Origin of the sequence: Nocardia sp. NPDC047038 (assembly GCF_040644075.1) — a bacterium.
Taxonomy (GTDB): domain Bacteria; phylum Actinomycetota; class Actinomycetes; order Mycobacteriales; family Mycobacteriaceae; genus Nocardia; species Nocardia sichangensis.
This window is the reverse complement of the sequence record NZ_JBEYVQ010000017.1, coordinates 1-57,671: the sequence shown is the minus strand read 5'-3', so window position 1 is coordinate 57,671 and position 57,671 is coordinate 1. Positions and strand designations below refer to the sequence as shown.

General features: G+C 69.3%; 46 protein-coding genes (1 of these 46 running past the window's edge). 22 read left to right on the top strand and 24 right to left on the bottom strand.

Annotation, left to right across the window (positions count from 1 at the left end):
* Together ABZ824_RS33615 and ABZ824_RS33610 are read left to right on the top strand one after the other, a co-directional pair.
* A protein-coding gene (locus ABZ824_RS33615; protein WP_356968192.1) for a type I polyketide synthase crosses the window boundary here: on the top strand, positions 1–10,588 show its 3' portion. 251 nt of this gene lie to the left of the window's left edge; 10,588 of the gene's 10,839 nt are visible here — the last part of the coding sequence; its start codon lies beyond the left edge, outside the window; it ends in the stop codon at positions 10,586–10,588.
* A 9-nt stretch (positions 10,589–10,597) separates the two neighbouring features.
* Positions 10,598–11,131 (top strand): PaaI family thioesterase, encoded by a 534-nt coding sequence (locus tag ABZ824_RS33610; protein WP_356968190.1) that lies wholly within the window; start codon positions 10,598–10,600, stop codon positions 11,129–11,131.
* A gap of 40 nt (positions 11,132–11,171) precedes the next feature.
* Here the strand turns inward: ABZ824_RS33610 and ABZ824_RS33605 are convergent, their stop codons facing one another.
* Positions 11,172–13,202, bottom strand: a complete 2,031-nt coding sequence (locus ABZ824_RS33605) for an NADPH-dependent 2,4-dienoyl-CoA reductase (protein WP_356968188.1) — start codon at positions 13,200–13,202, stop codon at positions 11,172–11,174.
* A gap of 213 nt (positions 13,203–13,415) precedes the next feature.
* Positions 13,416–14,579, bottom strand: a complete 1,164-nt coding sequence (locus ABZ824_RS33600) for an ROK family protein (RefSeq protein WP_356968186.1) — start codon at positions 14,577–14,579, stop codon at positions 13,416–13,418.
* Positions 14,580–14,660: 81 nt separating this feature from the next.
* Here ABZ824_RS33600 and ABZ824_RS33595 point away from each other — a divergent pair, with 81 nt between their 5' ends.
* Genes ABZ824_RS33595 through ABZ824_RS33580 form a run of 4 tightly spaced genes read left to right on the top strand, consistent with a single transcriptional unit; the run spans position 14,661 to position 18,835 of the window.
* Positions 14,661–15,971 (top strand): extracellular solute-binding protein, encoded by a 1,311-nt coding sequence (locus ABZ824_RS33595; RefSeq protein ID WP_356968185.1) that lies wholly within the window; start codon positions 14,661–14,663, stop codon positions 15,969–15,971.
* A gap of 3 nt (positions 15,972–15,974) precedes the next feature.
* Positions 15,975–16,820 carry a sugar ABC transporter permease gene (locus tag ABZ824_RS33590; protein WP_355078385.1) on the top strand — a complete coding sequence of 282 codons (846 nt, stop codon included), beginning with the start codon at positions 15,975–15,977 and terminating at the stop codon, positions 16,818–16,820.
* 43 nt (positions 16,821–16,863) lie between these two features.
* Positions 16,864–17,733, top strand: coding sequence for a carbohydrate ABC transporter permease (locus ABZ824_RS33585; protein WP_356968183.1), 870 nt, complete (start codon positions 16,864–16,866; stop codon positions 17,731–17,733).
* Between the two features lie 13 nt (positions 17,734–17,746).
* Positions 17,747–18,835 (top strand): ABC transporter ATP-binding protein, encoded by a 1,089-nt coding sequence (locus tag ABZ824_RS33580; protein WP_356968181.1) that lies wholly within the window; start codon positions 17,747–17,749, stop codon positions 18,833–18,835.
* 94 nt (positions 18,836–18,929) lie between these two features.
* Here ABZ824_RS33580 and ABZ824_RS33575 read toward each other — a convergent pair whose 3' ends face one another.
* Both ABZ824_RS33575 and ABZ824_RS33570 read right to left on the bottom strand, forming a co-directional pair.
* A complete protein-coding gene (locus tag ABZ824_RS33575; RefSeq protein ID WP_356968179.1) occupies positions 18,930–19,745 on the bottom strand; it encodes an NAD(P)H-binding protein in 816 nt (271 codons plus the stop codon).
* A gap of 94 nt (positions 19,746–19,839) precedes the next feature.
* Complete coding sequence (locus ABZ824_RS33570; protein WP_356968177.1) at positions 19,840–20,565, bottom strand: TetR/AcrR family transcriptional regulator; 726 nt, start codon at positions 20,563–20,565, stop codon at positions 19,840–19,842.
* A gap of 157 nt (positions 20,566–20,722) precedes the next feature.
* Here ABZ824_RS33570 and ABZ824_RS33565 point away from each other — a divergent pair, with 157 nt between their 5' ends.
* The gene (locus tag ABZ824_RS33565; RefSeq protein ID WP_356968175.1) at positions 20,723–21,655 is read left to right on the top strand and encodes a hypothetical protein; all 933 of its coding nucleotides are present in this window, start codon (positions 20,723–20,725) and stop codon (positions 21,653–21,655) included.
* A 32-nt stretch (positions 21,656–21,687) separates the two neighbouring features.
* On the opposite strand, the gene ABZ824_RS33560 is transcribed toward ABZ824_RS33565, so the two are convergent.
* Complete coding sequence (locus ABZ824_RS33560; protein WP_356968173.1) at positions 21,688–22,332, bottom strand: GNAT family N-acetyltransferase; 645 nt, start codon at positions 22,330–22,332, stop codon at positions 21,688–21,690.
* Between the two features lie 29 nt (positions 22,333–22,361).
* A complete protein-coding gene (locus ABZ824_RS33555; protein ID WP_356968171.1) occupies positions 22,362–22,664 on the bottom strand; it encodes a nuclear transport factor 2 family protein in 303 nt (100 codons plus the stop codon).
* A 250-nt stretch (positions 22,665–22,914) separates the two neighbouring features.
* Between ABZ824_RS33555 and ABZ824_RS33550 the strand changes: the two genes are divergently transcribed.
* The 5 genes from ABZ824_RS33550 (at position 22,915) to ABZ824_RS33530 (ending at position 28,924) form a co-directional block, all read left to right on the top strand.
* Complete coding sequence (locus ABZ824_RS33550) at positions 22,915–24,123, top strand: hypothetical protein (protein WP_356968169.1); 1,209 nt, start codon at positions 22,915–22,917, stop codon at positions 24,121–24,123.
* A gap of 91 nt (positions 24,124–24,214) precedes the next feature.
* Positions 24,215–24,424 (top strand): LuxR C-terminal-related transcriptional regulator, encoded by a 210-nt coding sequence (locus ABZ824_RS33545; RefSeq protein WP_356968167.1) that lies wholly within the window; start codon positions 24,215–24,217, stop codon positions 24,422–24,424.
* Between the two features lie 354 nt (positions 24,425–24,778).
* Positions 24,779–25,756: an alpha/beta hydrolase family protein gene (locus ABZ824_RS33540; RefSeq protein ID WP_356968225.1), complete on the top strand. Its 978-nt coding sequence runs from the start codon at positions 24,779–24,781 to the stop codon at positions 25,754–25,756.
* Between the two features lie 65 nt (positions 25,757–25,821).
* Positions 25,822–26,637, top strand: coding sequence for an aminoglycoside adenylyltransferase domain-containing protein (locus ABZ824_RS33535; RefSeq protein ID WP_356968165.1), 816 nt, complete (start codon positions 25,822–25,824; stop codon positions 26,635–26,637).
* Positions 26,638–26,878: 241 nt separating this feature from the next.
* Complete coding sequence (locus tag ABZ824_RS33530) at positions 26,879–28,924, top strand: TerD family protein (RefSeq protein WP_356968163.1); 2,046 nt, start codon at positions 26,879–26,881, stop codon at positions 28,922–28,924.
* A gap of 20 nt (positions 28,925–28,944) precedes the next feature.
* Here the strand turns inward: ABZ824_RS33530 and ABZ824_RS33525 are convergent, their stop codons facing one another.
* Positions 28,945–30,678 (bottom strand): DUF3556 domain-containing protein, encoded by a 1,734-nt coding sequence (locus tag ABZ824_RS33525; RefSeq protein ID WP_356968161.1) that lies wholly within the window; start codon positions 30,676–30,678, stop codon positions 28,945–28,947.
* Positions 30,679–30,812: 134 nt separating this feature from the next.
* On the opposite strand from ABZ824_RS33525, the gene ABZ824_RS33520 reads away from it, so the two are divergent.
* Complete coding sequence (locus tag ABZ824_RS33520; protein WP_356968159.1) at positions 30,813–31,511, top strand: CoA pyrophosphatase; 699 nt, start codon at positions 30,813–30,815, stop codon at positions 31,509–31,511.
* Here the strand turns inward: ABZ824_RS33520 and ABZ824_RS33515 are convergent.
* The 6 genes from ABZ824_RS33515 to ABZ824_RS33490 form a co-directional block, all read right to left on the bottom strand.
* Positions 31,483–32,166 (bottom strand): methyltransferase domain-containing protein, encoded by a 684-nt coding sequence (locus ABZ824_RS33515; protein ID WP_356968157.1) that lies wholly within the window; start codon positions 32,164–32,166, stop codon positions 31,483–31,485. The genes ABZ824_RS33520 and ABZ824_RS33515 overlap by 29 nt on opposite strands.
* Positions 32,163–33,545: a radical SAM protein gene (locus ABZ824_RS33510; RefSeq protein WP_356968155.1), complete on the bottom strand. Its 1,383-nt coding sequence runs from the start codon at positions 33,543–33,545 to the stop codon at positions 32,163–32,165. The genes ABZ824_RS33515 and ABZ824_RS33510 overlap by 4 nt, the downstream gene beginning before the upstream one ends.
* A complete protein-coding gene (locus ABZ824_RS33505) occupies positions 33,535–34,872 on the bottom strand; it encodes a radical SAM protein (protein ID WP_356968153.1) in 1,338 nt (445 codons plus the stop codon). The genes ABZ824_RS33510 and ABZ824_RS33505 overlap by 11 nt, the downstream gene beginning before the upstream one ends.
* The gene (locus ABZ824_RS33500) at positions 34,872–35,117 is read right to left on the bottom strand and encodes a hypothetical protein (protein WP_356968151.1); all 246 of its coding nucleotides are present in this window, start codon (positions 35,115–35,117) and stop codon (positions 34,872–34,874) included. The genes ABZ824_RS33505 and ABZ824_RS33500 overlap by 1 nt, the downstream gene beginning before the upstream one ends.
* Before the next feature lie 120 nt (positions 35,118–35,237).
* Positions 35,238–36,020 (bottom strand): TrmO family methyltransferase, encoded by a 783-nt coding sequence (locus ABZ824_RS33495; protein ID WP_356968149.1) that lies wholly within the window; start codon positions 36,018–36,020, stop codon positions 35,238–35,240.
* Entirely contained in the window at positions 35,944–36,423 is a 480-nt protein-coding gene (locus ABZ824_RS33490) for a hypothetical protein (RefSeq protein ID WP_356968147.1), read from the bottom strand. The genes ABZ824_RS33495 and ABZ824_RS33490 overlap by 77 nt, the downstream gene beginning before the upstream one ends.
* 202 nt (positions 36,424–36,625) lie before the next feature.
* On the opposite strand from ABZ824_RS33490, the gene ABZ824_RS33485 reads away from it, so the two are divergent.
* Genes ABZ824_RS33485 through ABZ824_RS33460 form a run of 6 tightly spaced genes read left to right on the top strand, consistent with a single transcriptional unit; the run spans position 36,626 to position 42,123 of the window.
* Entirely contained in the window at positions 36,626–37,210 is a 585-nt protein-coding gene (locus ABZ824_RS33485; RefSeq protein ID WP_356968146.1) for a biotin transporter BioY, read from the top strand.
* Entirely contained in the window at positions 37,203–38,324 is a 1,122-nt protein-coding gene (locus ABZ824_RS33480; protein WP_356968144.1) for an AMP-binding protein, read from the top strand. The genes ABZ824_RS33485 and ABZ824_RS33480 overlap by 8 nt, the downstream gene beginning before the upstream one ends.
* On the top strand, positions 38,321–39,448 hold the full coding sequence (locus ABZ824_RS33475) for a thiolase family protein (RefSeq protein WP_356968142.1): 1,128 nt from the start codon (positions 38,321–38,323) through the stop codon (positions 39,446–39,448). The genes ABZ824_RS33480 and ABZ824_RS33475 overlap by 4 nt, the downstream gene beginning before the upstream one ends.
* Positions 39,445–40,125: an ABC transporter ATP-binding protein gene (locus ABZ824_RS33470; protein WP_355078365.1), complete on the top strand. Its 681-nt coding sequence runs from the start codon at positions 39,445–39,447 to the stop codon at positions 40,123–40,125. Before ABZ824_RS33475 ends, ABZ824_RS33470 begins: the two co-directional genes overlap by 4 nt.
* Positions 40,122–40,724 carry an energy-coupling factor transporter transmembrane protein EcfT gene (locus ABZ824_RS33465; protein WP_356968140.1) on the top strand — a complete coding sequence of 201 codons (603 nt, stop codon included), beginning with the start codon at positions 40,122–40,124 and terminating at the stop codon, positions 40,722–40,724. The genes ABZ824_RS33470 and ABZ824_RS33465 overlap by 4 nt, the downstream gene beginning before the upstream one ends.
* Positions 40,717–42,123, top strand: a complete 1,407-nt coding sequence (locus ABZ824_RS33460; protein WP_355078363.1) for an AMP-binding protein — start codon at positions 40,717–40,719, stop codon at positions 42,121–42,123. Before ABZ824_RS33465 ends, ABZ824_RS33460 begins: the two co-directional genes overlap by 8 nt.
* 185 nt (positions 42,124–42,308) lie before the next feature.
* Here the strand turns inward: ABZ824_RS33460 and ABZ824_RS33455 are convergent, their stop codons facing one another.
* From ABZ824_RS33455 to ABZ824_RS33445, 3 genes are all read right to left on the bottom strand, one after another.
* A complete protein-coding gene (locus ABZ824_RS33455; RefSeq protein WP_356968137.1) occupies positions 42,309–43,688 on the bottom strand; it encodes a DUF5933 domain-containing protein in 1,380 nt (459 codons plus the stop codon).
* A 154-nt stretch (positions 43,689–43,842) separates the two neighbouring features.
* Positions 43,843–45,213, bottom strand: coding sequence for an amidase family protein (locus tag ABZ824_RS33450; RefSeq protein ID WP_356968135.1), 1,371 nt, complete (start codon positions 45,211–45,213; stop codon positions 43,843–43,845).
* Between the two features lie 220 nt (positions 45,214–45,433).
* Entirely contained in the window at positions 45,434–46,654 is a 1,221-nt protein-coding gene (locus ABZ824_RS33445) for a helix-turn-helix domain-containing protein (protein ID WP_356968133.1), read from the bottom strand.
* A 396-nt stretch (positions 46,655–47,050) separates the two neighbouring features.
* Here ABZ824_RS33445 and ABZ824_RS33440 point away from each other — a divergent pair, with 396 nt between their 5' ends.
* Together ABZ824_RS33440 and ABZ824_RS33435 are read left to right on the top strand one after the other, a co-directional pair.
* The gene (locus ABZ824_RS33440) at positions 47,051–47,527 is read left to right on the top strand and encodes an HAD-IIIC family phosphatase (protein ID WP_355078359.1); all 477 of its coding nucleotides are present in this window, start codon (positions 47,051–47,053) and stop codon (positions 47,525–47,527) included.
* Between the two features lie 150 nt (positions 47,528–47,677).
* Positions 47,678–48,679: a helix-turn-helix domain-containing protein gene (locus tag ABZ824_RS33435; RefSeq protein ID WP_355078358.1), complete on the top strand. Its 1,002-nt coding sequence runs from the start codon at positions 47,678–47,680 to the stop codon at positions 48,677–48,679.
* On the opposite strand, the gene ABZ824_RS33430 is transcribed toward ABZ824_RS33435, so the two are convergent.
* Positions 48,644–49,522 (bottom strand): sigma-70 family RNA polymerase sigma factor, encoded by an 879-nt coding sequence (locus ABZ824_RS33430; protein ID WP_356968131.1) that lies wholly within the window; start codon positions 49,520–49,522, stop codon positions 48,644–48,646. The genes ABZ824_RS33435 and ABZ824_RS33430 overlap by 36 nt on opposite strands.
* A 105-nt stretch (positions 49,523–49,627) precedes the next feature.
* Here ABZ824_RS33430 and ABZ824_RS33425 point away from each other — a divergent pair, with 105 nt between their 5' ends.
* Positions 49,628–49,975: a DoxX family protein gene (locus ABZ824_RS33425; RefSeq protein ID WP_356968129.1), complete on the top strand. Its 348-nt coding sequence runs from the start codon at positions 49,628–49,630 to the stop codon at positions 49,973–49,975.
* Positions 49,976–49,987: 12 nt separating this feature from the next.
* Here ABZ824_RS33425 and ABZ824_RS33420 read toward each other — a convergent pair whose 3' ends face one another.
* From ABZ824_RS33420 to ABZ824_RS33390, 7 genes are all read right to left on the bottom strand, one after another.
* Positions 49,988–51,574 carry a GMC family oxidoreductase N-terminal domain-containing protein gene (locus tag ABZ824_RS33420; protein WP_356968127.1) on the bottom strand — a complete coding sequence of 529 codons (1,587 nt, stop codon included), beginning with the start codon at positions 51,572–51,574 and terminating at the stop codon, positions 49,988–49,990.
* Between the two features lie 105 nt (positions 51,575–51,679).
* A complete protein-coding gene (locus tag ABZ824_RS33415; RefSeq protein WP_356968125.1) occupies positions 51,680–52,258 on the bottom strand; it encodes a TetR family transcriptional regulator in 579 nt (192 codons plus the stop codon).
* 33 nt (positions 52,259–52,291) lie between these two features.
* A complete protein-coding gene (locus ABZ824_RS33410; RefSeq protein ID WP_356968123.1) occupies positions 52,292–53,761 on the bottom strand; it encodes an FAD-dependent oxidoreductase in 1,470 nt (489 codons plus the stop codon).
* A gap of 14 nt (positions 53,762–53,775) precedes the next feature.
* Positions 53,776–54,180, bottom strand: coding sequence for a carboxymuconolactone decarboxylase family protein (locus tag ABZ824_RS33405; RefSeq protein WP_355078353.1), 405 nt, complete (start codon positions 54,178–54,180; stop codon positions 53,776–53,778).
* Positions 54,177–55,055: an NAD(P)-dependent oxidoreductase gene (locus ABZ824_RS33400; protein WP_356968121.1), complete on the bottom strand. Its 879-nt coding sequence runs from the start codon at positions 55,053–55,055 to the stop codon at positions 54,177–54,179. Before ABZ824_RS33400 ends, ABZ824_RS33405 begins: the two co-directional genes overlap by 4 nt.
* Positions 55,052–55,804 carry an SDR family oxidoreductase gene (locus ABZ824_RS33395; protein WP_356968119.1) on the bottom strand — a complete coding sequence of 251 codons (753 nt, stop codon included), beginning with the start codon at positions 55,802–55,804 and terminating at the stop codon, positions 55,052–55,054. Before ABZ824_RS33395 ends, ABZ824_RS33400 begins: the two co-directional genes overlap by 4 nt.
* A 33-nt stretch (positions 55,805–55,837) precedes the next feature.
* Positions 55,838–57,304, bottom strand: a complete 1,467-nt coding sequence (locus tag ABZ824_RS33390; RefSeq protein WP_355078350.1) for an aldehyde dehydrogenase — start codon at positions 57,302–57,304, stop codon at positions 55,838–55,840.
* Positions 57,305–57,671: the final 367 nt, after the last annotated feature.

Here is a 57,671-nt window from a genome sequence, read left to right as displayed (position 1 = left end):
CCCGGACGTGCCGGGCACGGTCTACACGCGAGAGGGCGGTTTCCTCGATTCCGTCGCCGATTTCGACGCGGGTTTCTTCGGCATCAGCCCGCGCGAGGCCGCCGCGATGGACCCGCAGCAGCGCCTGATGCTAGAGGCGGCGTGGGAAGCGCTGGAAGACGCCGGGATCGACCCGGCCTCGCTGCGCGGTAGCGACACAGGCGTGTTCGCCGGGGTTGCCCACCAGAACTACGGGCCCCGCGTCGGCTCCCCGAATATCACGGCCGAAACGGAAGGCCACGCCTATCTGGGTGTTTCCAACAGCGTGCTGTCGGGCCGGATCGCCTACACCCTCGGGCTGGAAGGTCCTGCCGTCTCGATCGATACGGCATGCTCGTCATCGCTGGTCGCCCTGCATCTCGCGTGCCGGGCGCTACGCAACGGTGACGCCACCCTGGCCTTGGCAGGCGGCGTCACCGTGATGTCGGACCCGTCGCTGCTCATCGCGTTCGCGCGGCAGCGCGCCCTCTCACCCGACGGACGGTGCCGGGCCTTCGCGGCGGCGGCCGACGGGACGGGTTTCTCCGAGGGACTCGGCGTGCTTGTGCTCGAACGGCTCTCCGACGCACGGCGGTTCGGGCACACCGTCCTGGCGGTCGTGCGCGGCAGCGCGATCAACCAGGACGGCGCCAGCAACGGACTGACCGCGCCGAACGGCCGGTCGCAGGAAGCCGTGATCGGGCAGGCGTTGCGCGACGCGGGCCTGGAGCCCGCGGACGTCGACGCGGTGGAGGCGCACGGCACGGGCACGATGCTGGGCGATCCGATCGAAGCCAGGGCACTGATCGCGGCCTACGGCGCCCGGCAGGCCGACGCGCCGCTGCGTCTGGGATCGCTGAAATCCAATATCGGCCACACCTCGGCCGCGGCCGGTGTCGGCGGAGTGATCAAGATGGTGCAGGCCATGCGGCACGAGATGCTGCCGAAGACCCTGCACATCGACGCGCCCACCCCCCATGTGGACTGGTCCGCGGGCACCGTGCGGCTGCTGCGGGACAGCGAGCCGTGGCCCGCCGGTGCCAGGGTCCGGCGCGCGGGCGTGTCGTCGTTCGGCGCCAGCGGCACCAACGCCCACGTCGTCCTCGAGGAAGCGCCCGCCGAGCCCGCCGCGGAAGGGGAGCCCGAGCCCCCTACCACGGCGGGGACCGGGTCGAATCACGCTGCTCTGCAGCACATCCCGTTGCTACTGTCGGCCGGTTCCGGTGCGGCGCTGCGGGCGCAGGCGGATCGCTTGCGACAGTGGATGGCGGACGACCCGGAAACGGACGCCCGGGATATCGCGCACTCGCTGCTCACCTCCCGTGCCCGGCTGGAGTGGCGCGGAGCGGTCGTCGGTCGCGACCGGGACGAACTCCTGGCCGGTCTGGCGGCACTCGCCGAGGGTCGTTCCGCGCCCGGTGTGGTCGAGGACCGCGCCGGATCGGGACGCACGGCGTTCCTGTTCACCGGCCAGGGTGCGCAGCGCGCCGGGATGGGACGGGAACTGTACGCGACGTTCCCGGTGTTCGCGGCGGAGCTGGACCGAGTCTGCGCCGAATTCGATCCGCTGCTCGGAAGTTCGCTGCGGGACCTGCTCCGCGCGGAGGCGGCGGACGGCGACAGCGCGCCGGGACCGCTGGATCGGACCGAGTACACCCAGCCCGCGCTGTTCGCCTACGAGGTGGCGCTGTACCGACTCGCCGAATCGTTCGGCCTGACACCGGATGTGCTGCTCGGCCATTCCATCGGTGAGCTCGCGGCGGCGTATGTCGCCGGAGTATGGTCGCTGCCCGACGCGTGTGCGCTGGTGGCGGCGCGCGGACGGTTGATGGGCGCACTGCCCGCCGGCGGCGCGATGCTGGCCGTGGCGGCGCCGGAAGCGGAGGCGTCGGCCGCGCTCGACGGGTACGCGGGCCGGGTGTCCGTGGCCGCCGTGAACGGGCCCGCTTCCGTGGTGTTGTCCGGTGACGCCGACGCCGTCGCCGAGGTCGAGCGGCTCTTCGCTGCTCAGGGCCGCCGGACGAACCGGCTGCGCGTGAGCCATGCCTTCCATTCGGCGCGGATGGAACCGATGCTGGCCGAGTTCCGTGCCGTGGCCCGCGGTGTGACCTACCGGCAGCCGACGATCCCGATCGTCTCGAACGTTTCGGGCGCACCGGCCGCTGACGAGCTGACCGATCCGGAGTACTGGGTCCGTCAGGTCCGGGCGGCCGTGCGGTTCGCCCCGGGAGTCCAGGCGCTGGCCGCCGGCGGGGTGCGACGATTCCTGGAGATCGGTCCCGACGCGGTGCTGACCGCGATGACCCGCGAATGCCTGACCGAGCAACCCGATATCGAGGCCCGCTGCGCGGTGGTCGCCGCCGCACGACGCGGCGCGGACGAGGTCGGGCAGTTCACCGCGTTCCTGGCCGCCGCCAACGCCGCGGGCGCCGACGTGGACTGGAGCCCGGTGTTCACCGGTCGGCCGGCGCGCCGGGTTCCGTTGCCGACCTACGCGTTCCAGCGTCAGCGGTACTGGTTGCCGCCGACCGACGGCATCGGCGATGTGGGCCGCGCCGGACTGACGGCGATGGACCATCCGATGCTCGGCGCGGCGCTGGCCCTGGCCGGTACGGACGAGTGGCTGTTCACCGGTCGCCTGTCCACGGCGTCGCAGCCGTGGCTGGCCGATCACACGGTGTTCGGCACGGTGCTGTTGCCCGGGACCGCGTTCGTGGAGTTCGCGTTGGCAGCCGGTGCGCGAGTGGATGCCGGGACGATCGACGAGCTGGTCCTGGAGGCGCCGCTGCGGCTGGACGAGGGAACCGAAGTAGATATCCAGATCAGTGTCGAATCGCCCGACGACGCCGGGCGCAGGCGCTTCGTCATCGCCTCGCGGGCCGTCGGCGACTCGACCGCCGGATCCATGCACGCCCGCGGTGTACTCGCTCCCGACACGGGAAACGCGGCGGTGCCCGCTGATACGGACGACCCGTTCCAGGACGCCGACGCGACCACCGGAGCGGCGCTCTACGAACAACTGGCCGCCCGCGGTCTCGACTACGGACCCGCCTTCCAGGGCGTGCGCCGGTTCGTGCGCCGCGGCGACTCCGTCGTAGCCGAGGTGCGGCTCGGCGAGACCGATTCGGACGCTTCGCGCTTCGGCGTGCACCCCGCACTGCTGGATGCCGCGTTGCACGCCGCCGTCGACCTATTGTCCGCTGATTTCGCCGACAGCCAGGCGCCGCTGCCGTTCTCGTTCACCGGCGTGCGGTTGTATCGCGGTGGCGCGAGCGCGGCACGCGTGCTGATCCGGCGGACGGGCTCCGAAGGGGCGCGGGTAGAGCTCCGCGACGATACGGACGCGTTGCTGCTGACGATCGATGCGCTGGGGGCGCGGCCGGTCGACAGCGACGCGGTGCGCAGCGCGCGCTCCGTCGGACCCCACCGTCTCTACGACGTGCGGTGGGCCACGGTGGCTTCCGGTGCCGGGTCCGGCGCGGTGCGGCTGGCGGCGGTCGGCGGACCGTCGGAATCCGCTTTCGAGGAACATTATTCGGATATGGCCGCGCTGGTAGCGGCCGCAGATACCGACACCCCGGGAGCGAACACCCGAGCGCAGCCCGACGCCGTGGTGTGGTTCGCCGAGTCCGGTCCCGGGCACGCCGTCAGCACCGAGGCCGACCGGGTGCGCCGGAGCGTGAACACCGCGCTGGCGGCGGTGCAGTCCTGGTTACGCCTCCCCGAGTCCGGCGACACCCGGCTGGTCGCGGTGACCCGTAACGGCGCCGGACTGCCCGCCGAGGATCCGGATCTGGCCGCCGCGGCGCTCTGGGGCCTGCTGCGCAGCGCGCAGTCGGAGCATCCCGGCCGGATCGTGCTGGTGGACGCCCAGAGCGACGCGGTCATCGGGCCCGAGCTGATCTCGGCGGCCCTCGCGACCGACGAGCCGCAGCTCGCGGCGCGTGGCGGCGAGCTGGTCGCGCCCCGGCTCGCCCGGCGTGACGACGCGCCCGGCGCGGCCGTCACCCTGGGCCGAGGCACGGTGCTGATCACCGGCGGGACCGGTGGGTTGGGCGCGCTGGTGGCCCGGCACCTGGTCGCGACCCACGGTGTGCGGGATCTCGTTCTGGTGTCACGCCGCGGCGAACGGGCCGACGGTGTGCGCGAACTGGTGGCCGAACTGGCCGGACTCGGTGCTCGGCCGCGGGTACTGGCCTGCGACGTCGGCGACCGCGCCGCGGTGCGCGCCCTGCTCGACCAGCTGGCCGACGGTCCGGAGCTGACCGCCGTCGTCCATGCCGCCGGCGTCCTGGACGACGCGACGCTCGACGCACTCACGCCCGACCGGATCGAGCGGGTCTTCGCGCCGAAGGTCGACGCCGCACTACACCTGGACGAACTCACCCGTGACCGGAATCTGTCGGCGTTCGTGCTGTTCTCCTCGATCGCGGCGGTCCTTGGCTCGGCGGGCCAGGGCAACTATGCCGCCGCGAACTCGGTGCTGGACGCGCTGGCCCGGCGGCGCGTCGCGGCGGGCCTGCCCGCGGTCTCGGTGGCCTGGGGCCCGTGGAACCAGAGCGGCGGGATGACCGCCGAACTGGGACGCGCGGGCCTGGACCGCTTGTCCCGCATGGGCTTCCGCCCCTTGGCCGAGTCCGACGGGCTCGCGCTGTTCGACCGGGCGGCGGGCGCGGAGACGTCGCTGGTCGCCGCCGTGGACTTCGATACCGCGGCATTGTCCGCGCAGGCCCGCGCGGATCTGCTGCCGCCGCTGCTGCGTTCGCTGGTAGCGGTACCGCGCCGTGCCGAGGGCGGCGGCGACCTGGCCGAGCGGCTCGCGTCGGCGCCACCGGACCGGCACGACGCGATCGTGCTGGATTTCGTGCGCCATCAGGTCGCCGAGGTACTGGGCCACGCCACGGGCGAACAGATCGAGGCCGACAAGCCGTTCAGCGAACTGGGCTTCGATTCGCTGGGCGCGGTGGACCTGCGCAACCGCCTCACCAAGGCCACCGGTCTGCGTCTGCCGTCGACGCTGGCCTTCGATCACCCGACGTCCGCGGCGGTCGCCCGGCTGCTGCGTTCCCGGATCGACGGCGCGGGGCAGGGCGTCCGCCCGACGCGGAAGCGCGCGCGAGCCGACGAACCGATCGCGATCGTCGGCATGGCCTGCCGGTACCCCGGCGGAGTCGCGTCGCCGGACGATCTGTGGAATTTGGTGGCCTCGGGGACGGACGCCATTTCCGAGTTTCCCGCCGATCGCGGCTGGGATCTCGATCGCCTGATCGATCCCGATCCCGAACACACCGGAACCTCCTACGTGAACGAGGGCGGGTTCTTGACGGACGCGGCCGATTTCGACGCCGGATTCTTCGGCATCGGCCCGCGGGAGGCGAACGCGATGGACCCCCAGCAGCGTTTGCTGCTGGAGGTGTCGTGGGAAGCGCTCGAGCACGCGGGCATCGATCCGACGTCGCTGCGGGGCACCGACACCGGCGTCTACACCGGGGTGATGTACCAGGACTACGAGGTCTTGACCCGCAAGGCCGGATCCGAGGCCGAAGGCTACGTGGGCACCGGCTCGGCGGCCAGCGTGGTCTCGGGACGCATCGCCTATTCGCTCGGTCTGGAAGGCCCCGCGATGACGGTGGATACGGCGTGCTCGTCCTCGCTGGTGGCACTGCACGTGGCGTGCCGTGCGCTGCGACAGGGGGAGAGTTCGCTCGCCCTGGTGGGCGGTGCGACGGTGATGGCCACGCCCACGGTGTTCGTGGAATTCTCCCGCCAGCGCGGACTGGCGCCGGACGGGCGCTGCAAATCGTTCTCGGCCGCCGCCGACGGTGTGGCGTGGGCGGAGGGCGCGGCCGTCCTGGTGGTCGAACGGCTCTCGGACGCACGGCGACTCGGCCACAACGTGCTCGCGGTGGTGCGCGGCAGCGCGGTGAACCAGGACGGCGCCAGCAACGGTCTCACCGCGCCGAACGGTCCGTCGCAGGAGCGGGTGATCGCGGCGGCGCTGGCCGATGCCGGGCTCGGGCCGTCGGACGTGGATGCCGTGGAAGCGCACGGCACCGGAACGACACTGGGCGACCCGATCGAGGCGCAGGCGTTGCTCGCCACCTACGGCCAGGGCCGCCCGGAAGGTCCGCTGCGTGTCGGTTCGCTCAAATCCAATATCGGCCACACCCAGGCGGCGGCCGGTGTGGGCGGCGTGATCAAAATGGTGCAGGCGCTGCGCCACGAGATGCTGCCGAGAACCCTGCACGCGGAGGAACTCTCACCGCATGTGGACTGGTCGGCTGGATCGGTGCGCGTGCTGACCGCCGCCGAATCGTGGACCTCGGGCAGCCGGATACGACGCGCGGGGGTGTCGTCGTTCGGTATCAGCGGCACGAACGCGCACGTGATCCTCGAGGAGGCGCCACCGTCCACGCGTGCCGAGCGACCGGCGGCGGACTCCGGCCCGGTAGCGGGCGGCGTGGTACCGCTGGTGGTCTCCGCGAAATCCGCGGAAGCCCTGCGCGGTCAGGCCGAACGCTTGCGCTCCTGGCTGGCCGACGCGCCGGAGATCGACCCGCGGCGGGTGGCGCGTGCCCTGCTCGACTCGCGCGCGCTGCTGGATCGCCGCGGCGTTGTCGTCGGCCGCGATCGGGAGGAACTGCTCGCCGGGCTGGCCGCGCTGGCGGCGGGAACGACGTCGCCGCACGCGGTCGAGGCACCGGCCGTGCCGGGTACGACGGCCTTCCTCTTCACCGGTGGTGGCGCGCAGCGAGTCGGCATGGGTGCCGGTCTGTACCAGGCGTTTCCGGTGTTCGCGACCGCGCTGGACGAGGTGTGCGCCGAGTTCGACCCGCATCTCGGGGGTTCCCTGCGGGAGGTGATGTTCACCGACGAGGCCGGGGTGCTGGACCGGATGGACTGGATGCAGCCCGCGCTGTTCGCTTTCGAGGTGGCGATGTTCCGGCTGCTCGAGTCGTACGGCCTCCTGCCGGACGTGCTCGCGGGTCACTCGTTGGGCGAACTCGTCGCGGCCTATGTGTCCGGGGTCTGGTCGCTGACCGACGCCTGCGCGCTGGTGGCGGCGCGGGGACGACTGATGGGTGCGGCGCCCGCCGGTGGGGCGATGCTGGCGGCCGCGGTGTCGGAGACGGAAGCGGAGGAACTGCTGACCGGTCTCGCCGACCGGCTCGCGATCGGGGCGGTGAACGGTCCGGAGTCGGTGGTGTTCTCGGGATACGCCGATGCCGTCGACGAGATGCGGCGGCGGCTGACCGAGGCGGGACGGAAGCACACCCTGCTGCGGATCTCCCACGCGTCTCATTCGATGCTGATGGAACCCGTCCTCGAGGAATTCCGCGCGGTGGCGGAGGGACTGACCTATCGCGAGCCCACCGTGCCGATCGTGTCGAATGTATCCGGCACGCGGGCCGGCGACGAAATGCGCGATCCGGGCTACTGGGTGGCGCAGGTGCGCGGCTGTGTGCGCTTCGCGCCCGGGGTGCGCAGCCTCCTCGACTCCGGGGTGCGGCGTTTCATCGAGGTCGGACCGGACGCCGCGCTCACCGCGATGACCGGAGAATGCTTGGCCGAGCGTCCGGAACTGGCGGCGAAGGCACTGGTGGCGGCCTCGTCCAGGCGTTCGGTCGACGAGGTGACCCAGTTCGTCACGCTCCTCGCCCAGTCCTTCGCGGCAGGCGCACCGGTGCGGCTGCGGTCGCTGCTGCCGGGAGCGGACGCACGGGTGGAATTGCCGACGTACGCGTTCCAGCGCCGCCGGTACTGGGTGCGACCGGCTCCCGAAGTCGTGACCGGCTCGTTCGGCCATCCACTGCTGACCAGCGCGGTGCCGGTCGCGGGCAAGGACGAATGGTTGTTCACCGGCCGGTTCTCCGCGCGCACCCAGCCGTGGATCGGCGACCACGCGGTGTTCGGCTCGGTATTGCTGCCCGGGACGGCCTTCGCGGAGATGGCGCTCGCCGCGGGCGCGCAGGTGGACGCCGGGGTGGTCGGCGAATTGCTGCTGCAAGCTCCGTTGCCGCTCACCGCGACCGCCGAGATCGAGCTCCAATTGAGCGTCGGGGCGCGCGACGAGCAAGGGCGGCGCGGATTCGCCGTGCATTCCCGCGCGGCCGATCGGGAGTCCGACGGCACGGACCCGTGGGTGCGGCATGCGAGCGGCGTCCTGACCACCGCCGACGACGACCACGCGCCGGTGTGGAGCGAACCGGTGTGGCCGCCGTCCGGCGCGGAGCCGTCGGACGGGTCGCTCTACGACCGGCTGGCGGAGCGCGGCTTCGACTACGGTCCCGGTTTCCAGGGCGTCACCGCGTTGTGGACGCGCGGCGAGCAGACCTTCGCCGAGGTGTCGCTCGACGAATCCGTGGGCGTCGCGGCGGCTCCGTTCGGCATCCATCCGGCGCTGCTGGACGCATGCCTGCACGCGGCGCTCGGCGAGCTGATCGGCGACCTGCCCGCCGGGCAGGTGCCGTTGCCCTTCTCCTTCACCGGTGTGCGCTTGTGGCGCTCCGGTGTCACCGCGGCGCGCGTTCGCGTCGTCCGGGATGCCGAGGGGCAGGTCACGATCGACATCGCGGACGACACCGGCTCGCTCGTCGCGCGCATCGATGCGGTCTCCGCACGTCCGATCGCGGCCGACGCGCTGGGTGCGGCGCATGCGGGACGCCGTACGGCACCCCTGACGCTGAGCTGGACGCGCGCGGAGCTACCCGCGCTGCGGGCGGTGCCCGACCGTGTGGCGACGATGGGGCAGGCGCGAGTATCCGGTGTCGACCGTCACTACCTCGACGCGTCGGAAGTCGCTGCGGCCGAACAGGTTCCGGATATCGTCGTCTGGTCGCTCCCGGAGGGGCTCGCGGCCACCGCTGACCCGGTCGAGCCCGGGACGGTGCGGGAGGCGACCCGCACCGCCTGGGAGCTGCTGCGCTCCTGGTTGTCGCTCGAGCGGCTGGCGGACACTCGCCTCGTGGTGGCGACCCGCCGCGCGACGGGCCTGAACGGCGAACCGGTCGATCTGGCCGCCGCCGCCGTCACCGGTTTGGTCCGCAGCGCACAGTCGGAACAACCGGGTCGTTTCGTGCTGCTGGACCACGACGGAGACCTGGACGCCGCGACGGTGCTCGGCGTGCTCGAATCGGGGCACGCCCAAGTGGCGGTCCGCACGGGCGAGATCTACCTCCCGCGCCTGGCCTATGGCGACGTACCTGCCGAAGATCCCGGAAACATCCGTAGTACGAGTGCTTTCGGCGATGGCACGGTGCTGGTCACGGGCGGAACCAGCGGATTGGGCGCGGTGATCGCGCGGCACCTGGTCACCGCACACGGTGTCCGGCATCTGCTGCTGGTGTCGCGGCGCGGCGCGGCGGCCGACGGTGTCGCGGAACTGATCGCCGAGCTGGAACGGCTCGGTGCGCGCACCCGGGTCGCCGCGTGCGACGTGGCCGATCGCGCGGCCTTGGCCACCGTGGTCGAGTCGATCGGGACCGAGCACCCGCTGTCGGCGGTGATCCACTCCGCGGGCCTGATCGACGACGCCACCATCGAGACGCTGACCGTCGAGCGGATCGATCGCGTACTCGCGCCCAAGGTCGACGGCGCGCTGCACCTGGACGAGCTCACCCGGGGCCACGACCTGGCCGCGTTCGTCGTGTTCTCCTCGGCCGCGGCGATTCTCGGGTCGCCCGGACAGGGCAACTACGCGGCCGCGAACGCGTTCCTCGACGGGCTCGGGCAGGCCCGGCGCGCGCAGGGGCTGCCCGCCTTGTCGGTCGCCTGGGGTTTGTGGAACCAGGACACGGGCATGACCGCCGAAATGGACCGGGCCGCGCTGGCGCGGCTGGAGCGTATGGGTCTGCGGATCCTCGGTGACTCCGACGGTACGGCGCTGTTCGACGCGGCGCTCGCCACGGATGCGGCCATGGTCGCCTGCGTCGAGTTCGACAAGTCCGCCCTGGCCGCGCAGGCGCGTGCGGGGCTGCTGCCCGAAGTGCTGGGCGGCTTGGTCGCCGGCCGCGCCCGCCGGGTATCCAGCGCAACCGCCACCGGCGGACTGCTGGCCGACCTGCTCGCCACCGCGCCGGAGGACGAACGCGACGCGCTGGTGCTCGGATTCGTCCGCGAACACGCCGCGGCGGTGCTGGGATACCAGTCCGCGGCGGCGATCGATCCCGAAACTCCGTTCAACGAGATGGGTTTCGATTCGCTCGGCGGCGTCGAGCTGCGCAACCGGTTGTCGGAGGGCACGGGCACGCGACTGCCCTCGACGCTGGTGTTCAACTACCCGACGGTGAGCGCGGTGGCGAAACTGCTGCGGTCGCAATGGGAAGCGACCGCGACCACCTCGGCGATCGATGACCAGATCGCCGCGCTCGCCGCGCTGCTGGCGACCCTGCCGTCGCAGGAGGACAAGGCGCGGCTGGCCGAGCGGATCCGCGCGACGCTGACCGACGCCATCGACGAACCCGCGCCCGAGCCCGCGCCGGTCGCCGATCAGGGCCGCGACGCCGTCGAGGCGGCCGCCACGGCGGACGAACTGTTCGCTCTCATCGACCAGCAGATCAGCGGAAAGTAGAGGAAGGCCATGACATCCGACGACGTGTCGGCGATCGAAGTGACCGATGGCGTGCGCTCGCTGCACCTGGAGTGGGACGACCCCGGCATCGCCGTGCTGGGCATGATCCAGCTCACCAGGGACGAACTCGTCGAGCGCATCCGTACCGGCGAACTGCCGCTGCCGCCACTGGCCAAACTACTCAACATCGAGGTCGTCGACGCCGCGCCGGGGCGGATGACGCTGCGCCTCACGCCGGACGAGCGGCATGTGAACTTCCTCGGTGTGGTCGGTGGCGGCGTGGTCGGCGCGGTGCTCGACGTCGCGATGTGGGGTGCGGTGCAACTGTCGGTGCAGGACAAGTCCATGCTCACGACGGTGAGCATGACGTCCAATCTGGTGCGCGGGGTCTCGCACACCCAGGGGGCGTTGGAGGCGGTCGCGGAGGCGGTGCACGTCGGCCGGACGACGGCCACCGCCGAGAGCCGTCTCGTCGATGCCGCGGGGAAGGTCTACGCGACCGCGACGGCCACGTTCGTCCGGATGGGCGGCGGCAACGGGTGAATTCCGACGGCCCGGGACCAGGTCCCCGGGCCGTGCGAATTCAGAGTTCGGCCGCGAGCTGGGTGCCCTGCTGGATGGCGCGCTTGGCGTCGAGCTCCTTCGCCTCGTCGGCGCCGCCGATGAGATGCACCCGCACGCCATGGGATTCGAGCTGGTCGTACAGGTCGCGCACCGATTCCTGGCCCGCGCACACCACCACGTTGTCCACTTCGATCACGCGCGGCGCCTGCCGCTGCGGACCGAAGCTGACGTGCAGTCCGCGATCGTCGATCCGTTCGTAGTTGACCCCGCCGATCTGCTGGACTCCGCGCGCGTCCAGCGCGGCGCGGTGGATCCAGCCGGTCGTCTTACCCAAGGTCAGTCCGAACGGTCCCGACTTGCGTTGCAGCAGGGTCACTTCCCGGATCGCCCTGGCAGGCTGAGGGGTTCGCAACTGGCCGCGAGCGTAGATGTCGTCGGTGACACCCCACTCGTCGCGCCATTCGTCGAGCGCGAGGGGGCCTTGGTGGACCGCGGTCAAGAATTCGCCGACGTCGAACCCGATTCCGCCCGCACCGACGACGGCCACCCGGTTGCCCACGGGCTTCTCCTGCCGGATCAGTTCCGGATAGGACAGCACCATGGGGTGATCGATGCCGGGGATCGCGGGAATTCGAGGGCGCACGCCGGTGGCCAGCACCACCTCGTCCCAGCCACCCGCGGCGAGTTGTTCGGCGGTGGCCCGGGCATTCAGATGCACGGTGACGCCGGTGAGTTCGAGTTTGCGCCGGTAATACCGGATCGTCTCGTCGAACTCCTCCTTGCCGGGGATGCGGCGGGCGAGGTCGAATTGTCCGCCGATCCGGTCCTCGGCTTCGAACAGTTCCACCTGGTGTCCGCGCTCGGCCAGGCCGATCGCGGCCGACAACCCGGCGGGACCGGCGCCGACGACGGCGACGCGCTTGGCCCGCCTGGTGGGCAGCAGTTGCAGCAGCGTCTCGTGGCACGCGCGGGGATTCACCAGGCAGGACACGGTCTGCCGGGTGAAGGTGTGGTCCAGGCAGGCCTGGTTGCATGCGATGCAGGTGTTGATCTCGTCCACCCGCGATCCGGCGGCCTTGTTCACCCATTCCGGATCGGCCAGCAGCGGGCGGGCCAGCGAGATGAGATCCGCCTCGCCGCGCTCCAGGATCTGCTCGGCGACCTCGGGCATGTTGATCCGGTTCGACGCGCACACCGGAATCGAGACATGTTCCTTGAGCGCCGCGGTGTATCCGACGAACGCGGCACGTGGCACCGAGGTGACGATCGTCGGCACCCGCGACTCGTGCCAGCCGATATCGGTGTTGATGACGTCGACTCCGGCGGCTTCGAGTTCCTTCGCCAGGTCGATGATCTCGGCGTAGGTCTGCCCGTCCTCGACGAATTCGGCCAGCGACATCCGGAACATGATGAGCAGGTCGTCGCCGACGGCGGCCCTGGTCCGTGCGGCGACCTCGACCGGGAATCGCCGCCGGTTCGCCGCCGATCCGCCCCAGCGATCGGTCCGGGTGTTGGTGCGCGGCGCGAGGAACTGGTTGATCAGAAAGCCTTCGCCGCCCATGATCTCGACGCCGTCGTATCCGGCCAGCCGCGCCAACCGCGCGCAGCGCACGTGATCGGCGATCGTGGTCTCGATCTCCTGCTCGGTGAACGCCCGCGGTTCGAACGCGGTGAGCGGCGACGCCACCGCCGAGGGCGCCAGATTGGTGGGGATGTTCGAATCGCGCCCACCGTGCAGGATCTGCAGCGCGATCTTGCCCCCCGCTTCGTGAACGGCGTCGGTGATCACGCGGTGCCGCTCGGCGTCGGTCTCGTCCAGCATCGCGCACGCGAACGGCCACAGCCATCCGTCGCGGCTGGGGGAGTAGCCGCCGGTGACGATCAGCCCCACGCCGCCGCGTGCGCGTTCGGCGAAGAACGCGGCCAGCCGGTCGATGTGCCAGGCCCGATCTTCCAGCCCGGTGTGCATGGAGCCCATGACAACTCGGTTGCGGAGTTTCACCCTCCCCAGCTCGATCGGCGACAGCAAATGCGGAAAGGCGGAACTCATGGGATGAACCTAACGGTAGCTACCCACCTCCGCAATGGCTGGCGCGGCATGCCATCTGCGATGTACGGCCCGATACGGACAACCGGGTGTTCTGAGGGCGACAACCCGGCAATCTCCGACTCGACCGCCTTCGCCGCCACCGCGAACCAAGCGCCGGGCACGGCTTCGCTACCCGCCGTGCCGAGCGCATACGCCGGGAAGGCCCGCAGCGGATCACACCTCCTGTCGCGCGGCGACCATCGCGTCCACGGTCGCCGGGGACAACATCTCGTCCGCGACCAGACCCGCCAGCCCCACGAACGCGCCGTTCTCACCCAGCCGCGAGGGGCCGAGGTCGAGATCGCGCAACGCGCTCGGGTGCGCGTTCGACTCGACGCCGCGCCGCACCCCCTCGAGAAACGGCGGCAGCACCCCGATCGCCCCGCCGACGCGGACATGAGCCGGATTCACGATCGACACCATCGTCGCGAGCACGGTACCGACCAGGCGCCCGGCCCGCTCGGTCGCGCGAATCGCCTCGGGGCTGCCGTGGCCGACCAGCCGGACCACGTCGGCCGTCATGCGTACGCCCAGTTCCCGGGCCAGCGCCTGCCCGCCCGCGCCCGCCGCCACACAACCACGGCGGCCGCAGCTGCAGAGCTGCCGACTGCCCTCGATCCGCAGGTGTCCGATCTCGCCCGCCGAGCCGCTCACGCCACGGTGCACGCGTCCGGAGATCACCACGCCCGCACCGATTCCGGTCCCCACCTTCACACCGACGAGCGTCGCGGCCGGACGGTCCAGCGCGCGGAAGTCGCCGAATGCCAGCGCATTCGCGTCGTTCTCCAGCAGCACCGGGACACCGAGCGCGTCGGCGAACGGTTCGCGCAGCGCAGCGCCGTTCCAGTCCGGCATGGTCGGCGGCGCGACGGTCACTCCGCTGTCGTGGTCGATCTGGCCCGGCACCGACAGGCCGATCGCGCACAAGGTTTCGGCTCGCCCGGTCCGCCGCAACAGCTTCCTTCCCGTGTCGAGCAGCATCGGCACGACCTCGGTCGGACTGTGCCGCAGGGGCAACCGCCGGTGTTCTCTCGCGAACACCGTCCCGCGCAGGTCGACCACGGCCAGCGTGGCATGGCTCTGTCCGAGATCGGCGACGAGCGCGGTGCTTCCGGTGTCGTCGACCTCGAGCATTTCGGCGCGTCGTCCTCCGCTCGATTCCTTGCGCCCCGCGTGGCGGACGAGCCCGAGACCACGCAGCGCCTCCAGCCGCTCGGTCAGCGTCACCCGCGACAACCCCGCGAGTTCCTGCAGCTCGAGCCGGGTCAGTGGCCCCGTGGCGCGCAGCAGGGCGAGCACATGTCCTGGCGAAGTGGGGCTGGAGGGTGTCGCGGGCATATTGACAATATCTCTCAGCGCACTTATGTTAACCAACCTGACAAAAGTCTGAAACCCGTTGTGCCCTAACAGGAGCCATGCATGCTGGTATCCGGTTCGACGCGCAGATCCTTCCTGCGCGCGGTGGGCTCCGGCGCGGCGGCCCTGTCCGCCGCGGCCTGCACCGGATTCGCGACCAGCGGCAACGGCGGCATGATCTTCCTGTCCACCCAGTTCCGTCCCGCCGACGAGGCCGAGCGTTTCCGTACCCTGCTTGCCGCCGCCGCGCCCGGCGTCGGCTACGTGACCATCGAGGAGAGCCCGTTCGCGAGCCAGGTGCGCAGCCAGGTCGACGCCGGCGCGACCAAGATCGGTCTGCTCGGCGGTCTGCACGGCGACCTCGCCCCGCTCGCCGACGGCTACCTGGAAGACCTCACCGGTTTGCTCGCCGACTTCGGCGCCCGCGGCTGGTCGGCGGAATACCTGAAACTCGCGAAGGTCGGCACCGACCGTACGTGGTACATCCCATGGGCCACGGCGAGTTACGTCCTCGCCGCGCACGCGGACGCGCTCGAACACCTGCCGCCCGGAGTCGATGCCGCGTCGCTGACCTACGACCAGTTCCTCGACTGGGCCGTCGCCGCGCGCCGCGCCAATGGCAATCGCCCCGTGCTCGGCCTGCCCGCGGGCCCCAAGGGCCTGCTGCACCGGTTCGTCCAGGGCTTCCTGCTGCCCTCGTTCACCGGCGGCCAGATCACCACGTTCCGCTCGAACGAGGCCGTGACGGCCTGGCAGTACCTGCGTGAGCTGTGGGCCAACTGCGTCCAGTCGAGCACGAATTTCGACTTCATGCAGGAGCCGCTCGACAGCGGCGAGGCGCGGATGGCGTGGGACCACGTCGTGCGCTTGGTCCACGCGCCCGAGCGCGACCCGCGCGACTGGCGGATGCTTCCGGCGCCGCGGGGCGCACACGGCCTCGGCTATATGGCCGTGATCGCCGGGCTCGCGATCCCCAAGGGCAGTACGGACCCCGAACTCGCGCAGCGGACGATCAGCACGCTCACCCGCCCGGAAACCCAACTGCGGCTGCTTCGTTCCAACGGCTTCTTCCCGGCGGTCGACACGGCGATCCCCGCCGATCTGCCACCGGCTGTCCAGCTCGAGGCCGACGCGGTGCGCAAGCAGCAGGAGGCGCCCGGCGCCATTCTCTCGTTGCCGCCGGTGGGTCTGGGCCAGCGTGAAGGTGAGGTGAGCAAGGTCTTCAAAGACAGCTTCCGTTCGATCGTGCTCGACGGGGCGGATATCCGCTCCACGCTGGATCAGCAGGCCCGGGTGCTGCAAGGCATCCTCGACGAGCTGAAAGTGCCGTGCTGGGCGCCCGACCCGGCCGCACAGCTCTGCCGGGTGGGATGAGCCATGATGTCGCGTCTACGCTCCCCGTGGATCCTGCTGCTGCCGTCGATCGTCCTGATGTCGGCCCTGTTCGGCTGGCCGCTCGTGCAGGCCGTGCTCGAGGCGTTCCGTGGCGGCGACGGATTCACCCTCGCCAACTGGGACCGGCTGTTCGACGATCCCTATGTCCTCCCCGCGCTGCGCAACACCCTCCTGCTGATCGCGATCGTCGTGCCGGTCCAACTGGTGCTCGCCGTCGCCATGGCGCTGCTCATGCAGGCCCGGCCGCGGTTCGCCGGCGGCCACTTCTACCTGTGGTGCCTGCCGCTGGCGATCTCCGAACTGGCCGCGGGCCTGGTATGGCTGTCCATCTTCGACAACCGCGGCTACCTGAACTCGCTGCTGGTCGGCATCGGGCTCTCCGACGACGGCGTGCAGTGGCTCGGCTACCGGAACGCGGGCACCATGCTGCTCGCCGTGGTGGTCGCCGAGATCTGGCGCGCGACGTCACTGGTGTTCGTCATCGTGGTGGCGGGCGTGCAGATGATCCCGCGCGACTACGACGAGGCCGCGCAGGTGTTCGGAGCGAACCTGTGGCAGCGGCTGCGGCATGTGACGCTGCCGCTGCTGGGTCCGAGCTTGCAAGTGGCGCTGATCTTACGGACCATCCTCGCGCTGCAGGCTTTCGCCGTGGCGCAGGCATTGACCGGCCGGGACTTTCCGCTGCTGGTCGGCGAGACCTACGAGTGGTACGCGAATCTGCAGAATCCCGCGGTCGCCAGCGCTGTCTCGCTGATCGTGCTGGCGATCTCGCTCGCTACCGCGGTGTTCTACCTGCGTGCGGTCCGGCAGCCGGAGCAGGCCCGATGAGTCGTGATCATGCGGCAGAGGGCCGAAGGAGGCGAGGAGCGCGATGAACTCGGCCGAGGCGCCGTCGCGGCGCGTGCTGCCACCCATCGACCGCGCACCCCTGCGCAGGCGCCGCCTGCGCGCGGTGGGGGTGCAGGCGGCCTGCACTGCTGTAAGCCTGTTCATGGCGCTGCCGATCGTGCTCATCGGACTCGCCGCGTTGTCCTCCCGCGAGGCGCTCAACGAGTTCCCGAAGTCGCTCGTCCCGAAGGAGTTCTCCACCGAGACCCTGGTCTCGTTCTTCCGCGCGACCGGGACCCTTGCCGCACTGGGCAACTCGGTGCTGGTCGGCCTCTACACGGTGTTCTGGTCGCTGGTGATCGGCGCGCCCGCGGGATACGCGCTGGCCCGTCATGCTTTTCGCGGCAAAGACACCTACCAGGTCTTCATTCTCTTCGTGCGGGCGCTGCCGATCGTGGTGCTCTCGGTGCCGCTGGCCACGGTGTTCCTGCGGATCGATGTGTACGACACGGTGTTCGCCGTGACATTGGTGCACACCACGCTCGCATTGCCGACCACCGTGCTCATCACGGCGAGCATCTTCGTCGCGGTGCCGCCGGATCTGGAGGAGGCGGCCCGGGTCTTCGGGTGCAGTCGATGGCAGGCCGCGCGCCGGGTCGTGGTGCCGCTCGCGCTGCCGGGTCTGGCGGCGTCATCGATCTTCACATTCGTCCTGTCGTGGAACGAGATCCTCGGCGCGACGATCGTGACGCTCGGGCACCGCACGCTGCCCGCGCAGGTGCTCACGGCGCTGGGTGAGGCGTCGACCGCGTACCGCTTCGCCGGTGGCTTCGCGCTGATCATCCCGGCGCTGGCGTTCATCTTCGTGATGCGGCGCTACCTGGTGAACATGTGGGGGACGACGCTCAGATGACAGGGGTTCGCTGATGGCCGAGGTGATTGTCCGGGATCTGGTGAAGACCTATCCCGGCGGCACGGCGCGTGCTACCGACGAGGTCTCGCTGGAGATCGCCGACGGCGAGTTCATGGTGCTGTTGGGGCCTTCCGGCTGCGGCAAGACGACCTTGCTGCGCATGATCGCCGGGTTGGAGCTGCCGGACTCGGGGCAGATCGTGATCGGCGGCAAGGACGTCACCTACCTCGAACCGCGGCGGCGCAACCTGTCGATGGTCTTCCAGTCCTACGCGGTCTTCCCCAACAAGAAGGTCGCCGACAATATCGGCTTCGGCCTGCGCGTGCACGGTGTGCCCGCCGAGGAGATCCGGCGCAAAGTCGCCTGGGCCGCCGAACTGCTGCAACTCACCCCGTACCTGGACCGCTACCCGGCGCGGCTGTCCGGCGGGCAGCGCCAGCGTGTCGCGGTGGCGCGGGCCATCGTGATGGACGCCGACGTGCTGCTCATGGACGAGCCGCTGTCCAACCTGGACGCGCTGCTGCGGCTGTCGTTCCGGGCCGAGCTGAAACGACTCGTCGCGGAACTCGGCACCACCACCGTCTACGTCACCCATGACCAGGTCGAGGCGCTGTCGCTGGGCAACCGTGTCGCCGTGATGCGGGACGGAGCGATCGTCCAGTGCGGCCCACCGACCGAGGTCTACGACGACCCGGCGACGGAATTCGTCGGCGGTTTCCTCGGCAGCCCGCCGATGAACTTCCTCACCGGCGTGGTCTCCGCGGCGGAGGACGGGCCGCGGATCGACCTGGGCGGGCAATCGCTCGCCGTGCCCGCGGCGCTGTCGTCGTTCGAGGGCGGCACCCTCCGGCTCGGTATCCGCCCCGAGGCCATCGTGGTGCGCGAAGGCCCCGCGGACTCGACGGTGCGCGGTGAACTCGAAGTGCTCGAGCCACTCGGCTCCTCGACCCTGCTCACCACCCGCGTCGGCGGTCAGACCGTAAAAGTCCAAGCGCCGCCGAGCTTTCGTGCCGCCGAGGGCGACCCCTCCGATCTCTACCTGCCACCCGAAGCGTGCCGTTGGTACGACCCGGAAACCGGAATGCTGCTGAATCTCGACTGATCCGCCACGGGGCGACTGCGGCACGGAGCCGCCGCGCCCGGTCGCGGCACGCCCCTACCAGTACCTTCGATCGGCGGTAATCCTGCGCGGATGATCACCGGAAGGCGTCCGCGTGGGCCGTGGCCCACTGACCGAACGTCCGTGGCGCGCGGCCGATGACCTCTTCTACCGTCGGTCGGACAATGGATTCGTCGATGGCTCCGTTCACGTAGAAGTCGAAGAAGGCGTCCACGTACTCGACGGGGGTGGTGCGGAGCATGTCGGCGCGGGCCTCCTCGTCGCCGAGGCCCTGACAGATGAGGTCGCGGCCGATGGCCTCGGCCAGGATCGCGACCTGCTCGGCGGGCGTGAGCGGCTCCGGCCCCGTAGGCCAGAGGATTTCGCCGTGATGACTGTTGTCCCGCAGTACGGTGGCGGCTACCGCGCCGATGTCCTGCGGATCCAGAGCGGCCGTGCGCACCTCGGGGAACGGAGCGCGAATCACGTCTCCTTCGCGCAGCTGGGGGAGCCAGCGCAGGGCGTTGGAGGCGAAGGCGCAGGGGCGCAGAATGGTCCATGCCGCAGCGTATTCGGTGACTTCCCGCTCGGAGGCCATCATATAGCGGGTGATGGCATTGGAGGTGTCGCCGGTGCCCGCGGAAACACCCGACAGTTGCACGATGTGTTCGACGCCGGCCTTCGCGGCCGCCTGCGCGACCGCTGGATAACCGGGCAGCAGGAACAACGCACGTACCCCGTCGAAACTCAGGGTCTCCGGAGACGTGAGGTCGCCCGCCACGGCTTCCGCTTCCGGGGGTACGACTGCACGCTGCGGATCGCGCACCAGCGCGCGCACCGGCTCGCCCGCCGCGGCCAGGGCTTGCACAACTTCGGCGCCGACATTGCCGGTCGCTCCTGTCACGAGAATCATTGCGCTGATCCTTCCAGTTCCCAACGTTTTTCGCGGCACCGTTGCAGGTACCTGCAACGCACTGTGCAACCTTTGCCCTCCATCCGGCGGAGGATCACGCTGTGAGATGTACGCCTATACCGTCGAGGAGTCTGCCGAGCCCGAATTCGAACAAGCCCTCGGCGACGGCATCGATGTCGTGGTTCTCCGGAGGACCGGCACTGAACATGGCCAGCGTGGCCGGATAGCGCTCCGGCTGCCCGTACCGCTGGATCATCGCCGGATCGAGGGTCGGACCGACGTGCCCGGCCGAGTCGCGCCCCTGGGCCGGATCGATCGCCAGCCGGGCGGCGCCGCCGACGAAAGCGGTGACGCACAAAACGATTTCGGCGACGCCGCGGGGTGGGAGCCCGGCCGCGATGAGCGCACCCATCGCGGCCTCACCCCACGCGGCCTCGTTCGGTCCCATGCAGCGATTGCTCGCGCCCACCGCCAGCACCCACGGGTGACGAAGGTACAGCTCCCGGGTACAGCGCGCCCACAGCTCGAGCGCGGCACGCCAGTCGCCTTGCGGAAGATCCGGCGGTTCCGACATGGTCGCGTCGAACATCAGGGCGACGAGTTCGTCCTTGCCCGGCACATATCGATACAGCGACATGGTGGCCGCGCCCAACTCTTTGGCGACACGCTGCATGGACAGTGCGCCGATGCCTTCCTCATCCGCGATGGCCACCGCCTCTCCGACGATCCGGTCCAGGCTCAGTGCCGGCCGGGGGCCACGGCCGGACCGCCGGCCGCCGGTCCATAGCAGCTGTGCCACACGCGGCAGTTCATCGGTCATGTTCGCTCCTCGCGATCATACTGCGTATGGCCTACGCGTTGCGTATAGGCTACGCAGTACTTTGTCGTCTCCGATGTCCGGGGTGGTTGACCATGGCAGCACCTGCCAGACATGCGTATCCGCGTGCGGAAATCGTCTCGGCCGGCAGGCGCCGGGCATGAGCCTGGCCGGACTGGGGCTGACCACGGAGCAGGAGCGCGTCTACCGAGAACTGCTGCGCACCCGTCCCGGCATCGCCTCGCATGCGGGCGGCGCGGGCCGGGGCGATGCCGGTGCGGGGAGCGTGCTCACCGAACTGCGCGTCCTCGGTTTGGTGGACGAGAACCTCACCGCGGTGCCGCCGGCGGCCGCGGTGGATCTGCTGGTGCGGCGGCGGATCACCGAGGCGCAGCAGCAGTTCGAAGGCCTTGCTGCCGCCTGGGAGGCGTTGCGGGAATTGACCGAGGAGCAACGCACCGGCCGACCGGCAGGGCTGCTCGAGCAACTGTCGAACGGGCCGGAGACCACGCGGCGCATCGGCGCATTGCTGACGGATCACCCCGGTGAGTTCGCGGCGTTGCGGACCGATGCGCTGTACGACGAATCTCGGCACCCCCATGTCCGGCACGGCCGCCTGCTGATGGCGGGGCTGCGCAGCCGCACCCTGTTTCCCGTACACACACTGGAGGATCCCCGGCAGGTCGCCCACGCAAGCCGTCTCCATGCGTTCGGCGAGCTGCATCGGGTGACGACCGAAGCGGTCTGGCCGCTGACCCTCGTCAACCGGTCGGTCGCCTTCGTGCCTGCCGATCTCTCCGATCCGGAGGCGGGTGTGCTCCAGATCCGGCGTACCGGGGTGGTCCGGATATTGGCGGAGGTCTTCGACGGCATCTGGAACCGCGCACGCGACCTGGACGAACTTCCGGTCTCCCCCGTCGAGCAGCGGGTCTTGCGCGCGCTTACCCGCTACGACACCGACGACTCGGCGGCACGTGCGCTGAATGTCTCGGTGCGCAAGTTCCGCGGTCATGTCGCCGACCTGATGGACCGGCTGGGCGCACGCACCCGATTCCAGGCCGCCCTGCTGGCCAAGGAACGCAACTGGCTCTGACCGGCTGCGAGCTGTCCGGAATCCGCGGGCTCCTATGTGCGCTCACCCGGGCGGACCATGGTCAACTGATGAATCCGCCTGCTCTCATATCGCATTCCGGGAATCACCGGGGTCGAGCCGATCGGAGTGAACCCCATGCGGGTGAAAAACCTTACCGCTCGGATGTTCTCGACTTGCGTCTGCAGATGGCAGCCGACGCCGTTCTCGTCCAGCCGGGCGAACCACCGGTTCATCAGAGCGGCGGCGGCTCCGGTTCCGCGCGCATCGGCGGCCACGGCGATATGCAGGTGTGCGGGCCAGCGCACGTCCTGGAAGTCACCCGCCGTGGGCCGGCGTCGGATCGCGGCCACGAGGGTGTCGACCATGGCGACGCCGAAGAACCTGGCCGGCGTCGGGCGCAGGAACAATCGGTAGGCGCGGATCGCCCGCTCGATCCGCTCGGACTCACTGGGAAACCTCCAGCTGTCCGCGCAGCCCGTCAGATATCCGACCAGCTTGCCGTTCACGACCGCCACGAACACCGACTCGGGCTCCAGATCCAGATATGGATCGAGGTAGATCGACGCCTCGGATTCCCGATCACCCCACAGCGAGGCGACGGGTGAGCCCGCACTCGCCCGAGCGAACAACTCCCGCAACTCCGGTCGGTCGGCGGTTTCGAATCGGCGAATCTCCACGGCGGTCCGTCTTGTCGATTCCGCGGCGATCACAGGGCCCGGCGGAAGTGCGCGGCGACGGTGTCGACGGCGACGGTGACCTGCGGCTCCTGGTCATAGAAGTCGAACTGGGCGTTGCCGAGCAGATACTGGGTCGCCGCGAAACCACCGAGCGTCTCCTGCCAGGCGGCCACGATCTGCGTCGAAGCGAGCACGACCGGCTCGCCGCCGTCGAGGCTCGTGTAATCCAGCGTCACGTTGTCGGCGAACACGGCCGCGAGGTCGTCCCACTCGCGGAGATCGGCGTACCACGCCATGCGCGTACCGGTGTCGATGACATCAAGGCGATCCATGTGGCACAGAATGGCTTTCAGCGCCCTGCTCGCGAAAGAGCAGAAGTTGCACACTGCGCTGCAAGAACCTGCGGATCCATGAGATCCGGCGGCGAAGCCGACTGATGCAGCGGAGCACGAGCAACGCTCGCGTGCGGTAGGTCGCAGTTCGCGGCCGACTACGCTGTGGAACGAACGACGAGGCAAAGCGCCGGAACTGATGGTCTGCCGTAGGTTTCGGACGAAGACGAAGGCGCCGTGAGGAGGACCGATGGATGCCGAACGCACCGGCAGCAAGGTCGTTGACCCCGGCCGCTTCGATCCGGACACACCGAAGCGAGGGACCTCCCAGCACCCCGATCGGCGGGTGCCGGCGCGTGTCCACCGCTCCATCTTGCGCGAACGCGTAGTGCCGCTGCTGGCAACAATAGTGGGATTGGCAGCCGTGCTGGCTGTGGCGATAGCAGGTACCGCAGCCCTGCTGATCGGATATGGCTATTTCGAACAAGGACGCGACCAGGCCGAGCGTGACAGCTGGTCACGCAAGATCGAGACTGCCATCCGGGCCCTTCCGGGGGTGACCGACGTGTCGCACCGGTTCGAGCACTACAAGGGCAGACACTTCAACGCCGAACTCGACGTGCGGCTCAGGGACGACGCCACACCGGCCGAGGCCGCGTCTGTGGTGAGTGCCATGGGCGCTCAACAGCTTCCGCAGCGGTTCCAAGGCGACCCGACAGAGGTCACCATCGACCGGATGGCGGACACCTATTCCGCATACTGGCTTTTCGGCCGTGACGTGAGCACTGAAGCGAACGCCGCAGACAGCTGGGCGCGACTATGGGCCGCAGGCACCGAAGTGCACTGGTCCTCGCGCGGCGGCGACGCGAGCCGCATAACCAACGCCATCGACGTCCGAGCGGGCTCCGAGAGCGAACCTCAGCGCGCGACCGCGGCGATGCGCCGAATCATCCGGGACTTTCCCGAACTGGCATCCAACCAGTGGACCGTATCCACCGTTCATGAGCGGGAGCGCGGGTTCACCAATCACTCGGAACGGCGCCCCGGGTCGTATCCCTGGCCCCATGATCGCCTCACCCCCCACCAAGAGCCCACCCCTCGCTTCCCGTCCGATGACGAACTCGACCTGTGGCAGTGGTTCCTGACCGATCAACCCATCCCGTTCTTCGTTCTGGTGTCGGTCTACGACCCGCCCTCCGAAGGCCGCGCACTGGGCGTCACCGTAGTCCCCCCGGTGGGGACGGAATTCAGCGCCGCGCAGACCACACAACTCGCCGATCTGCATCTTCCCTACCTGGCAGGCTCCGGTGCGGCGGTCGACTACACGATCTACACACCCAACGGCCCCGTCCACTCCTACGGCCCCTTTTTCGAGGTCGTGGTCGGCGGCTGCCAGACACCCGGGTACAACGTCTTGCCGGAGTCGCAGCCCTACGTGCGTCAGTACGAACGCTGCTAGGCGTCGCCGCATGGCGGCGAGGTGAGTTGGATTCCGCCCAACCGCTATTGCGGCAAGCACTGCGCGGGCCGCTGATACCGCGCTCACATCGGTGCAGTCGGCGAAGCTGACCAAACGTGAACGGCAGGTCGCCGGTTTGGTCGCGCAGGGACTCAGCAACAAGCAGATCGCAGCCGAATCGGTGATTTCGCCACGCACCGCGCATGGACACGTCGAACACGTGTTGACCGAACTGGGGTTCAATTCCAGCGCTCAGATTGCGGTGTGGGTCATAGACGAATCCCGGCAAGAAACGTCGTGAGCAAGCCTCGGTTTCGCCGCCACTCGATACCGGGGATGTCAGCGGTGCCGGTAGGGCAGAGGAACTCATGAATTCGCGACGAATGTATCGCGTCCCTAAGGAGATCTTGATCTCTTCGTGAGGTGTCCAGACCCATCGTACGGGGGAAGCGCACCGCCCAGTCGAGTTCTAGCGTTGACAAAGTTTCCGCGCCCGTCGAGCAGCTGCGACGGCGCCGGTGGTCTCGGAGAAAGACGAACGATGAAACGAAGTTCCGACATCGATACAGGTCGCCCGGCCATGCCTGTCGCCGATTCGGGCAGCGTGCGGATGAGAATCGAAACACTCCGTCGCTGTTCGGGGCACGCGCTCATCATGCTCATGGCGGTGTTCGCCGTGACCGCGGGAGTGGTCGTGGCATCGCCGCCCGCGAGCGCCGATGCCGCGTCGATCACCGGTTCCTGGCCGGAGGACGATCGGACCGTGCAGGTGCGGGTGCATTCCGCGGCGATGGGGCAGGACATCATGGTGAAGGTGCTGCGCCCGGCGGACCGTTCGGTGCCGCGGCCGACGTTGTATCTGTTGAACGGTGGCGGCGGTGGTCAGGACAGCGCGACCTGGCAGAAGAACACCGACGTGCTGCGCTTTCTCGCCGAGAAAGACGTGAACGTCGTCCAGCCGGTGGGCGGGCGTTGGAGCTATTACACCGATTGGCGCGCGCCCGATCCGAAACTCGGTGTGTACAAGTGGAAGACCTTCCTCACCGAAGAGTTGCCACCGCTGATCGATGCCGAATTCGGCACTACCGGGGTGAACGCCGTCGCGGGCTTGTCCACCTCCGGTACCTCGGTGCTGCAGCTGCCGATCGCGAAACCCGGTCTGTATCAGGCGGTTGCGGCCTACAGCGGTTGCGCGCAGATCAGCGACCCGATCGGCCGCGAGTTCGTGAAACTCGCCGTGGAGAGCTGGGGCGGCGGCGACACCGAGAACATGTACGGGCCGCCCGACGACCCGATGTGGGCGGCCAACGACCCGTACCTACACGCCGACCAACTGCGCGGCATACGGCTGTTCCTGTCCACGGGAACCGGAGTGCCAGGCATGTACGACGTCTACAACGGCGCCTACGCTCAGCCAGGGCCGCGCGGTTACCTCAACCAACTGGTGCTGGGCGGTGTGATCGAGGCCGCGGTGAACTGGTGCACGCACAACATGCGCGACCGCCTCGACTCCCTCGGCATCCCCGCGACCTACGACTTCCAGCCCACCGGGACCCATTCGTGGGGGTATTGGCAGGAAGCGCTGAAGAATTCGTGGCCCGTGTTGGCCGACGGGCTGGGGCTGCCGCGCTGAGCCGAAGGCCGCGTGGGCTCCTGGCGATCCGGGCCCCGAGGCGGCCTTGGCGGATACTGGCCCGCATGACCGACATCCTGGCGGATCCCCACCTCCTCCCGGCTGAGTTGCGGCCTTACCTCGATGCGCTGGTGCGACGATCCCGCACCGTCTGCGGGCGTCATCTGACGAGTGTCTTCGCCGTGGGATCGGTCGCGCTCGCGGACTATCGGCACGGGCGCAGCGACGTGGACGTGGTCATCGTCGTCGCGCCGTCGCTTCCCGCGCAGGCATTGCGCGAACTGGCCGAATCGCTCGCGCACTCGTCGCTGCCGTGCCCCGCGGCCGGGCTGGAACTCGTGGTCTACAATTCGGATTTCATCGCCGCACCGTCCGGCGCGGCCGGTTATCTCATGGACCTCAACACCGGTCCCCTGTTGCCGAACCGCGTCAGCTTCGATCCGGCGGACTCATCGGCCTTCTGGTACGTCATCGATCGCTCCATCGCCCACGAGACCGGACGCCTCCTGTACGGGACTCCCGTGCGGCAGGTCGTCGCGGCACCGTCGCGGCGCGACGTTCATGCCGCGCTGCTGGCTTCGGTACGCGAACACGCTGGGGGAGAGGGTCATCTGGGTGACAACCGAGTGCTGAACGGCTGTCGAGCAGTAGCGTTCTGTCGCACCGGTCGCTGGCTGGCCAAACGCGAAGCGGCACAGATGATCGCGAAGTCCGAAGAACACTTCGCCCCCCTCATCGACACAGCGCTGCGCAGCTTCGAGCACCCCCGCACGGCCGCACTCGCACTGCCCACCACCGACGTGCGAGCCTTTCTGGCGTGGGTGGGGGACCGCGTCGACGAAGCCGCGACTCGGACAGTGGGCGGGCGACCGCGTGATTGATGCCGAGATGTGATTATGTCGATATGCGCATCAAACGCAGCCATGCAGTGGTGCAACGCCTCAGTCGACACTGCAGTCCCTTTCGAGCGAGTGTGTAACAGCGGGATCGCTCCAGCCGAATAGCAGTGCGTCGCGGCCGGTTCGACTGCGACGCACTGGGGGCCGGGATCGGATCTGAACCGGCTGAACGCGGATTTTCCTGATACCGCGCGTTTCGGATTGTGGAAGGGTGGAGAGCCGTATGTCGTCGATTCTGGCCAAAGGGCAGAATGTCTCGCTGCCGGACGATGTGGTCCGCATTGATGTCGTGATCGGGTGGACCGAAACGGAGATCGAAGTGGACGCGTCCGCGTTGTTGCTGCGTGTGGACGGAAAGGTCGGCTCCGACAGCGATTTCGTTTTCTATAACCAGCCGGAATCGCCCGACGGATCGGTGCGCTTCTTGGGAACGAGCGCAACCGAGGAGGGGGCGCAGGCCCGAATCGCGATCGACTTGTCGACGGTTCCGGATACTGTTCACACAGTGGCGCTGGCCGGCAGCGTCGGCACCGGCACTTTCGGGCAGCTCGGCAAACTGGCGTTCCGGGTCGTGGACGGCGCGGGACATGTTCTCGCCGAGTACGTCACTGCTGACGCCACCAGTGAGTCGGCGTTTGTGTTCGGCGAGGTGTACCGCCGTGGTGGTGAGTGGAAGGCCCGGGCGGTGGGCCAGGGTTGGGAGTCCGGTCTGGCCGGGCTGGCGACGGATTTCGGTGTCGATGTGGACGACGATGCCGAGCAGGATCAGGCGGACCGGCCGCCCGGTGACGCATCGGCGACGGAACCACAGCCCGACGTGCGGGCGGACTCAGGCCCGGTCGGTGCCACCGAGCCGGAGGGGAAGACTGGACGTCCTGCCCGAGCGGATACCCCGGCAACGCGGGCCAGGGGTGTGCGCACCGCGAAACGCGTTGCGAAAAAGGCGAGACCGATGGAATTCAAGTTCGCCGAACACGAGTCATGGCAACCGGCCCGGCTGTTCTCGGTGTTCGGTGTCGGCGCCGGAGAGGAGCAGGAGCGGCGAGCCACGTCGGCACTGATCGCTACGATGCAGGCTGTGCGTCCGTTCGCGCGTGCACTGTGTGCGCGGATGGGGGCTCCAGCAGGTGTCTTCGAGGGGTACGTCGAGGTGCAGTACCAACGGGGCGATTCGACCGTCATCCCGGACGCGGTGCTCAAAGTCGTTCGAGGAGGGCGAGTTTGGACGGCTTTGCTGGAGGTGAAGACCGGCAACGGCAAGCTGAGGCGGGAACAGCTCGAGAGCTACCTCGAGGTAGCGCGCAAGAACAAGTACGACGTGGTGGTCAGCTTGTCGAACGATGTGCCTGCCGGTCCTGGAGAGCTGCCCGTGCAGGTCGATCGCCGCAAGCTCGCGAAGGTGGCCCTGCGGCACCTGTCGTGGGCGGAGGTGATGCATGAAGCGCGAATGCTCCTGTCGCACGGCGGTATCGAGGATGATCTGCAGAACTGGATCGCGAGTGAGTTGCTGCGTTACCTCTCCCATCCCCGGTCCGGGGCCAGCGAGTTCGTCGATATGGGCCGGCACTGGGTTGCCGTCCGCGACGCGGTGGTGGCGGGTACTCTTCGCGCCGGCGACCAGAAGGTTCTCACCGTCGCTGACGCCTGGATGTCGCTGTCGCGGCATCTCGCGCTGCGACTGACCGCGGAACTCGGCGTCGGTGTCAAGCACATTCTGCCCCGTCGGCACCGTGCCGATCCGGCCGCACGGAATGCAGCAGCGGCGGACCGATTGGCAAGCGAGGGTACGTTCGAAGCTGTCCTGCGGATTCCTGACACCGCGGGCGATCTGATAGTGGTCGCGGATGTTCGAACCAACAGGATTCGCTGCCGTACCACTCTCGATGCGCCCAACGAGGGTACCGCGGGTCGTCGGTTGTCCTGGTTGCTCAGGCAACTCGAGGACGCTCCGGGTGATGTGCAGGTCGAGGCGGTGTTTTCGGTGCGTGGCAACGAAACATGCGAGCATCTCGAGACAGTGCGCGGTAATCCGAAGGTGCTAACGGACGGCCGTGCAGGTGAGATCGTGTCCTTCTCGCTGGAGAAGTCTTTTCCTATGGGCAACAGAAGATCCGGCTCCGGGACCGCGGCGACGTTCATCGCCAGCGTGACAGCGGCGACCGACGCCTTCTACGGATCGGTTGTGCAGCCGCTGCGGGGGTGGGTGCCGCCTGCTCCGAAGCAGTCGGAGCCGTCCGACGCGGACAGTGTGGTACTTGTGGACGGCTGAGCTGTCTCGACTCAGATGAGTCACAGCCCGCTCGCGGTGTAGTGCACCCGCACCGGGACGTCGTCGGCCCAGGGCTGGCGGGTCACCATGTCGGCGACGCGCACTTCGCCGCGTTCGAACTCGCCCGTGGCCGCGTCGACGAGGCGGTATCGCTGGGTCTGCCGGTGGATCGGCTGGGCGTCGAGGAGGACGACGCGTACTTCGCCGGGTTCGAAGTGGCAGCGGCGGTGCATCGCGGCGATGAGTTGTTCGTTGTGCATGTGGCCGTCGCCGAAGTTCCAGCCGACGGCGGTGCTGCAGATGCGTTCGCCGTCGGTGATGGTGTACTCGTCTTCGTGGCCGGGTGGCATGGCGCGGTGGACGAGCGTGAACAACGCGCGGCCGTGGGTGTTCATGGCCCGGAAGGCGTACCCGAGGTACATCGGGATCTGCGCGCGATCCTTGCCGTAGAACCGCTCCAGCTGGGCCTGCGGCATGCCGGCTATCGCGACGATGCCGGTGCCGATCTTCGCGGCGGCCGAGGGTTTGACGCACCACATGGTGGTGTCCCAGTTCCCAGCGTAGTAACGCATGCCCGGTAAGAAGGAGATCTTGCGCGGGAACAGATTCCCGGCGATCACGATGCCTGCGATCACGACGAAGAGCACCGCCACGGGCACGGGGTTGCGCACACTGCTCGGACCGAGATCGGCGTGCGCGACGAACAACGTGACGACGCCGAAGATCATGAAGACGTTCCACTCCAGCGGGACGCCCATGGGAATGGCGGTGAGGATCGCCAGGTGGAAACACACCATCGCGATCGCCGCGATCGCCGTCGGCCAACCGCCGTGGGAGAAGAACAGCACCAGCGGAACGCACATCTCGACGACCGTGCCGCCGTGGGCGAAGACGCGGGACAACCGTCCCGGCCGCAGATCGTCGGGGAAGCGTTCGAAGAACGCGCGCTTGAGCGGCTTCGGCCGGAACACCGGACTGTTGGACATCATCGTGGACACCACGAAAGGGAAGTGCTTGTTGAGTTTCGAGGTGGCCGCGCCCATCCAGATCACGACGAAGACCACCTTCGCGGCGACGATCGAATCGGCTCCGGGGAGAAGGAAGACGACTGTGAGGGTGGCGTACACCTCGCCCCGGGCGGCCAGGAAGATCACTTTGTCCCGCAGCCCGAGTACCGCCAGCAGCCCGAGGATCACCGCCACCTGCCAGTGCGGCAGCAAACCGACGGTGGTGTTCAGCTCCGGTATCGGTCCGGTTCCATCGGACAGCAACGCGACCGCTGTCGTCGCCAGCAGCGCCGCGTACAGCGCGACGTCCACCGGCGTGCGGTTGTCGCCCTTGGTGAGCGGTATCCGCCCCGGCCACGGTGGCAGCCGAATCGTGTTGGGGCGCAACCAATACAGGATCGAGCCGAAGGGCGGGAAGTACCGGTTGTTCAGCGGGCCGAACCCGCACCCGAGGCCGACCACTTCGAACAGCAGCGTGTACAGCACGACTTTTTGGAAGACGATCGGCTCCGACCACCAGGCGCCGACGTCGGTGAACCCGTCGATACCGTTGGTGGTCAGCGCGATCGACCAGCCACCGAGCACGTAGAGGCAGATCTTGCCGACGTAGAACAGGTGCAGCACCGCCGGAGTCCCGAAGCCGACCTCGGCCCAGTGCCGGGCCATGGGACGGATGCGCTCGGCGCGCGTGCCCTTGCTCCATTCCGCCATATCGACCACCGGCAGGTCGGGCTCGAGAAATCCCATCAAGCACGCTCCGATCGCGAACGCCCGGGGCACGGTCCGGACCCCGAGATTCCCGATACGGTGACAGGTGAGTCAGTTGCTGTCAACGACTTCCTTTGTCGCGCTCGTCGATGGGGAAGGGCAAGATCGAAGCCATGGAGCCGACCCCGACAGCGCCGCTACCGAGGAGCATCGACGAATTCCGTGTGCTCGCGCATTCCCGCTTGGCCGCATTCCCGCGCATCGAGGTCGCCGACCTGCCCGGTGTGCGCCGCGCGGCGGTGGTGCTGTGCGTGGTCGAGGAGCCCGGCGGGCCGCTGTCGGTGATCGTCATCAAGCGGGCCTATCGTGGCCGCAACGCCGGACAATGGGGCCTGCCCGGCGGCCGGCTGGACGAAGGCGAGACCACCGAAGAAGCCGCCTTGCGCGAACTGCGCGAGGAACTCGGCCTGGACGCGCGGCCGAGTGATCTGCTCGGCGCACTCGACGACTTCCCGGCGGCCTCCGGTTTCACGATCACGCCCCTCGTTCTGGCACTGAACGACGCGACCCGGTTACGCCCGAATCCGGATGAGGTCTACTCGGTGCATCTGGTGGATCTGGCCCGGGTGGCCGCCGAGGACACCCCGCGCTGGGTCCGGGCCGAGGACGCGGTACGGCAAGCGGAACTGCGCGACGACACCGCGCCTGCGGGCGAAGCGGGCCTGTTGCAGATGCGGCTCGGCCCGAACATGACCATTCACGCACCCACCGGCGCGCTGCTGTGGCAATTCCGTGAAGTGGTCCTGCTCGGCACGGACCCTGACGCGGCCAGAGTCGCCCACTTCACCCAGCCGGATTGGACCCATCGCTAGTTCTCGACGGCGTGACCGTCCAGCCGCGTCGAGGACTCACCGCCTCCGGGGCGATCTCCTCGACCAGGTCGAGGCCCGCCGTGCCGAGTAACGCGTGCATGTGAGCCTGCGACCACCCGCGGATCCGTAGCGGCGGTTCGTTGCGTTCGGTGAAGATCGCCGTCCCGTCGGCACAGACCTGGGCGGGCAGCCCACGCTGCGCGAGTCGATGCGCGTCCACCCAGGTGAAGACGCAGGTACCCGAGTCGCCCAGCCGGGTGCGAATGCGGGTCAGCAGGGCCGCGTGGTCGCGTACATAGCCGAGGAGTTCGCCGACCGCGGAGATGAACGGGTAGTCGGCGTCGGCGTCGTCGAGGAACTCCGTCGCGGACTGCCGTCGATAGTCGACCAGAGGACTGTCGCGGTATCTGGCCTTCGCCAACGACAGCATGCGCGCGGAGATGTCGACGAGGACCACCTGTCGGCCTGCCCGGACGAACGCCGCGGCCTCACGCCCGGAGCCGGAACCGAGGAAGAGCGCGGGGGCGCCACCACGGCCCGCGAAACGGGACAGCGCCGCGAGAACCGCGGCGTCGAACCGCGCGGGCGGCAGATCCCAGCGCGCGTGGTCGTGCGCATCCGCGACGGCGTCGAAGGATTCGGCCCTGCCGGTCATCGGCGCAGCCGTCGGATGTCGTCGAGGATCGCGGCGATCTGGCGCGCTCGGTAGGCGTCGAGGTCGCGAAGTTCGGGGGGTTCCGGACCCAGCCCGAGACGTTCCTCGAAGGCGAAACGGCAGCGCATCAGCCGCTCCAGCGCGCCGTCGCTGCACTGCTCGTGATCGGCTTCCCGCGCGACGGCCGCTCGGTAGATCCGATCGACGTCCGGTTCGGTGAACCGGTAACCCAGCGGTGCGAACGACGTCGACGGCTCGGCGATCACCTGGGTGCGAAGTTCCCTGTGGGCGAGGGTGTTGTGGAACGGGATCAGCGTGGTGAGGCTGAAGGACCGGTACAGCCGGTGTTCGTCGAGCCAGCGCAGGCTTTCGTCCAGCTCGTCGAGTGTGCTGCGCGGCTCGAAGACGATCAGCGAAGCGACCAGACCCACGTCCCGTTGCCGCAGGTGGCGCACCATCCTGGACAACTCCTCCGGTGTCGTGCCCTTTCGCAGTCGGCGCAGCACCGAAAAGGAACCGGATTCGACACCGGCGTGCACCTGAATCAGCCCCACCGAATGCAAGGTGTCGAGTACCCGGTCGAGCGTGCGGTCGAGCCGGGCGTAGATGGAGAAGCGGACCTCGATGTTCCGGCTGCGCAGTTCGTCGGCGAACCGCTGTGCCCAGTCGACCGCGGCCGGCGCTCCCAGAAAGTTGTCGTCGACGAACTGTACGCGTCGAATGCCCTGGCCGACAGCGTGTTCCGTGATCTCGCCGACCACGTCGGCGGGTTCGCGCGGCTGCCACCGGCGGACGCGGGGCGCATCGGGAACGCCGTCGACGGCGCAGAAACTGCATCCGTGCATACAGCCGCGTGTCGCTTCGATGTCGAGTACCCCGCGAACGCGGGCGAAGCGAGGGAATCGGCGCTGCGGCGTGATCGTCTGCCAGGTATCGGGTGGCGCGGGCGGTATTTGCCCGCAATGGGCCAGGCAGGTCGCGACCACCCGGCCGACGTCACCGGAATCCGCGACCGCGTCCACCTGCGCGGCCGCGCCGGGCTGTACCGACACCGCGGCCGCGGCCCGGCCCACCACCAGCACGTACGCATCGGGGTGGACCGCCCGGGCGGCGCGAATGGCCGCGCCGACACCGTCCGAGATCCGGTAGAGGGTGTCGAACACGATGACCGGTCGCGGCGCGAGCGAGCGCAGGGCCGCGACCAGACCCTCCGGATCGGCGGCGGAATCGTAGTAAGCGCAGACGATCCCGGCTCGCTCGAGTGCCGAACCGATCCCGCCGAGCCGGAGGTTCTCGTAGGGCAGGTTGTAGGCGAGCGAGGACCCGTCCTGAATATTGACCAGCAGCGCCCTCGCCGGCGCGGGGTGTTCAGGTGACACTGACGATCGAGAGCAAGCGATCCCGGATGAGCGTTCGATTGATCTCGCAGCGCACGTCCGGTCCGTTCTCCAGCTCGCCGGTATGCGAGTTGTACCAGCGTGCCTGGCAGTCGCCCGCGCACTGCCACTTCGCGAAGCAATTCCTGCACTTCGGAATCTTGTTGACATCGTGCAAACGCAGCTTCGCTATGCGGTTGCCGTCCACGTCGAACGTCCGCGTTTCTCGGTTGTACCGTCCGTAGTAGGCGTGCGGCGCGCGTTTGTCGTCGTCGTACATTATTTCGTAGCAACTCGAAATATGGCCGTCGGAGGTAAGCGAGAAATTCGGATCGGTGACGCCGCAGAACGTTCTCCGGACATGGGGAAAGGTGGCCAGCGCGCCCGACACCACGATCGTCCTGCCGTATTCGTCGGCGATCTCCTGGGCCGCGTAATAGCCGCGTACGAATTCCTGCGCTTCGGGTTCGCCGAAGACCACCGAGCGGCCACGGCCGGTGCCGAGCACCGGCCCCAGATGGAAACGTGGCAGGTCGAATGTCGAACAGAGGTAGCGGGCGATCTCCGGCATCTTGCCGACGGCGGCTCGGCTGATCGTGGACTTGATCATCAGATCCGGAACGCGCCCGGTGAACAGCTCGATGACCTCGCGCACCCGGGAATACGACGTGCCGCCGCGCACGGTCGGACGCTGGAGATCATGGATCGCCGCCGGACCGTCGTGGGACACTTGCACGCTGTCCATGTTGTCGGCGATCCACTGCGCCTTGGCGTCGCTGATCAGCCCGTTCGTGACCATGCTCGCGTTGACGCGCAGATCGCCCGCTTCGTTGCGCGCGTACTCCCGGCTCCAGTCGACCACCGTGCGGATCAGGTCGAAGTCGAGCGTCGGTTCGCCGCCGCCGTGGAAGTTGAGATAGGCGGTGCCCGCGCCGCTCGCCGCCGCGTTGTCGATCACGAATTTCGCCGCGTCCAACGCCATTCGGCGGTTGTACAGGTCGACCGGGTGATCACCGGCGTCGGCGTAGCAATAGGTGCAGCGGAGATTGCAGGCGGCGGTGACCATGTAGACCACCCCGGTCGGCGCGAACGATTCGTCCCAGGTGCCCACGGGGGCGGGGCTCGGCGTGTCGGCGGGCACGATGAGCCCGAGCCCGTGCAGGTACCGCAAGGTCTCGCGGCTCGCGGAGCTCTGCCCAGAGCGGAGTTCGGCGGCCGTCTGCGGTGTCAGGCGGCTGATGACGCCCTCGAACGGCGCGTAGAGCAGGTGGCCGTCGTCGACATCGACGACGAACACCTCCTCGGCGATCTTGAACCGGCCGTCGGACATCAGAACACCTTGCATTCCCCGACGCACTGCGCGCACATGCGATTGTCCTGAACGGTGGGTGCGCCGATCCGCACCGTGTGCGCGGGCTCTTCGCCGGGTGCGCAGCGAAATTCCGCCGAGTCGAACAGGAGATTCAATGTGACGCGGTCGGATTTGATATCACCGAGCAGAGTTTCGGACATGGTCGCGCTCCCGTTCAGATTTCGATTCAGGAAATACCAGAAAAACAGTACCGAGCCGGACACGGTCGCGCCGTCGATCGCCTGGACGGCCTACCGCGGAAATGGCGTGTCGCCCGCGTGTCCGGAGAATTCATTCGGCTGAATGTCGTTCGTTCGCCCGACTGCCGATCGGCGCCGGATATGTTATTGCGGGTACTGGGTGATGGCCCACTCCGAGCCGGTCCTGCGTGCGGAAAGTCTGCGCGTGGGTTCCACGAATTCGACGACCGGTTCGTCGGTGTCCGACAGCGTCACACCCAGCCGGCCGTTGCCGAAGGTCGCGCCGGTGAGACCTTGCACACAGTCCACGAGATGGCCGTCGGCCCGGATATGGACCCGGAGCGCGGGATTTCCCAGCCACAAGTCGTGGTTCTGCACCAAAGTGGCCGCCAGCGCGCCGGTTTGGCCGACGCGGGCGCAGCGCTCGCCGTGGAAATTGTAGGCGGGGCGGGCCAGCACGGCGGCCAGTGTCCGGTGGTCGAGTTGCCGTTCGATGAACCGGCGATCCAGCCGTCGCGTGGACGGCACGCACTCCCAGCGCCAGTTGTACCTCTTGATGTCGAGCACCGGTGAGTTGTCCACGAAATCGAGCCACTCGAAGGAGATTTCGGTACCTCGGATGTCGAGTACCCGGCTCAGGGTCATGCCCAACAGGTTGGGCCGGCACGACGACCGGATCGAGAAGGCGCCCTGCGCGTGGCGCGTGCCCGGGCTGCCCGTCAGCACCTCGGGATCGGCCAGATGGAATACCGCGAGCACGTAGAGGTGATCACCTGGCTCGATTCCGTCCAGCGCGGCCAGATACCGTTCGTCCAGCACCACCCGGGACGGAAGCCCCTCGGAGGGAACGTCATCGATCGTCGGCGCGCCGCAGCGCACCACGCCGATCGGGGCGAAAGCGGGCAGGGGCGGGGCAACGGGGGTCATGCTGTACTCCTGGGATCAGTGGAATTCGGACGCACCAGCGGGCAGCCGCGCGTATTCGCGGCGGATCAGATCGGCGATCGCGATCACCCCGTCCGGCGCGGGTTCCCTTCGCTACCGCTGCCGCCCGCTCCAGCAACGCGGCGGCTCCGTCGAGGTCACCGCGGGCAGTTCTGCACCGCGCGATGTTCACCGCGAAGCGCAGTTGCTTACCGGTGAGATAACGGTGGCCGTATTCCGAGCCCAGTCTGTGACAGGTGTCCAGCGCGGCGCGTAACCGGCGCTCGGCGGGGTCGTGGTCGCCGTCGTGGAATCGCGGCAGAGCGAGCACGGGCAACGCCCCGGCGCGAACGACGGCGGTCAGTTCACGATCCGGCCGCGGCAGGTGCGCGCCGATCTCGTCCATCGTGTCGATGCCTCCGGAACGAGTTGCTGTCCTCGCCGGGAAGCGGCTGCGGGCCCGGCTTCCCGGTCTCGGATGAGTCTGGCCGCGCGGGCACGAAAAATCTGTCCGACGATCGGAGGACAGATCACACCGAGCTCGCTGCGCGCCGCCGTACTCGGTTTGCTACCTTGAACGTCGTTCAAGTTCTAGGCGGAGGGTTGTCGTGGAGGGTGTCGAGAACTCTCGGGAGCCGAGGGCCGGTGTTTCCGCGCGGGATATGGCGCAGATCGCCGTCTTCGCGGCGCTGATCGCGGCGCTGGGCCTGCCGGGCGCCATCACCGTCGGGTTCAGTGGTGTGCCGATCACGGTGCAGACCCTCGGCGTGATCCTGGCCGGTGCGGTGCTCGGGGCGCGCAAGGGAACGGCGGCGGTTCTGGTTTTCCTGGCGCTCACGATGATCGGCCTGCCGCTGCTGTCCGGCGGCCGTACCGGTCTGACGGCGCTGGCCGGTCCCAGCGCCGGGTACCTGATCGGCTGGATTCCCGCCGCGCTGTTCATCGGGCTCAGCACCGCCCGCATCCTGCCGAAATACCCGGTCGTGCTCGGTCTGCTGATCAACGCCGTCGGCGGTCTGCTGATCATCTATTTGTTCGGCACCGTTGGCCTGCTGCTGCGCACCGATCTCGGCGTGCGGGCCGCCGTCACCACCAACTTCGCGTTCATTCCCGGCGACCTGCTCAAAGTCGTCGTCGCGACCGTGGTGGCCAAGGGAGTGCACCGCGCCTATCCCGGTGTGATCCGTGCCTAGTCCCGAACTCGGCGGCGCGGCCGACGCGCCTGCCGTCGACTTCGGTGGCCGCCGCTTCACCTACCGCGAGCTCGACCGTGCGATCGAGCGGTGGATCGCCGACAACCCGGACGAGCACGTCTACGACGCCTCGGCCCTGCCGGTTCCGGACGCGCTGATCCGCGTCTGCGCCGCGGCCCGGCGCGGCATCCCGGTCTTCGTCGAGAATCCCGCCGCGCGCCCGCACCGTACCGGCATCCCGGCTGGGGCGTTCCTGCTGGTGGCGACCTCGGGCTCGACCGGACGTCCCCGGCCGCTGGCGCGCACGGCCGCCTCCTGGTATGACAGCTTCCCCGCGTTCACCGCGATCACCGGTGTGGGGGCGTCCGACCGCGTGCTGATCACCGGTCCGTTGCACGCGACCATGCATCTGTTCGGTGCGTTGCACGCGTTGTGGCGCGGCGCGTGCGTCACCGACGACCGGTCGCGAGCCACCGTGGTGCACGCGGTGCCCGCCGTACTGCGTGAGGTGGTGGCTGCCTGCCCGCGCCTGCGCACCGCGATCGTCGCGGGCATCGCGCTCGACGACGGTGCGGTGGCGGCGGCCGGCCGCGTGGATGTCGTCGAGTACTACGGGTCCTCGGAGGTCTCGCTGGTGGCGGCGCGCCGTGTTCCCGAGCCGATGCGGCTGCTCGACGGGGTCGAGGCCGAGGTGCGCGACGGACTGCTCTACGTCCGATCGCCCTACCGCGTGCTCGGCGCGCCCGACTGGTTCGGCGTCGGTGACCTCGCCGAACTGGGCGACGACCGTGAGCTGACCGTGCTGGGCCGGGGCGACTGCGCGATCAACGTCGGCGGCACCGTGGTGGTCGCCGAAGAGGTGGAGCGCGTTCTCGAAGCGCTCGACGGCGTCGCCGCGGTGGCGGTGATCGGCTCGCCGCACGCGGTGTTCGGGGAAACCGTCACGGCCGCGGTGCAGTTGGACGGACGCGCCGGGCTCGACGAGGTGCGGTCGCGAGCACGCCGCGTGCTGGCGAAGGAGGCGATGCCGCGCCGGTGGGTGCCGCTGCCCGCGTTGCCGCGCACCGCCGCAGGGAAGGTGGCCAGGGGCGAACTGAAAGACTTGCTGGCATGAGCCCGGTTCCCGTCCTGGTAGCGCCGCGCCGCACGCCGATCGGCAACGCGGGCCACGGATTGTCCGATCTGACCACCACCGATCTGGCCGCTCCCGTGCTGCGCGAGGTGCTGACATCGCTGCGCGGCGCTGGCATCGACGCCGACGTGGACGACGTGGTTCTCGGCAACTGCCTCGGGCCCGGCGGTGATCCCGCCCGGGTCGCCGCCTTGCGTGCTGGGCTGGGCGTGCGTGTTCCGGGCGTCACCGTCGATCGGCAGTGCGGTTCGGGCCTCGACGCGGTGATGCAGGCGGCGTTGCGGGTGCGCAGCGGCGCGGACGAACTTCTCCTGGCCGGCGGGGTCGAATCGGCCAGCACCGCCCCGTGGCGGTTCTGGCCGCCCGTGGCGGACGCCGAGCCGGTGCGATACACCCGCGCCCCCTTCGCGCCACCGGGTTTTCCCGATCCGGACATGGGTGCGGCCGCCGACGATCTCGCGCGAGCGCGCGGCATCAGCCGGGAGCGGCAGGACGCCTACGCGGCCCGCTCGCACACGCTCGCCGCCGCCGCCGACTTCACCGCGGAGATCGTGCCGGTCGGCGGCGTGCACCGGGACGAACGCATCCGGGCGGGGATGACCGCGGCCCGGCTCGCGCGCCTGCGTCCCAGCTTCGGCGTCGACGGCACCGCCACCGCGGGCAATTCCTGCGGCATCTCCGACGGGGCGGCGGCCATGGCGGTCACCACCGAGGCGATGGCCGCCGGGCTGCCCGCTCTGCGGATCCTCGGCTGCGCGGTCGCCGGATCAGACCCGGCGTACCCGGGCCTCGGTCCGGTACCCGCGATCCGAAAACTGCTGCGTCGGACCGGTTTCGGTGTAGCGGACCTCGGCGTCGTCGAGATCACCGAAGCCTTCGCGTCGGTGGTCCTTGCGGTCGCCGACGAACTGGGCCTGGACGAGTCCACGATCTGCCCGCAGGGCGGCGCCATCGCGATGGGGCACCCGTGGGGAGCGTCCGGGGCCATCCTGCTGGTGCGCCTGGCGAGTCAGATGCTGCGTGCGGACGGCCCGGCGCTCGGTCTCGCGGCTTGCGCCATCGGCGGCGGGCAGGGGATCGCGATCCTGGTGGAGCGAGTGTCGTGAGCGAGATCGTCTTCGACTCGGTGAGTCACCGCTTCGGCGAGCGAAAGGTGCTGCGCGACATCGATCTGCGGATCACCGAGCGCCGCGTGGGCGTCATCGGGTCGAACGGTTCCGGCAAGTCGACGCTGGCGCGCATGATCAACGGTTTGCTGACGCCGAGTTCCGGCACGGTCACGGTGGACGGTGTCGACGCGGCCCGCAAGGGCGCGCAGGTGCGACGGAAGGTGGGGTTCGTCTTCACCGATCCCGACACCCAGATCGTCATGCCCACGGTCGCCGAGGATCTCGCCTTCTCGCTGCGGCGGACCGGGCTGAGCAAGCAGGAGATCGCGGCGCGCGTGCGGGAGATCCTGGAACGATTCGGGCTCGCCGGTCACGCCGAGCACCCCGCCCATCTGTTGTCCGGCGGCCAGAAACAGCTGCTCGCCCTCGGTGCGGTCCTGATCCGGCGGCCGGAGGTGATCGTCGCCGACGAGCCGACCACGCTGCTGGACCTGCGCAACGCCAGGGTCGTCGCCGACGCGCTGGACGCGGTGGATCAGCAGGTGATCGTCGTGACGCATCAGCTGTCGCTGCTGGAGAGCTTCGAACGCGTCATCGTGATCGACGACGGGGCGGTGGTGTTCGATGGAACGCCCGGCGACGCCCTCGCGGCATACCGAGCGTCGGTCGAATGATCGGCCTGTACCGTCCGGGTGATTCGCCACTGCACCGGATACCGGCCGGGGTGAAGCTGGTGCTGCTGCTGGCGTCGATCGTGGCGACCACGGTGTTCGTGCGCACTCCACCGCAGGTGCTGGCCGCCGGGGCGGTGGTGGCGGGACTGTTCGCCCTGGCCGGGATCCCGTGGCGGGTCGCTGTGGCCCAACTGCGTCCGCTGGTGTGGATGCTGTTGATCATCGCGGTTTTCCAGGTGCTGATCACCTCGCCCGCGCGGGCCGCGGTGGTGTGCGGCTTGCTGGTGGTCTCGGTGGCGCTCGCGGCGCTGTTCACCCTCACCACCCGGGTGAGCGACCTGCTCGATGCCGTGACCCGGTGGCTCGGACCGCTGCGGCGGGTGGGTGTCGATCCCGAGCGGATCGGCCTGCTGCTGGCGCTGGCCATCCGATGTGTCCCGCTGCTGGCGGGGATCGTGCACGACGTCGCCGAGGCCCGGCGCGCTCGCGGCCTGGAATGGTCGATGACGGCGCTGGTCACGCCGGTGCTGGTGCGCGCGCTGCGGACGGCCGACGCGATGGGCGACGCCCTCGCCGCCAGGGGAGTGGACGATGACTGAACTGCTCGCCGCGCGGATCGCTCGGCAGGCCGCGGCGAATCCCGCGGCGACCGCCGTGGTCTCGGGACGCGAGGTGGTCGACTACGAGCGGTTCTGGTCGAAGGTCCTGCGCACCGCCGCCGGGCTCGACGGCATGCGCCGGGTGGCCGTGCTGCCCACGTCCGATGTCGAATCCCTGGTGACGGTGACCGCGGCGATGCACGCCGGGGTGAGCGTCGTCCTGCTGCACCGCCATCTGCTGCCCGATCAGTTCGGCCGTGTCCTCGCGCTGGCCGAGCCGGGAGCCGTCGTCGCGGCGCCGCACCAGCACCGGCGGTTGCGGCGGCTGGGATTCGACGGCGTCGTACGGACCGCCGCCGCGTTGGCATCCGATGCTCCGGCGGCCGGGGCGCGACCGGAGGCCGAACTGTTGGTGGGCATCACCTCCGGCACCACCGGTGAGCCGAAGCTCTTCGTGCGCGATCAGCGGTCGTGGGCCGCCACGCTGGATCGCTCCGATGCCACCTTCGACATCGGCGCCGGAGACCGGGTCTCGGTGCCCGGCGTGCTGGACCACACGCATTTCCTCTACGGCGCGTTGCACGCCTTGACTCGCGGCGCGACGGTGGACCTGCGACCGGTGGTCGACGCACTGAACGACGGTGCGACCCAGCTGTATTCGGTGCCGACAATTGCGTGGGACGTGGTGCGGGCGGGAATCGGCCAGGTCGGCGGCGTCCGGGAGGTGCTGTCCTCGGCGGCCCGGTGGCCGCTGGCGGGACGGCGAGCGTTGCGGGAGGTCCTGCCGAACGCCTCGCTCGTGCACTTCTACGGTGCGTCCGAGCTGAGTTTCGTGTCCTACGACCGTGGGCTCGGCAGTGCCGACGAGAAGTCGGCGGGCGAACTGTTCTCCGGTGTCGAGGCGTGCGTCCGCGACGGCCTGGTGTACGTGCGCAGCGACATGCTGTTCGACGGCTACCTCACCGCGGACGGCGTGGCAGGCGGTCCCGTCGACGGCTGGATGACGGTGGGCGACCGGGGCGAGGTGATCGGCAACCGCCTGCGGCTGTTCGGCCGGGACAGCGAGATGTTGATCCGGGCGGGCCTCAACGTGGAACCCGCCGCCGTCGAAGCGGCGCTCACGGCGATACCGGGTGTCGCCGAGGCCGCCTGCATCGGCGTACCCGACGCGCGCATGGGGGAAGCGCCCGCGGCCGCGATCGTGCTCGGCGCGGGCGCACCGGAAGCCGACGAGATCTGGCGGCGGCTGCGCGCGACCTTGCCGAGTCCGAGTATGCCGGTGCGGATTCTGGTCGTGGACCGGCTGCCGCGTACGCCGCGGGGCAAACTGGATCGGGCGGCGCTGGCCTCGACGCTGGCCGCGCACCGCCGTGTCGGCCGCCCTGAGGTCGATCGCTGATCACCGGAGCGCGACAGAACGGTGGTACGCGCTCGTCACCGACCGCGCGGCCCCTCAGCTCCGCCGGGACGTGACCCCTTTCGCCGGGCCACCGAAGCGCAATCCTCTGCGCTTCATGTGACCTTCCCTTGACCGCGACGATGATCGTCGCGGTGGCGTCGACGTGGAAGCCGAGGGCACACAGATCACCGCGACGCGTCTGTCCGACAATCGGCCGGCTGATCCACCGCCGGTGCCGGGCTGGTCGATTCCGCCGACGACGTACCGAACCACGTCAGGTAGAACAGGATCGCCAGCGCACCGAGCGCGCCGAGGATCACGATGCCGGACGGTAGCGGGTGCGTTGCCATCGGCACGGCGAAGAAGCGGATGCACAGCAGCACGCCGGTGCAGACGCCGACACCCATGGCCACGATCCGGACGCGCTGCTGATCCCAGCCCCGATCCGGCTCGCGCAGCACGGATTCCACCGTCAGGCACAACGCCGCGCCCACGACCAGGTCGATGCCGTAGTGCGCGCCCAGGCCGAGCGTCGCGACAAGCGTGCACACCAGCCAGAACGCCCCGCCCCAGCGCAACCACAGCGGGCCGCGCCGGGAGTGGATGAACAGCGACAGCGCCCAGGCGGTGTGCAGCGACGGCATGCAGTTGCGCGGCGTGATGCCGTCGAAGCGCAGCGCGTCGATCGAGGACGGCACGGCCGGAACGACATCCGGCCAGACGTCGGCGATCTCGAAGCCGAGTCCCTGCGGTCCGTAGGCGAGCACCGGCCCCACCACCGGGAAGACGACGTACCAGATCGGCCCGACGAGGCCGAGGGTCAGGAACGTGCGCACCAGGTAGTGCCGTGGCCACGCGCTGGTCGTCACGCCGCGTAACTGCCAGGCCGCGACCAGGACTGCCGCCAGCGGAAGCTCGAAGTACACCCAGCGCACCACACCCGTCGCCAGCGGTCCCGCCACCTCGAGCGCGTGCCCGACCAGCCAGGACGGGCTGCCGAGGGCGCGATCGGCGACCTGTACATACGGATCGAGGACTGTCGGGCAGGCCCACGCGGTGATGTCCAGCCAGATCTCACTGATCTTCGTCGCCGCGATCAGCAGCGCGCCGAAGGCGATGGTGCGCAACGCCGTGCGGCGTCGTTGTCCGTCCCACCGCACGAACGCGAGCACCGCCAGTGCGGTGAGCACGATGGTCGGGCCGTTGCCGACCGTGAACGGACGCCCCTCGGCCGTCCTGATGAGGACGAACACCAGGTCGACGCCGATCGCCGCGGCGACGGCGCCCAAGCGTGCGCGCGCCGTGATCCCGACCAAGGCCAGCAGGAATCCCGCCCACGGTGTGGTCGCCGACTTCGGCGTTCCGGCGTAATCCCGCAGCAGGCTGGTCAGCGGGCCCAGCGCCCCGATGTGCGCGGCCATGAGTTCGCCGCCGATCAGCGCGACCACGATGGCCGCGATACCGCACCACACGACCATCGGCCGGAACCGACGCTCTCGGAGCTCTTCGATACCCACTCGCTCGCCCGGTGGGGTCAAGCTCCCTCGCACGTCGTTCACAAGCACCGGAACATCGTAAACACGGCATTAACGGCATATGTACGCGGAGATGCTCGCGCGCTGGCGGGAGCGCGCCGTCCGGGTCCGGTCAGTGGAAAACGGCTGGCGTCGATCTTTTTTCGGGGACCGCGGTGCTGACGCGAGCGGCGGTGACCGTCCGCTACGGGATCGACGCGTCGGCCAGCGGAGCGTGCCGCTGCCACGGACGGATCTGCTCCAGCTGTGCGGCGACCGCCAGCAACGTGGTTTCGCCGCCGGGCGCCGCGGCGAGCTGCACACCGATGGGCAGTCCGGTGTCGGACTGCCCGGCGGGAACGGAGATCGCCGGGTAGCGGACCGTGTTGAACGGCGGCGTGAAGGGAATGAAGCGGGATACGTCGAGCAGGGTGCCCGGAAATCCCTTCCCGGCGAAGGTTCCGACCGGAATTGGCGGGGTCGCCAGGGTGGGTGTGAGCAGAAGATCGTGCTCGCTGAACCACGCGGCGAATCGTTCGGACTGCCGTGCCGGGGGAGCGTCGGGTACACGACGCACCCGGCCGATCACGCGTCCGGCCCGGGCCACCTTGCGGGTCAGCGGTTCCAGAAGGTCCGCGCTCAGGTCGGTGGTGTCCTCGGCGACGCCGGCGAAGTAGCGGGTGAGGAAACCGAGCGCGTCCTGTGGTCGCCACGGCGGAGCCACCTCGGTGACGGTGTGGCCCGCCGCACGCAGCGCTTCGGCCGCCGCCAGCATGGCAGTGCGCACCTGCGGGTCGACGGAGGCTCCGAGAACCGGTGGCCGAGCGGTCATGCCGATTCGCAGGGTCCGCTGGGGTGCGGCCGGTGCCAGGTAGCGGTCGTCGGCCGTGAGCACCGCCAGCAGCAAGGCCGCGTCGGACACCGTGGTGGCCAGCGGTCCGAACGTCGACAGGCCGAGCCAATTGGAGCCGAGTTCGGGAGGCCGCGCGATCACGCCGTCGCCTGGCTTCAGGCCCACGAGCCCGCAACAGGACGAGGGGATGCGAATCGAACCGCCGCCGTCGGAACCGATTGCGAGCGCGGTCATTCCGGCGGCGACCGCCGCGGCGCCGCCGCCGGTGGATCCGCCCGGAGTGTGCGTGAGCAGCCACGGGTTGCGGGTGATGCCGTGCGCGACGCTCTCGGTGACCGGCCACTGACACAGCTCGGGCACATTGGTCTTGCCGATCAGCAGCGCGCCCGCGGCACGCAACCTGCGGACCAGCTCACTGTCGGACTCGGCCGCGGTCTGCCGCGCCGCGCGCGAACCGTGGCCGGTCACGCACCCGGCGAGGTCGAGATTGTCCTTCACCGCCACCGGAACTCCGGCGAGCGGGAGGTCGGCGAGATCGCTACGGGTGGCCAGGGCGCGGGCTTCGCGGCGCACCTGCTCGTGGCGCACGATGCGGAAGGCGTTGATCCGTGTATCCAGTGCCGCGATGCGGGCAAAATGCTCGTCGGCCACCTCCAGCGGGGATACCTCCCGGCTCCGGACTCCCGCCGCGATTTCTCCCGCCGACGCGCCCACCCATGTCATCGCAACCTCCTGATACCTCTGGTTGCGACGACCCGGGCTGTGCCGCCACCGGCCTTCGTAACTCGTGGCTCACGGTAATCGTCGATCTGTGACACCACAATGACCAGCGCCTTGTCGTTCCCGCGCATGGGAACGGGCGGCGGGGCGAGTGATCCACGCGGGGTCGTCGCGGTCCACCGCCGGCCGCGGACGGCGACGAACCCGTGAACGCGTCGAGCGGTCAGGTCGTGCGATACGTGCGGGCGACGAGTGCCGAGCGCAAATACCACAGGCCCGACGGCTGCGACGGGTCGAATCCGGTGAGCTGTCCGATCCGTTTGAGCCGGTAGTCGACGGTGTTGGTGTGCACGTGCAGCACGCGAGCCGTGCGCTGCCGGTTGAGGTTGTTGGCGATGTGCCGTTGCAGCGTCTCCAGCAGTTCCGGGTGCGCGTCCAGCGGATCCAGCAGCGAGCCGAGGTACTCGCGGCCGGGCCCAGGTCTGGTCAGCTGATATTCCAGCGCCAGCTCGTCGAAGCGGTACAGCCCGGCCACCGCCTGCAATCGCTGCACCATGTCGAGCAGTTCGTGCGCCTGGTCGGCGGCGGTGGGAATCTTCTCGGGGGTGGCCTCGACCATGGTCGCGGTGACGCCCACCTGCGCGGCGTGTGACAGCTGGGTGACCAGGGCGTCGAGCTGCTCGTTGTTCAAGTGGCCCGACGGGATGAGCACCGTGCCGCCGTCCACGCTCAGCAGCGACAGCGCGGCCTCGCCGCAGCGCGTTGCCAGCTCGGCCTGGACCCGCCGCAGTTTCCTGCGGGCGACGACCTTGCCGTCGACCATCGGATTGCGTTCCTCGCGGTGCGGCGGAATCGCCACGGCCAGAACGGCGTACGAGGAGGCGATGGCGATGCCGCATTCGCGCGCCATGGTGGAGGTGCTGTGCCCGCCGAGCAACGCGGAGGTCAGCGTGTGCACGGCGGTGTGGTGCTCGCTGACCACCGCGCGCAGCTCGCGGACGTAGGCCATGGAGACCGCCGAGTTGATCATGTCGAGCATCTCGACCACCATCTTGGCGCCGTCGACGAGGTCGTCGTAGTCCTTCATCGTCGCGTCGGACACCACCAGCTCCAGGCCCATCTTGAAGCCTTCGTGGATCGAGTGGTGGATGGTGTCGATCGGTACTCCCTCCCGCGCCCATCCCGCGGCGGCGTCGCCGAGCCGCTGGAGTTTCTCCGGGAGGTCTTTACCGTCGAGCATGCTCACCGCCAGCTCCAGGCAGACCCGGGTGATGGTGGTGACGTCGCCTGCGATGGCGTCACCCGGTAGGGTTCCGCACGGGATGACGTTCTCGACGAAGTGGCCGACCATCTGACGCGATAGCCCGCGAACGTCTTTCAGTGGCGACGACATCGGCTTTCCCGACAGGGTCAGGCTCGGCCGGGCCGAACTGTCGACGGACATTGGCGACTCCCTTCCGCCCACGATTGCTGTGCAGCGCATTCACACTAATCTGTTGATCTCTTTCGCGGACCTGATCGACGGGTTCTGTGAGAGCGAGTGAGACCGTCCGGCAGGGAGTTGTGAGCGGTCACAGCAGCTGGACGTGCGACCGATTTCCGGTGACCACCTGCCCATTTCCGGCTCGGCCCACCGGCTCGCCGCCGGGTGCGGAGCGCAGCCGGTTCGGTCGTTGCCGCGAGGCGCGGCCGACATGCCGGTAGGATCACCCGCGCCGGTCATGGCCATGTAACCAGGGTCTTGTCCGGCACGTGTCGTGTCCTGGATGGTGTGCAGTGCCCATCTGTCGCGCACGCCACGGCGGAAAGGCAGTGATGACGCAACGATAGGGGCAGGGCGATGACACCGGCTCTGAGATGTCTTGTCTGGGAAGTGGACAACACCTTGTGGGACGGTGCCGTGTGCGACGCGACCGTCGGCGCGTTGCGGCCCGCCGCGCTGCGCACCCTGCGCGTGCTCAGCGAACGCGGGATCTGGCACGCCGTGGCCAGTCGCGGCGAGCGTGAGTGGACGCTGGACAAGCTGTACCGGCACGGCGTCTACGAGATGTTCTCGGCCGTCGAGATCGGCTGGGGCCCCAAATCTTCGGCGATCGTCCGAATCGCGCGCACGCTCGGCCTCGGACTCGACACCATCGGCTTCATCGACCACGAGCCGGTGGAGCGCGCCGAGGTGGCCCGTGCGCTTCCCGCCGTGCGGTGTTATGCCGCCCGGAATGCCGACGTCCTGCCGGTGCTGCCCGATTTCCGGCCCGTCTTGCGCACCGGGCCCGCGCCGACGCCGCCGCTCGGATTCGCCCGGGTGCCCGTGCGCTGAGTGCGTAACGCGCGGCGCGCCGACGGAATCCGGCGGGCGAGCCGTCCGCTGCGCCTCGGACTTCCCAGCGTCGCGAGGTTCGCGCGGCAGCCGTATCGTCCTGGCCGGCACTACGATATGCGGTGGATCCAGCGGCGATAGGTTCTCACCATGAAGTGCTACGGCGTGACCGCCAACGACGCCCAATCGTGGACCGCGATCGCCAACGGTTTCGTTCCGATGGACTACCGGTACGGCGATCCCGAACGGTGGTACTCGGGCATGACGGTGCAGGAATCGGCCGCCTACCGGTTGTTGCGCTGGGAGCAGCGCGGAACGAGTACCTCCTATCGCACCCGGACCAACATCCGCCACGGTCCGTGCGACGACTTCTATTGGGTGGTCATCCCCGAACGGGGCGTGTACTCGGTGCGCTATCGCGGCGAGGAGACGCGGGCGCGGGCAGATCAGGCCGCGGTGACCGCACTCGACGACCTGTGCCAGATCCATATCCCGCTCCTGTCCGCCTTCGCCATCCAGCTGCCCCGGGCCGAACTCGATCATCGCGCGGGACCGCTCGCCGAACGCGGCATGACGATCGACCTGAACTCCGGACTCGGCCGGATCACCCAGGCCATGATCCGCAGCACCCACGCCGAGCAGTCGAACCTGTCCGACCACGAGTTCAACGCGGTGTGCGACCGGATCGCCGAATTGCTGAGCCTGATCTCGCTCGGCGAAACCCATCCGCAGCGCGGTCATCACGCTCAGGTCGTCGCGCAGATCCGGCAGTACGTGCGCGCCAACGTCGGCCGGGACGACGTCCGCCTGCCCGCGGTGGCGCACGCGCTGGGCTGGTCGCCGCGGCAATTGCGCTCGGTGCTGCAGCAGGTCGGCACCACCTATCGCGACGTGAGGCGGGAGGAGGCCCTGCGCGCCGCGCGCGATCTGCTGGACGATCCCACCCGGGAGGATCCCATCCGCGAGTTGGCGATTCGCGCCGGATTCACCCCGGCGTGGTTCTCCGCGGCGTTCAAGGCCCGTTTCGGCGAGACGCCGCGAGAATTCCGGCGGCGCCGTGCGGCGGAGCGCGCCGAGCCGGATGCGGCCGGTGCGCTGAAACGAGGCGGATCGAAATCAGCAGGGCAACAGGCTGATCGGGAGCCCGCGTAGCCGGGACGGATCGGCGGTCACCCGGTATCCGGCCACCCGGTCGCCGTGCACCGTGACGGTGAGCGCCAGCAGCAGCCTGCCGCGCGGGGCGACGACGATACCCGGGTGACCTTCCACCAGCGCGAGCGCCGCAACCTGCGAACGCCTCTGCAGCAGCACGGTTTCCGCGGCGACCGAACCCGCGCCGCGCACGGTCGTGGCCACTCCGGCGGGGAGCGCGGCGGCGTCGGCCGTCCGGACCACGTCGGGCGCCAGCACGGACAACAGCCCGTCGAGATCGCCGCTGCGCGCCGCGCGCAGGAACGCCTCGACGACATGCCGCTGCGCGGCGAGCTCCGGGCCCGCCGTCACAGCCACGCCCCGCACGCGCTGCCTGGCTCGGCTGGCCAGCTTCTTGGCGGTCGGCGTGGTGCGGCCGACGATCGGCCCGATCTCGTCGAACGGCACCGCGAACAGGTCGTGCAGGACGAACGCGACCCGCTCGTCGGGGCCGAGCCGGTCCAGCACCACCAGCAACGCCCGGCCGACCGACTCGATCAGGACCGCCTCGCGCTCCGGCTCGTTCTCCTCGGCGCCGCTGTCGAGCCGCGGCGGGTGGTCGAGCGGTTCCTCGCGCCGCGCCGCCCTGCCACGCAGCATGTCCAGGCAGATCCGGGACACGACGGTGGTGAGCCAGCCCGGGAGGTTGCGCACCTCCTCGACGTCGTGGCGGGCCAGCCGCAACCAGGTCTCCTGCACCGCGTCGTCGGCCTCGCTCGATGAGCCGAGCATGCGGTAGGCGACCGCGTGCAGATGGTCGCGCCGCACCTCGAATTCCCGCGCCAAGCCGTCTTCGGTGGGCATCGGTCACCTTTCCGCTCCGTGGTCCGTCATCGGGATGACGGATTCGACAGCTCACAGGTGACCGTCGTCCGGACCGGGCGCGGCACCTGAGGAAAGGGTATTGCCATGGACATCGCCTACGTCGTCGCCACGGTGCTCGCGGCCGCGGCCGCCTTGCTCGCGGCCGGCATCGATGTGGTCCGCGCCGAGTGGGTGCGGACGAACATGCGCGCCTACGGAATCCCGGATTCGTGGCTGACGCCCCTGGCCGTGGTCAAGGCGCTCGGCGGGGCCGGACTGCTGGCCGGTCCGGCGTTTCCGCCGATCGGTGCGGCCGCGGCGGCCGGGTTGGTGCTCTACTTCGTGGGCGCGGTGCTGACCGTGGTCCGGGCGCGGCACTACACACACATCGGATACCCGCTGCCGTATCTCCTGCTGGCCGCAACCTCGCTCGGACTGTTCGTCGCGTCGTAGGCGAGAGGACCCCTACCCGGCGAGGATGAACGAAGCCGCCTGCTCGCCGATGAACACCGCCGGTGCGTGCGTGTGCCCGCGGATGATGAGCGGCATCACCGAGGCGTCGGCCACCCGAAGCCCTTGTACGCCGCGCACTTCCAGCCGCGGGGTGACGACGCTGGCGGTGTCGGTGCCCATGCGGCAGGTGCCGACCGGGTGGTAGAGCGTGTGCGCGTACGAGTTGAGGGTCAGCTCGAGCACGGCTTCCGGTTCCGCCGGCGCCTGCGGCGGGTAGATCAGCGGGCCGAGGACCGCTTTCATCGACGGCTCCGCGGCGATGGCGGCGCACACGCGCAGCCCGGCCATGATGGCGGCGCGATCCGCGCCCGCGGAGTCGGACAGGTAGCGCGGATCGATCAGGGGCTTGGCGGACGGGTCCGCGTCGGACAAGGCGATCCGGCCTCGGCTCTGCGGGCGCAGCAGCACCGTCGCCAGGATCACGCCGTGTTCGGTCGGGTCCTGCAGTCCCTCGTAGTAGAACGGCGCGGGCGCGAAGACCAGCTCCAGATCGGGGAACTCCAGATCCGTCCTACTGCGGATGAACCCGTACGCCTCGCCGACGTTCGAGGTGAGCATGCCGCGATGCCGGATGAAGTAGTCCAGCAGTTGGCGCGGCTTCTCCGCGTCGAACAGCGAATCCCCCGCGACGCCGTAGCCGATGCCCGCGACCAAGTGGTCCTGCAGATTCGCGCCCACCTCCGGCGCGTGGTGACGCACCTCGATGCCGTGGCGGGCCAGTTCGTCGCGGTCGCCGATACCGGAGAGCATCAGCAGTTGCGGGCTGTTGATCGCGCCGCCGCACAGCACGACCTCGCGCCGCGCGGTAACCGTGTGCGTGACACCGCCCTGGCGGTACTCGACGCCGACGGCGCGCGTGCCGTCGAACAGCACCCGGGTGGCGAGCGCTTCGCTGCGGATCGTGAGGTTCGGACGACGCAAGGCGGGCCGCAGATAAGCGTCCGCGGTACTCCACCGACGTCCCCCGCGCTGGGTGACCATGGTCTCGGTGAACCCGTCCGGCTGCGGCCGGTTGGGCGGCTCCACCTGGTAGCCCGCCTCCTGGACCGCGGCCAGGTAGGCGGCGGTGAGGCCGCGCGGGCTGCGCTGGCGGGAGACGTGCAGCGGACCTTCGGTGCCCTCGTCGGGATACTGGGCGTTCTCCACGCGTTCGATGCGCCGGAACTGTTCGACGGCCGCCGCGAAGCCCCACTCCGCACCCGCCAGCAGCGCCCACTCGTCGTAGTCGGCGCGGAAGCCGCGCACCCACATCATGGCGTTCATCGACGACGAGCCGCCGAACATCTTGCCGCGCGGCCAGTAGATCTCGCGGTTCTTCAGCTCCGGCTGCGGCTGCGTGAGGTAGTCCCAGTCCACCTCGGAGCGGAACAGTTTCGCGAACCCGGCGGGGATGTGCGCGAATTTGTTCTTGTCCGGCGGGCCCGCCTCCAGCAGCGCCACCATGGTGCCCGGATCGGCGCTGAGCCGATTGGCCACCACCGCGCCCGCCGATCCCGAACCGACGACGACGTAGTCCGCGGAAAGCTCACCAGATTGCACTTTTCCCACTCCGATCTGCACCGACTACGGCAAAGATACGAGCAAGCACGCGCCGTGCGGCCCGGTTTCGGGTAACCGGCTCGAAGTCGTCCGGCATTGTCCGCGCTACCGCAGGATCAACAGCGCGGAGGCCTCGATCCGGTCGGCGATCTCGGAGTACGACCCGTAGCCCATGCCCGCGCGCACCAGCGCGCCCGCGTAGAGCAATTCCAGCGACTCGACCACGTCCGGGTCCGGGTTCGGACCGAGGGCGCGGATGATGCGTTTGCGGATCTCGGCGCCGATGCGTCCGCGCAGATGCTCGACGTCGGGATCACGGCCGAGCAGCGCGCTGGTGACCGCGCCGGAGAGCTCCTGCTCGTCGGCCACCAGCATCGCGATGTTCCGCAGTTCGGCGACCACCCGGACGGTCGGGTCCGGGTCCTCGCTGACCGGCGACGGCGAGGCGACCAGCCGCCGCCAGAAGATCTCGGCGACCAGATGCTCCTTCGACGAGAAGTAGGTGTACGCCGTGGCCGTCCCGACCCCGGCAGCCGCGGCGACCATCCGGATGGTCATGCCCGCGAACCCTTCGCGTGCAAGCACTTCCACCGCCGAGCGGGTCAGCTTGTCGACGGTGTCGGCTTGTTTGCCGGAGAGCCTGCGGCGAGTCGCCTCGAGAATGACGGAATCGGGTTCGGACATGTGTCTGGATCCTACTAGGCGGATTGGAACGGTTCAGTTCTTGGCCGCCGCGATACCGGCCCGGCGTCCGTAGAAGCTGCCGTCGCCCAGCGATGCGCCGCTGACGTAACCGCCCGCGCACAGACCGGAGGTGCACCGGCCCGCCGCGAACAGCCCCTGGATCGGCTCCCCGGAGACGTGCAGCACCCGGGAATCGAGGTCGGTACGCAGTCCGCCGAGGGTGAAACCGGCCGTGAAACCGCGCATGTCGAACGCCGCCACCGATCCGCGCAGCGGGCGCAGCCATTCTGGCTTCTTGCCGAGCAACGGGTCCGCGCCGTTGGCGGCGTGCAGGTTGTAGCACTCCACCGTGGCCTGCAACGCCTGGCCGGGCAGGCCCATCTCGGCTTCCAGCTCGGCGATGGTTTCCGCCACCCAGGTCGGGGGCTGGCGGAAGAACGGCGTCGAGGTCTCGGTGGTCAGCGCCTCCTCGTAGGACGCCTCGTCGATCACCAGGTACGCCTGGTTGTCCTGCTGGATCAGCGTCGCCTGGCCGATCCGGCCGGGATAGGTGTCCTCCTGGATGTAGCGCTGGCCGCGCCCGTTGACCAGGATGCCGCGCGCCAGCAACTGCGGGTCACCGAAGAAGGCCACCTCGGTCGCGTCCATGTGCGCCAGCTGCGCGCCGAGCGCCTGCGCCAGCCGGATGCCGATGCCGTCGTGTTCCTCGATCGCCGCGGCGGGCCTGCCGATCAGTCGTGGCGCGTAGCCTTCGATCATCTCCTTGTGATAGGCGAAGCTGCCGGTGGCCAGCACGACGCCGCGTTCGGCACGGATGGCGACCGGCTTGCCGTAGCGGCGGGCGAGCACGCCGACCACGCGATCGTCGTCGTCGACGATCAGCCGCGCGATCCGCATGTCGTACTCCGCGCGCACGCCCAGTGCTTCCGCGGTGTCGGCCAGCGGTTTCATGAGCATCCAGCCGCCGCCCTTCTCCCCGGTGCGCTTGTCGGCCATCTGCGGAACATGGCCGCGCGGAGCGGGTTTCGCGATCGCGTTGAAGGGCGCGGCGTTCTCGCCGCCGGAGTACATCAGCCCCTCGTCGTGCGGCGGCTCCCACCCCGGCTCGCCCCAGAACGCCTCGCGGAACGGCACGCCGCAGGACACCAGCCAGTTGAAGTGCTCGACGCTGCCGCGGGTGTAGTCGGCGATCTTCGCCTTGTCCACGCCGGGCCCCAGCGCCGCGAGCAGGAAGGCCTCCATGTTCTCGGGGGTGTCCTCGAAACCGAGGGCCTGTTGCAGCGGTGTGCCGCCGCCGAGGTAGATGAATCCGCCCGCCAGGGCGGCGGCGCCACCCCAGCCGCCGGTGCGCTCCAGGACCAGCACGTCCGCGCCGGCGCGGGCGGCCTCGATGGCGGCGCAGACGCCCGCGATGCCGTATCCGGCGATGACGACGTCGGCGCGATGGTCCCAGTTCTCGACTCGGCTGGCGCGCAGGGGGCGGATGGTGGTGGCGTCGGACATGGTCAACGAATCCTTCACTGCTCGGCGGGCGCGGACTGCGCGCGGGCGGCCTTCTTCTGCTGCGCCACAATCGTGCCCACCAGGATGTCGAGTTTGGTGCCGTTCGGCCAACCTACGTAGTGACACAGGAACACCGCGATCTCGTGCAGCTGGTCTTCGGTGAGTTCGCCGTTGCGCAGCGCGGCCCCGACCTGGATGCCGGCGGTGTCGATCGCGCCCTGCGCCGCCAGCGCGCCGAGCAGCAGCAGCCTGCGGTCGCGGATGGTGAGCCCGGGCCGCGACCAGATGTCGGCGAAGAGGTGGTCGGCGGTGACGGCGAAGTGGGCGCCGGGGTATTCCTGGAACTCCGTGCCGTAGACCTCGGCCATCTTGGCCAGCCCGCGCTGCCGCGCGGAGTCGCCGGAACCGTTGTCGCTCATGAGGATTGCCTTTCCGATACGGAGGTGCCGGTCCCGACGCCGAGGCCGGGGCCGAGCCGGTCGAGTGCGAGTTCGGCCAGCGGCAGCGCGGTGCCGAGCCGTTCGCCCAACTCCAGGGCGAGACCGAGGTCCTTCTCCCCGAGGTCGCGCACGTGCCGCAGGATCGGCAACCAGAAGTCGCCGTCCTGGATCGGGGCGGTGGTGTCGCGCAGCATGATGGCGCCGGGCCCTCCGGTGACCGCGTCGGAGTGCCGTACCACCTTGCCGAGCGCGGTGAGGTCGAGACCGGCCGCCTCGGCCAGCCGTTGCGCCTCGGTGGCCGCGGTGAAGGAGACGAAGTGCAACAGGTTGCGCGCCAATTTCATGCGCGTGCCCGCGCCGACCGGCCCGGCGTGCACGATCAGGTCGGCGAAGCAGCCGAACGGTTCGCGCACCTGCTCGAACGCCGCCGCGCTGCCGCCGACCATGACCGCGAGCGCGCCGCGGGTCGCGCCGGGTGCGCCGCCGCTGATCGGCGCGTCCACCAGTTCGACGCCGCGCTCGCCGCAGAGCACGCCGAGTTCCTCGGCGGTGCGGTCGCTAATTGTGGAGTGCACGGCGACCACGGTGCCTGGTGCGGCGGTCCGCAGCAGGCCCTCCGGTCCGGTGATCACCTCGCGCACCTGGGCGTCGTTCACCACGGTGATCGAGATGACGGTGGACTGTCGGGCCAGCTCGGCCGCCGAGGCGACGGAGTCCGCTCCGCCCGCGAGAAACGGCTCGACCGCCTCGGGCCGCATATCGCACACCGTCAGCCCGCCCGGCCACTCCAGCAGGCGCTCGGCCATCGGCGCACCCATGTTGCCGAGGCCGAGGAATCCGATGCGGGCGCTCATGATCGCACGATCTGTCCGCCGTCGACGTTGAAAATCTGCCCGGTGACCCAGCTCGCCTCGTCCGATAGCAGGTACAGGCAGGCGCCGACGAGATCCTGCGGAGTGCCCATCCGCTTGAGCGGCAGGCGTTTGACGATGTCGTCGACGATCACGTCCGGGGTGACCGACCTGGTGGCGTCGGTATCGATCGGACCCGGCGCGATGGCGTTGACGCGGATGTTCGACCCGCCCAGCTCGAAGGCCAATTGCTGGGTCAGGCCGTTGACGCCGGTTTTGGCCAGCCCGTAGAAGCTGGAATACAGCCACGCGGCGGTGGAGGACTGGTTGACGATCGATCCGCTGCGGCGTTTGGACATGTGCGGCCAGACGGCGCGGGTCATGACGAGCGCGCCGTCCATGTTCACGCTCATGAACTTCTTGTAGTAGTCCCACGGCACGGTCAGCAGCAGGTTCAGCTTCATCTCGCCGTAGATGGCGGCGTTGTTCACCAGATGGTCGATGGCGCCGAATTCGGCGACGGTGAAATCGGCGAGCGCGGTGGCGGATTCGGGATCGGACACGTCGAGGAGTCCGAACACCGCGGTGCCGCCGTCGGCGACGATCTTCTCGACCACCGCCGCGCCGCCTTCGGCGTTCTTGTCGGCGACGACGACGTTCGCGCCTTCGGCGGCCAGCGCCTGCGCGTAGGCGGCGCCGATGCCCTGCGCGGCGCCGGTGACGATGGCGGATCTTCCCGTGAAACGGGCCATGGACTTCAGCTCCTCTGTGTTGTTCCGCGACGGTCAGGCCGCGGTGGCGATGACTTTCGTCTCGAGGTACTCCTCGAAACCGGCGATGCCCATCTCGCGGCCGAGGCCGGATTGCTTGTAGCCGCCGAACGGGACGTCGGCGGAGTACCAGATGCCGCCGTTGACGCTCAGCGTCCCGGTCCGCACGCCTTCGGTGACGCGCCGGATGCGTTCGGGGTCGTTGCCCCACACCGAACCGGACAGGCCGTAGGGGGAGTCGTTGGCGATGCGGACGGCGTCCTCGTCGCCGTCGTGCGGGATGATCACCAGCACCGGGCCGAAGATCTCCTCGCGGGCGACGGTCGAGCTGTTGGGGACGTCCGCGATCAACGTCGGTTCGACGAAGAAGCCGCGCTCCCGGTCCGGCCGCCCGCCGCCCACCACGATCCGGCCGCCTTCGGCGCGCGCGATGTCGAGGTAGCGTTCCACCCTGGCGCGCTGCCGCTCGGAGATCAGCGGCCCGCAGACCGTGCGCGGGTCGGCGGGATCGCCCGGCTCGATCCCGCCGAGCGTGGCCGCGGCCGCCTGGACTGCTCGGTCGTAGGCGGCGCGTGGCACCAGCAGCCGGGTGGACAGCGCACACCCCTGTCCCGCATGCACGCACACCGAGAACGCCGCCACCGAGCAGGCCGCCGCGATGTCGGCGTCGTCGAGCACGATGAACGCCGACTTGCCGCCCAGTTCGAGGAACGCCTTCTTCAATGTCGTCGCGGCGCCGGTCATCACGGCGCGGCCGGTGGCCGTCGACCCGGTGAAGCTGATCATGTCGACGCGCGGATCCGCGGTGAGCCGGGCGCCGAGCGTGTGGTCGGCGGAGGTCACGATGTTCACCACACCGGCCGGGATGTCGGTCTCCTCGGCGATGATGGCGCCGACCGCCGCCGCGCACCACGGGGTGTCCGGAGCGGGTTTGAGCACGACGGTGTTCCCCGCGGCGAGCGCCGGGCCGAGTTTGGCGAAGTTGATCTGGTGCGGGAAGTTCCAGGGCGTGATCGCCCCGACCACACCGATCGGTTCGCGGCGCAGTACTCGGCGCGTCTTGATGCCCATGGGCGCGGCCACGCCCAGATCGGTTTCCCAGGCGTAGGTCTCGGGGAGCCCGGCCGCGTAACCGAGGTCGGCGACCGGGCCTTCCAGTTGCGGGCCGCTCGTGAGCATCCGCGGTGCGCCGACCTCGGCGATCGTGATCTCGCGCAGTTCTTCGACATGGGATTCCAGCGCGGTGCGCAACTGCGCGAGACAGCGCGCCCGGAAGGCGTGATCGCGCGACCAGTCCGTCTCGTCGAACGCGGTGCGCGCGGCGTCGACGGCCGCGTCGAGGTCGGCCGCGTTCGCGTCGGCGGCGAGGCCGAGGACCTCCTCGGTCGCGGGGTTCACCGTCGCGAAGACACCGTCGGCGCCCTCGACCAGCTTGCCGCCGATCAGCAGGCGGGACCCGTCGGCGGGCAGAAGGCTGCTCATGGATTACTCCGATACTGTCTGGACACGTGTACGGAATATAGTCTTGGAACGTGATCGGTGGCAATAACAGGTTCTAACTCTGCCATTCTCGCCGAGGTCCGGGTGTCAGGCGATCCGGCCTGTATCGACTCCCGCCGGTGTTTCGCTCCGAAGCGGAGAAGTGAGCTCTGATCGGATGATTGTCGAGATCGAGTACGCGGTGGTAGTGTCCAGACACATGTCCAGCTATCTGTCTTCGCTCGGCCCGCCATGTGGTGCCGCGTTGCGGAACGTGTTATCGAATTCGGAGTGTGGGCGATGACGGCTGTGGTGGGGCCGCTGGTGTTCGACCCGTATGACTACGGGTTTCATGAGGATCCGTATCCGG

Coding starts and splice junctions, on each gene's coding strand:
- ABZ824_RS33610 (WP_356968190.1), top strand. CDS start 10,598: ATGACATCCGACGACGTGTCGGCGATCGAAGTGACCGATGGCGTGCGC.
- ABZ824_RS33605 (WP_356968188.1), bottom strand. CDS start 13,202: ATGAGTTCCGCCTTTCCGCATTTGCTGTCGCCGATCGAGCTGGGGAGG.
- ABZ824_RS33600 (WP_356968186.1), bottom strand. CDS start 14,579: ATGCCCGCGACACCCTCCAGCCCCACTTCGCCAGGACATGTGCTCGCC.
- ABZ824_RS33595 (WP_356968185.1), top strand. CDS start 14,661: ATGCTGGTATCCGGTTCGACGCGCAGATCCTTCCTGCGCGCGGTGGGC.
- ABZ824_RS33590 (WP_355078385.1), top strand. CDS start 15,975: ATGATGTCGCGTCTACGCTCCCCGTGGATCCTGCTGCTGCCGTCGATC.
- ABZ824_RS33585 (WP_356968183.1), top strand. CDS start 16,864: ATGAACTCGGCCGAGGCGCCGTCGCGGCGCGTGCTGCCACCCATCGAC.
- ABZ824_RS33580 (WP_356968181.1), top strand. CDS start 17,747: ATGGCCGAGGTGATTGTCCGGGATCTGGTGAAGACCTATCCCGGCGGC.
- ABZ824_RS33575 (WP_356968179.1), bottom strand. CDS start 19,745: ATGATTCTCGTGACAGGAGCGACCGGCAATGTCGGCGCCGAAGTTGTG.
- ABZ824_RS33570 (WP_356968177.1), bottom strand. CDS start 20,565: ATGACCGATGAACTGCCGCGTGTGGCACAGCTGCTATGGACCGGCGGC.
- ABZ824_RS33565 (WP_356968175.1), top strand. CDS start 20,723: ATGAGCCTGGCCGGACTGGGGCTGACCACGGAGCAGGAGCGCGTCTAC.
- ABZ824_RS33555 (WP_356968171.1), bottom strand. CDS start 22,664: ATGGATCGCCTTGATGTCATCGACACCGGTACGCGCATGGCGTGGTAC.
- ABZ824_RS33550 (WP_356968169.1), top strand. CDS start 22,915: ATGGATGCCGAACGCACCGGCAGCAAGGTCGTTGACCCCGGCCGCTTC.
- ABZ824_RS33540 (WP_356968225.1), top strand. CDS start 24,779: ATGCTCATGGCGGTGTTCGCCGTGACCGCGGGAGTGGTCGTGGCATCG.
- ABZ824_RS33535 (WP_356968165.1), top strand. CDS start 25,822: ATGACCGACATCCTGGCGGATCCCCACCTCCTCCCGGCTGAGTTGCGG.
- ABZ824_RS33530 (WP_356968163.1), top strand. CDS start 26,879: ATGTCGTCGATTCTGGCCAAAGGGCAGAATGTCTCGCTGCCGGACGAT.
- ABZ824_RS33525 (WP_356968161.1), bottom strand. CDS start 30,678: ATGGGATTTCTCGAGCCCGACCTGCCGGTGGTCGATATGGCGGAATGG.
- ABZ824_RS33520 (WP_356968159.1), top strand. CDS start 30,813: ATGGAGCCGACCCCGACAGCGCCGCTACCGAGGAGCATCGACGAATTC.
- ABZ824_RS33515 (WP_356968157.1), bottom strand. CDS start 32,166: ATGACCGGCAGGGCCGAATCCTTCGACGCCGTCGCGGATGCGCACGAC.
- ABZ824_RS33505 (WP_356968153.1), bottom strand. CDS start 34,872: ATGTCCGACGGCCGGTTCAAGATCGCCGAGGAGGTGTTCGTCGTCGAT.
- ABZ824_RS33495 (WP_356968149.1), bottom strand. CDS start 36,020: ATGACCCCCGTTGCCCCGCCCCTGCCCGCTTTCGCCCCGATCGGCGTG.
- ABZ824_RS33490 (WP_356968147.1), bottom strand. CDS start 36,423: ATGGACGAGATCGGCGCGCACCTGCCGCGGCCGGATCGTGAACTGACC.
- ABZ824_RS33475 (WP_356968142.1), top strand. CDS start 38,321: ATGAGCCCGGTTCCCGTCCTGGTAGCGCCGCGCCGCACGCCGATCGGC.
- ABZ824_RS33465 (WP_356968140.1), top strand. CDS start 40,122: ATGATCGGCCTGTACCGTCCGGGTGATTCGCCACTGCACCGGATACCG.
- ABZ824_RS33460 (WP_355078363.1), top strand. CDS start 40,717: ATGACTGAACTGCTCGCCGCGCGGATCGCTCGGCAGGCCGCGGCGAAT.
- ABZ824_RS33450 (WP_356968135.1), bottom strand. CDS start 45,213: ATGACATGGGTGGGCGCGTCGGCGGGAGAAATCGCGGCGGGAGTCCGG.
- ABZ824_RS33445 (WP_356968133.1), bottom strand. CDS start 46,654: ATGTCCGTCGACAGTTCGGCCCGGCCGAGCCTGACCCTGTCGGGAAAG.
- ABZ824_RS33440 (WP_355078359.1), top strand. CDS start 47,051: ATGACACCGGCTCTGAGATGTCTTGTCTGGGAAGTGGACAACACCTTG.
- ABZ824_RS33435 (WP_355078358.1), top strand. CDS start 47,678: ATGAAGTGCTACGGCGTGACCGCCAACGACGCCCAATCGTGGACCGCG.
- ABZ824_RS33430 (WP_356968131.1), bottom strand. CDS start 49,522: ATGCCCACCGAAGACGGCTTGGCGCGGGAATTCGAGGTGCGGCGCGAC.
- ABZ824_RS33425 (WP_356968129.1), top strand. CDS start 49,628: ATGGACATCGCCTACGTCGTCGCCACGGTGCTCGCGGCCGCGGCCGCC.
- ABZ824_RS33415 (WP_356968125.1), bottom strand. CDS start 52,258: ATGTCCGAACCCGATTCCGTCATTCTCGAGGCGACTCGCCGCAGGCTC.
- ABZ824_RS33410 (WP_356968123.1), bottom strand. CDS start 53,761: ATGTCCGACGCCACCACCATCCGCCCCCTGCGCGCCAGCCGAGTCGAG.
- ABZ824_RS33405 (WP_355078353.1), bottom strand. CDS start 54,180: ATGAGCGACAACGGTTCCGGCGACTCCGCGCGGCAGCGCGGGCTGGCC.
- ABZ824_RS33400 (WP_356968121.1), bottom strand. CDS start 55,055: ATGAGCGCCCGCATCGGATTCCTCGGCCTCGGCAACATGGGTGCGCCG.
- ABZ824_RS33395 (WP_356968119.1), bottom strand. CDS start 55,804: ATGGCCCGTTTCACGGGAAGATCCGCCATCGTCACCGGCGCCGCGCAG.
- ABZ824_RS33390 (WP_355078350.1), bottom strand. CDS start 57,304: ATGAGCAGCCTTCTGCCCGCCGACGGGTCCCGCCTGCTGATCGGCGGC.